Source organism: Pseudoalteromonas ostreae (assembly GCF_018069805.1).
In the GTDB taxonomy this organism is placed as follows: Bacteria; Pseudomonadota; Gammaproteobacteria; order Enterobacterales; family Alteromonadaceae; genus Pseudoalteromonas; species Pseudoalteromonas ostreae.
This window is the reverse complement of record NZ_JAGPYN010000031.1, coordinates 1-43,589: the sequence shown is the minus strand read 5'-3', so window position 1 is coordinate 43,589 and position 43,589 is coordinate 1. Positions and strand designations below refer to the sequence as shown.

At 40.9% G+C, this 43,589-nt stretch carries 38 protein-coding genes; 32 read left to right on the top strand and 6 right to left on the bottom strand.

All coding sequences use genetic code 11. From position 1 onward, the window contains the following. The 3 genes from J7338_RS18695 to J7338_RS18685 form a co-directional block, all read left to right on the top strand. Positions 1 to 278, top strand: a 278-nt coding sequence (locus tag J7338_RS18695; RefSeq protein ID WP_210798497.1) for a hypothetical protein, incomplete at its 5' end; no start/stop codon positions are given. Further along, on the top strand, positions 275 to 1,132 hold the full coding sequence (locus tag J7338_RS18690; RefSeq protein WP_210798496.1) for an immunity 49 family protein: 858 nt from the start codon (positions 275 to 277) through the stop codon (positions 1,130 to 1,132). The genes J7338_RS18695 and J7338_RS18690, both read left to right, overlap by 4 nt. A 355-nt stretch (positions 1,133 to 1,487) precedes the next feature. Further along, the gene (locus tag J7338_RS18685) at positions 1,488 to 1,943 is read left to right on the top strand and encodes a hypothetical protein (RefSeq protein ID WP_210798495.1); all 456 of its coding nucleotides are present in this window, start codon (positions 1,488 to 1,490) and stop codon (positions 1,941 to 1,943) included. Between the two features lie 54 nt (positions 1,944 to 1,997). Here J7338_RS18685 and J7338_RS18680 read toward each other — a convergent pair whose 3' ends face one another. The 3 genes from J7338_RS18680 to J7338_RS18670 form a co-directional block, all read right to left on the bottom strand. Next, positions 1,998 to 3,485 (bottom strand): Ppx/GppA phosphatase family protein, encoded by a 1,488-nt coding sequence (locus tag J7338_RS18680; protein WP_210798494.1) that lies wholly within the window; start codon positions 3,483 to 3,485, stop codon positions 1,998 to 2,000. Next, positions 3,478 to 5,565 carry a polyphosphate kinase 1 gene (gene ppk1 / locus J7338_RS18675; protein ID WP_210798493.1) on the bottom strand — a complete coding sequence of 696 codons (2,088 nt, stop codon included), beginning with the start codon at positions 5,563 to 5,565 and terminating at the stop codon, positions 3,478 to 3,480. The genes J7338_RS18680 and ppk1 overlap by 8 nt, the downstream gene beginning before the upstream one ends. Positions 5,566 to 5,684: 119 nt before the next feature. Next, complete coding sequence (locus J7338_RS18670) at positions 5,685 to 6,191, bottom strand: glycine cleavage system transcriptional repressor (RefSeq protein ID WP_210798492.1); 507 nt, start codon at positions 6,189 to 6,191, stop codon at positions 5,685 to 5,687. 367 nt (positions 6,192 to 6,558) lie between these two features. On the opposite strand from J7338_RS18670, the gene J7338_RS18665 reads away from it, so the two are divergent. The 10 genes from J7338_RS18665 (at position 6,559) to J7338_RS18620 (ending at position 17,398) form a co-directional block, all read left to right on the top strand. After that, entirely contained in the window at positions 6,559 to 8,793 is a 2,235-nt protein-coding gene (locus tag J7338_RS18665; RefSeq protein ID WP_210798491.1) for an ABC transporter permease subunit, read from the top strand. Positions 8,794 to 8,807: 14 nt separating this feature from the next. Continuing rightward, positions 8,808 to 10,457, top strand: coding sequence for a phosphate ABC transporter permease PstA (gene pstA, locus J7338_RS18660; protein ID WP_210798490.1), 1,650 nt, complete (start codon positions 8,808 to 8,810; stop codon positions 10,455 to 10,457). Positions 10,458 to 10,484: 27 nt separating this feature from the next. Beyond that, complete coding sequence (gene pstB, locus J7338_RS18655) at positions 10,485 to 11,312, top strand: phosphate ABC transporter ATP-binding protein PstB (protein WP_145238219.1); 828 nt, start codon at positions 10,485 to 10,487, stop codon at positions 11,310 to 11,312. Between the two features lie 54 nt (positions 11,313 to 11,366). Then, positions 11,367 to 12,068, top strand: a complete 702-nt coding sequence (phoU, locus tag J7338_RS18650; protein WP_064668157.1) for a phosphate signaling complex protein PhoU — start codon at positions 11,367 to 11,369, stop codon at positions 12,066 to 12,068. Between the two features lie 171 nt (positions 12,069 to 12,239). Next, a complete protein-coding gene (locus J7338_RS18645) occupies positions 12,240 to 12,917 on the top strand; it encodes a TIGR00153 family protein (RefSeq protein ID WP_210798489.1) in 678 nt (225 codons plus the stop codon). A gap of 39 nt (positions 12,918 to 12,956) precedes the next feature. Continuing rightward, complete coding sequence (locus J7338_RS18640; RefSeq protein ID WP_210798488.1) at positions 12,957 to 14,225, top strand: inorganic phosphate transporter; 1,269 nt, start codon at positions 12,957 to 12,959, stop codon at positions 14,223 to 14,225. 92 nt (positions 14,226 to 14,317) lie between these two features. Further along, positions 14,318 to 15,238: a hydrogen peroxide-inducible genes activator gene (locus J7338_RS18635; RefSeq protein ID WP_210798487.1), complete on the top strand. Its 921-nt coding sequence runs from the start codon at positions 14,318 to 14,320 to the stop codon at positions 15,236 to 15,238. A gap of 111 nt (positions 15,239 to 15,349) precedes the next feature. Next, on the top strand, positions 15,350 to 15,892 hold the full coding sequence (locus J7338_RS18630; RefSeq protein WP_210798486.1) for an RNA polymerase sigma factor: 543 nt from the start codon (positions 15,350 to 15,352) through the stop codon (positions 15,890 to 15,892). Then, positions 15,885 to 16,475 (top strand): hypothetical protein, encoded by a 591-nt coding sequence (locus tag J7338_RS18625; RefSeq protein WP_210798485.1) that lies wholly within the window; start codon positions 15,885 to 15,887, stop codon positions 16,473 to 16,475. Before J7338_RS18630 ends, J7338_RS18625 begins: the two co-directional genes overlap by 8 nt. A gap of 11 nt (positions 16,476 to 16,486) precedes the next feature. Continuing rightward, on the top strand, positions 16,487 to 17,398 hold the full coding sequence (locus J7338_RS18620; RefSeq protein WP_210798484.1) for a Na/Pi cotransporter family protein: 912 nt from the start codon (positions 16,487 to 16,489) through the stop codon (positions 17,396 to 17,398). A gap of 61 nt (positions 17,399 to 17,459) precedes the next feature. Here J7338_RS18620 and J7338_RS18615 read toward each other — a convergent pair whose 3' ends face one another. After that, complete coding sequence (locus J7338_RS18615) at positions 17,460 to 17,684, bottom strand: hypothetical protein (RefSeq protein WP_210798483.1); 225 nt, start codon at positions 17,682 to 17,684, stop codon at positions 17,460 to 17,462. Positions 17,685 to 17,887: 203 nt separating this feature from the next. Next, complete coding sequence (locus tag J7338_RS18610) at positions 17,888 to 20,413, bottom strand: EAL domain-containing protein (protein ID WP_210798482.1); 2,526 nt, start codon at positions 20,411 to 20,413, stop codon at positions 17,888 to 17,890. A 168-nt stretch (positions 20,414 to 20,581) separates the two neighbouring features. Here J7338_RS18610 and queA point away from each other — a divergent pair, with 168 nt between their 5' ends. The 7 genes from queA to J7338_RS18575 all read left to right on the top strand — a co-directional run bounded on the left by queA (position 20,582) and on the right by J7338_RS18575 (position 28,671). Beyond that, positions 20,582 to 21,613 carry a tRNA preQ1(34) S-adenosylmethionine ribosyltransferase-isomerase QueA gene (gene queA, locus J7338_RS18605; protein WP_210798481.1) on the top strand — a complete coding sequence of 344 codons (1,032 nt, stop codon included), beginning with the start codon at positions 20,582 to 20,584 and terminating at the stop codon, positions 21,611 to 21,613. A 159-nt stretch (positions 21,614 to 21,772) separates the two neighbouring features. Further along, a complete protein-coding gene (tgt, locus tag J7338_RS18600) occupies positions 21,773 to 22,900 on the top strand; it encodes a tRNA guanosine(34) transglycosylase Tgt (RefSeq protein ID WP_210798480.1) in 1,128 nt (375 codons plus the stop codon). Between the two features lie 26 nt (positions 22,901 to 22,926). Beyond that, positions 22,927 to 23,265 carry a preprotein translocase subunit YajC gene (yajC, locus tag J7338_RS18595; protein ID WP_210798479.1) on the top strand — a complete coding sequence of 113 codons (339 nt, stop codon included), beginning with the start codon at positions 22,927 to 22,929 and terminating at the stop codon, positions 23,263 to 23,265. A gap of 22 nt (positions 23,266 to 23,287) precedes the next feature. Continuing rightward, positions 23,288 to 25,147, top strand: a complete 1,860-nt coding sequence (gene secD, locus J7338_RS18590) for a protein translocase subunit SecD (protein WP_210798478.1) — start codon at positions 23,288 to 23,290, stop codon at positions 25,145 to 25,147. Between the two features lie 9 nt (positions 25,148 to 25,156). Then, on the top strand, positions 25,157 to 26,104 hold the full coding sequence (gene secF, locus J7338_RS18585; protein WP_210798477.1) for a protein translocase subunit SecF: 948 nt from the start codon (positions 25,157 to 25,159) through the stop codon (positions 26,102 to 26,104). 155 nt (positions 26,105 to 26,259) lie between these two features. Then, positions 26,260 to 26,790, top strand: a complete 531-nt coding sequence (locus J7338_RS18580; RefSeq protein WP_210798476.1) for a hypothetical protein — start codon at positions 26,260 to 26,262, stop codon at positions 26,788 to 26,790. Between the two features lie 90 nt (positions 26,791 to 26,880). Then, positions 26,881 to 28,671, top strand: coding sequence for a GGDEF domain-containing protein (locus J7338_RS18575; RefSeq protein ID WP_415837831.1), 1,791 nt, complete (start codon positions 26,881 to 26,883; stop codon positions 28,669 to 28,671). A gap of 191 nt (positions 28,672 to 28,862) precedes the next feature. Here the strand turns inward: J7338_RS18575 and suhB are convergent, their stop codons facing one another. Further along, positions 28,863 to 29,666, bottom strand: coding sequence for an inositol-1-monophosphatase (gene suhB / locus J7338_RS18570; protein WP_210798474.1), 804 nt, complete (start codon positions 29,664 to 29,666; stop codon positions 28,863 to 28,865). A 245-nt stretch (positions 29,667 to 29,911) separates the two neighbouring features. Here suhB and J7338_RS18565 point away from each other — a divergent pair, with 245 nt between their 5' ends. From J7338_RS18565 to nagP, 12 genes are all read left to right on the top strand, one after another. Next, positions 29,912 to 30,277, top strand: coding sequence for a four helix bundle protein (locus J7338_RS18565; protein WP_275074503.1), 366 nt, complete (start codon positions 29,912 to 29,914; stop codon positions 30,275 to 30,277). Positions 30,278 to 30,408: 131 nt separating this feature from the next. Further along, a complete protein-coding gene (gene trmJ, locus J7338_RS18560; protein ID WP_210798472.1) occupies positions 30,409 to 31,131 on the top strand; it encodes a tRNA (cytosine(32)/uridine(32)-2'-O)-methyltransferase TrmJ in 723 nt (240 codons plus the stop codon). A gap of 240 nt (positions 31,132 to 31,371) precedes the next feature. Next, a complete protein-coding gene (gene iscR / locus J7338_RS18555; protein WP_210798471.1) occupies positions 31,372 to 31,863 on the top strand; it encodes a Fe-S cluster assembly transcriptional regulator IscR in 492 nt (163 codons plus the stop codon). Between the two features lie 23 nt (positions 31,864 to 31,886). Continuing rightward, on the top strand, positions 31,887 to 33,104 hold the full coding sequence (locus J7338_RS18550) for an IscS subfamily cysteine desulfurase (RefSeq protein ID WP_210798470.1): 1,218 nt from the start codon (positions 31,887 to 31,889) through the stop codon (positions 33,102 to 33,104). A 40-nt stretch (positions 33,105 to 33,144) separates the two neighbouring features. After that, complete coding sequence (iscU, locus tag J7338_RS18545) at positions 33,145 to 33,528, top strand: Fe-S cluster assembly scaffold IscU (protein WP_210798469.1); 384 nt, start codon at positions 33,145 to 33,147, stop codon at positions 33,526 to 33,528. 9 nt (positions 33,529 to 33,537) lie between these two features. Beyond that, positions 33,538 to 33,861 carry an iron-sulfur cluster assembly protein IscA gene (iscA, locus tag J7338_RS18540; RefSeq protein WP_064668139.1) on the top strand — a complete coding sequence of 108 codons (324 nt, stop codon included), beginning with the start codon at positions 33,538 to 33,540 and terminating at the stop codon, positions 33,859 to 33,861. Positions 33,862 to 33,955: 94 nt separating this feature from the next. Further along, positions 33,956 to 34,483: a co-chaperone HscB gene (hscB, locus tag J7338_RS18535; RefSeq protein ID WP_210798468.1), complete on the top strand. Its 528-nt coding sequence runs from the start codon at positions 33,956 to 33,958 to the stop codon at positions 34,481 to 34,483. 51 nt (positions 34,484 to 34,534) lie between these two features. Beyond that, positions 34,535 to 36,397 carry a Fe-S protein assembly chaperone HscA gene (hscA, locus tag J7338_RS18530; RefSeq protein ID WP_210798467.1) on the top strand — a complete coding sequence of 621 codons (1,863 nt, stop codon included), beginning with the start codon at positions 34,535 to 34,537 and terminating at the stop codon, positions 36,395 to 36,397. Between the two features lie 11 nt (positions 36,398 to 36,408). Continuing rightward, on the top strand, positions 36,409 to 36,747 hold the full coding sequence (fdx, locus tag J7338_RS18525) for an ISC system 2Fe-2S type ferredoxin (RefSeq protein WP_016710654.1): 339 nt from the start codon (positions 36,409 to 36,411) through the stop codon (positions 36,745 to 36,747). Positions 36,748 to 36,877: 130 nt separating this feature from the next. Continuing rightward, positions 36,878 to 38,305 (top strand): NAD-dependent succinate-semialdehyde dehydrogenase, encoded by a 1,428-nt coding sequence (locus J7338_RS18520; protein WP_210798466.1) that lies wholly within the window; start codon positions 36,878 to 36,880, stop codon positions 38,303 to 38,305. Between the two features lie 313 nt (positions 38,306 to 38,618). Then, the gene (locus J7338_RS18515) at positions 38,619 to 41,267 is read left to right on the top strand and encodes a family 20 glycosylhydrolase (RefSeq protein WP_210798465.1); all 2,649 of its coding nucleotides are present in this window, start codon (positions 38,619 to 38,621) and stop codon (positions 41,265 to 41,267) included. Between the two features lie 255 nt (positions 41,268 to 41,522). Further along, positions 41,523 to 42,818 carry an N-acetylglucosamine MFS transporter NagP gene (nagP, locus tag J7338_RS18510; protein ID WP_210798464.1) on the top strand — a complete coding sequence of 432 codons (1,296 nt, stop codon included), beginning with the start codon at positions 41,523 to 41,525 and terminating at the stop codon, positions 42,816 to 42,818. Positions 42,819 to 43,589 lie beyond the last annotated feature (771 nt).

Below are 43,589 nucleotides of genomic sequence, written 5' to 3'. Positions count from 1 at the left end.
ATGAAGCAAGTGATCTGACCCCTATTATTTTTATTGAGCAAGGCAGTACCTCTTATGTGCAGTCAGTGGTTAAAAACATGCAGCGCGAGTACAATAAGGCGATTGGTGCGGGCAACAATAGCGCTGAAATAAAAGCGCTAGGCAACACTTTACAAACATTTGAAAAATATTCTGATAAAATTGAGTTTCGTAAAGTACAGCAGAAGTTTCAAACTGGCAGCACCTTAAAGCCAACGTTTGACGTGACAAATTACACCATTGGAAAGATTCAGTTATGAGCGATTTAAAGTACCACAATGACCATTATAAATTAGTGAATTTGCAAAATGCTTTTCAAATTCATTTAGATACTTATAACAATAGGTGGCAGCGTTATCTCGAGCTAGAGCCCGCGATTTATGAGGAGCCGCAGGCACGGTTAAACTCTGACGCAATGGATTGTATAAGTCTAAGCTTTCATGCACAAAATGCAGAGAAAGGGCTTGAGGGCGTGCCTATTATGCGCTTTGGCCTGGATTTATTACATGCGCACTATAATTTAGTGTCAAATCCTGGGCAGCGCCATATTTTTACCTTAAAAGAGCACGTGTTTCGCTTAGAGGGTCGTGCTGAGCATCGCTCTATTATGGTTGATGATTGGTTATTGCAATTGAGTTTAGCGCTTTGCTTAAGAGATGCTGATGCGGTTGAGTTAATCTGCCGGTGCGAAGAAGATTGGCTTGAGTACCCTGATGCCTTTGACTTCGCACTCCTCAAGTTTGTGCGAAATATATTTGTACAAGACGCAGACCAAACAGTGTTATTACGCGAGGTAATGGAAAAATCAGGCCCTGAGCATGTTGATGAATTTAGAGCGCCTTACGTGAACCAGCTATTCTTACCTTATTTGGATGTGTGGGTAGCGGTGTTATCAAACGATGCTGCTCATTACCAACGGGCAATCCATAAAGCTATTGAACTGCATTATAAATTTTACAATGACCCTCCGGAGGGGGCAGTTACATGGGGAGGCGATGTTGCCTTGCTGATAAGCGCGGTGGCAGGGCTTGCCTATGATAAGCATGGCTGGCAGGTACCCGACACCCCCTACCTTCCAAAGTGGCTTATTTATAAAGAGTTTGAGGAGGGGTAAACCAGCCTCACTTCAACATCAGTATAAATAGCAGGAATAGCTTAGCTCTTTGTTATTGCCTTTTCATATTTAGCAGCGCGTATTTTATCTACGGCTAGGGTATGAAAAGGCTGTAATGAACATATATTGATTTATCTGAATAATGCCTGTTATTGACTCGGTATTTCACTTAGCCATAGTTCAAATAAAATAGGAGCCACCGCTTTTTACCGCCACTCTATAAAAATTACCCTATGGCTTGTAACTTATACGAGTTTGGGTGATAGTATTTTTAATACCTCTCTGTTTTAATTTAACTTTTTAATGGCACGTTTTACGCAGGAGTATGGTTACTAGGGTTAATTAAGGAATGCACATGCAAGTTAAAACAATACAAGAAGTGTACGACTGGACTGTACTCTTTCACACGCAAATGGCGGCTAACTTTTTTAGTCTCAGAGATGATTTAGCAGAGCATAACCGTATGCTCGCAGACTATTTTGTTAAGTATGAAAAAAAGTTGGCTGAGGATTTAGTTGGTTTTAAAGCCATCACTGAGATCAATACCTTAGACACTTATTGTTACGAGTACTTTGCTGAAAACTCTGAGCTAATTAATTTTACTGATTTGGATCGCGATACGCGTGTTGATGAGCAAGTGATGCAAGGTTACTTATCTGAGCAGCACAAAAAAGTGATCAACCTTTATGAATACCTACTTAGTCGTGCAGAAACTCCAGCAGGCAACGAGAAGTTAGCGCAATTGTTAGAGCTTGAGCAGCAAGGCTTAAAGCAGATGATACAAAGCGCTAATCGTCATATGGATATGTAATAGAGAACCTAATTTGGATAGCCAAGGCTATCCAAATTTAACTATGTCTGTATTTCATACAAAATCGATTAAAAAACCCACCTTTTTCAAGTGCTTTTGTTCTTGTTGTAAATCTGCATAAAGCAGGGTTTGTTCGTTGAGCCATCCAAGTGGAAACTGCAACAGCATACTGTTGCCTTTTACTGAAACGGCTAACTCCTGATGTTGATCGTTAAGGCGTTTTTGGTTTAATAATATAGCCAGTCTGAGTAGTACAATTAACTGTAATATTTGATAGTGTGGCACCGAGAGTAAAGTTGGAAATTCTTCTAAACGAATTTTTTTACGGTAAAACCGTATCATACAGCTTAATAATGTTTGCTGTTGTTGCGTAAACCCAGGTAGTTGGCTGTTTTCAACCACATATGCACTATGTTTGTGTAAGCCCGATGAGTTAATACCTAAACCCACTTCGTGTAATTGTGCTGCCCACACTAGTAATTGGTGGCTGTCTAACGAGTCAAGTTGCCACTCTTTTTGTACTTGTAAAAATAGCCAATCGGCAGTATTGGCAACACGCCCAGCATGGATCTTATCGATTGTGTTTCTTTCGCTTAAATTAGCTATGGTATTGGTGCGTATGTCTTTAAGCGCTAACTTTTGCTGCATCTCATGTAGCAGACCTTCGCGCAGTGAAAAGTCACTGTAATCCATTTCAGTAATATTAAACAATTGAAAAATAGCGATTAGAATAGCCAGGCCACCACAAATACTCACTTGACGCTCAGGGCTTAAACCTTCAATCAATAGGTTATCGATAGTTTTGGCGGCTATAAATTGAGTTTTAAGTTCGAGCAATCGCTCCAGTGTGATATTTTTTTGTTCAGGATCGTTTGCGCTGATCATCGCTAAGATTGATTTTATTGTGCCAGACGTGCCTACAACAGATTGCCAACCCGCACTAATGTAAGTAGCAAAAATGACTTCAAGTTCTTGCTCTGCTTTTATTTGTGCTTTGCTAAAGCGTTTATTGTTAATAATACCATCGGCAAAAAATTGTTTGGTATAACTTACACAGCCCATATTGCGACTTGATAGCAGCTTATGCTTAAAATGTTTGCCAATAATGAGCTCGGTACTACCACCACCAATATCAATTACTAAACGGTTTTCATCGTGATGAATATAATGAGCTACTCCTTGGTAAATTAAACGGGCTTCTTCTTGCCCTGAGATCACATCAATATGATAGGGAAAAACACTGCTTGCTTGAGTTAAAAATGAATTAATATTTTTTGCGCGTCTGAGCGTATAAGTTGCAGCTATTTTTACATTAGTTGCGGGGAAGTCTTGCAGTGTGGTGGCAAACTGCTTCAAAATCGTTAGCGATCTGTCGATTGCTGCTTGGCTAAGTTGATTCTTATCGTCTAAACCATCCGCTAAATATACCCGTTGTTTTTCTTTATGGAGAATCTGCAGTGAGCCGTCAACTTCTCTTGCGACCACTAAATGAAAGCTGTTTGAGCCTAAGTCAACCGCAGCTATTGAGGGATAATTATTCATTATTATAATTGTTTTCCCATTTTTTTAAGTGATCATAAATAGCGATTTGCGAACGTATTTTTTTACGATTCCCGCGCCTAACATAATGGTTTTTTTGTTCGCTATCAATAATCCGTGCTTTAGTACGATCTTTAAATTGCAGTTCAAGTACGTCAATAATGAGTTGTTGTAGTTTTTCATCATAAATGGGCACGCCAACTTCAACCCGCTGATCAAGATTACGTGTCATCCAATCCGCAGATGAAATATAGACTTTCTCATCCCCATTATTGCCAAAGATCATAACTCGCGGGTGCTCTAAAAAGCGATCGACGATACTAATTACTCTAATGTTGTCGCTAAAATTATTGAGTCCTGGTACTAAGGAGCACATACCACGGACAATAATGCGAATTTTAACACCGCTGCGAGCGGCCAAGTACAAACAATCAATCAGTTCTTTGTCGACTAAGTTATTTATTTTTAGAGTGATCTTACCGCTTTGACCATTTTCGACATGGGCTATTTCTTGGTGAATTAAGCCAAGCAACAGCTGTCGAGCGTTCACCGGCGAAATCATTAAGTGCTCGAACACAAAGGGTTTATAGCTACTTTCTATAAACTTAAATACGCTATCGCTTTCGTCACAAATTCCTTGATGTTTAGTAAATAAACTAAAGTCTGTATAAATTTTTGCAGTTTTTTCATGAAAATTACCGGTGCCAATGTGCGCATATTTTGCTATTTGACCTTTTTCGCGACGATGGATAATACATAGCTTACTGTGTACTTTAAGTGCAGGGATACCAAAAATCACTTTAATACCCGCAGCGCTTAGGACTTTAGCCCAGCCGATATTGTTTTGTTCGTCAAAGCGGGCTTTGAGTTCAACCATTACCGTTACTTTTTTGCCATTTTTAGCCGCATTGATTAGCGATGAAATCAATCGAGACTTGCTAGCTACGCGATAAATATTCACCTTGATTTGCGTAACATTAGGGTCAAATGCTGCTTGGCGAACATATTCTAATAAGTGGTTAAATGTATGATATGGATAATAAAGTAGAATATCTTGCTGAGTAATTGCAGCAAACACACTGGCGTGATTGTTAAAGGCTGTGCTTTGCAAAACGGGTAGAGACTTGTTTTCTAAGTATTGCCGACCAACATTGGGAAAACCAATAAAGTCTCTAAAGTTACGATAGCGACCACCAGGGATCAACGCATCGTGGTGGGTTACACCTAAGCGCTTTTTCATTACTTTGAGCATCGGCTCGGGCATCGTTTGGTCATATACTAAGCGCACCGGCTCGGCATAAATACGCTGCTTTAGTCCCTTAGACATTTTATCTAAAATACCTTCTTCTAGTTCATCATCTAGGTTGTATTCTGCATCACGGGTCAGTTTGATTGCGTAACCTTGGATTTCAGTAAAACTAAAGAAACTGCTAAATACGTCACTTAAGAAAAACAAAATAATATCATCTAACATCACAATTGTTTTATGACGGCGGGTTTTTTCGGGTGGTAAAATTACAAAGCGTGGTACGCGATCGGTAGGGACTTCTAACATTGCATAATGACTTTTATCGTTAAACATTTCGACAAATAAGTACGTCATTGTATCGTTAATATGATCTGAAAAGTCTTTGTTTTCATCCAGCATGATCGGCGATATATGCTGTAATACATTGTCGTGAAAAAATATTTTTAGCCAGTTAATATGAAACTCACTAAGTTGTTCAGGACGAGAAACATGAATGTTGTGGGTATTTAAATCATCGAGAATTTGCTGATGAATAACATTAAATTTTTTACCAAGCTGCATAACCTTTTGCTGAATTTGGGTAAGTAAAATTTCGTCTTCATCAAAATTGGTATCAGGAAGTTTGTTTAATAAAATGCGCCGTTTCACATCGGCAACCCGAACTCTGAAAAATTCATCCAAATTGTTAGAGAAGATCCCCAAGAAACGAATACGTGCAATAATCGGGTTATTTTTATCTTTAGCTTCTTGTAAAACACGATCATTAAAAGACAGCCAACTTAACTCAGGGGCAAAATAATTAATTGTTTGAGACACATCAGCGCAGGCGTTCATTTTCTATTCCTTGGATAGCAACTGAACAAAATATAGAACACTTAGATGACATAAAAATGACAAACATGTCAATTTTATGACATGTTTATCTTGCAGTAAGAAACTGTTGTGAGGTGTGCTTAAGCGTCTTCAATATCAACAATTAGGTCAGATGTAATAGCTTCGAGTGCTGTCACAACTTCGTCTTTATTCATACCTGTTGGCAAAGCAACGGTTGCAATGGCGCTAAAAATTGGTACTCCCCAGTTTGGTGCACTTTGCTGCTTGGAGTTTAGGTGGGTAATATTTGCTCCTTTGTGACGCAATACTCCGGCAAGTTCTTGTATAATACCAGGTCGATCATTACCAGTGATCACAAAGTTAAGCTGCTCAGCTGGTGTGTCAGGTAATTCATTTGTGCCTGTTTCAATCCGTACTTCTAATCGCGGTAAGCCATGCAATGCATTTTGTAATTCTTGTAGGTGTTCAGCGGGCACTGCGACTTCGATAATGCCAGCAAAATGGCCCGCTAAATGACTTAAATTGCTGGTGAGCCAGTTACCATGATGATTTAAAACTGCAGAAGAAATATCTTCCACAAGCCCAGGATGATCTTGCCCCAAAATAGTTATAACTAATTGCTTCATATAGTGAATCCCTTAAAATGCCGTAATTGAATAATTAATGCCCAAGCATGAAGTTGTTGAATGATTATTATATTTAGTAAAGAACCGAATTGAGTATTGACTCAGTACCCAAATTTGTCCATTTTTTTTGTTACTAGTCGAATTTAAATACAGTAAAATAGTCTGAGTTTACCGCTTTCGTTGTCTAAACTTTTGTTTATTAATAATAAATCATTAAGTTGAAAAATTTTCAAGTTATTGAATATAAACATTGTTTGTTTTGTGTGATGAATGCCACAACAAAGTCTTAGTAATTATGACGTTTGTAACAATACTGTCATCTTGGTGAAATATAATCTATTCAACGTTAAGATTTATAGGTGTTTTGATGACTTCCAATCCGAATAAACCGTCTTTTAATACGGATAGAAGCCGTCTATTTAAAGATCGGTTTGCCAAATTTAGCATTACCGCTGGCGGTATCATGGTGTTGATAGCTTTGCTATTGATATTCTTCTATTTATTGTATGTTGTGCAACCTATTTTTGAATCAGCAAAAGTAGAAACGCGCGATAGCTTTGCGCTTAGTAATGCTGAAAAAATTACCGGCCTAGGAGTTGAAGAGCAAACAGAAGTTGCTTTTTTACTGAGTAAACAGGGTAAAGTTGATTTTTACAGTGTTGAGAAAAAAAGCTTTGGTAAAAAACTTGCGGGTTTGGCTGTACCACTTGACAGTGAAGTGAGTAGTTTTGCAACCAGCGCGCCATTTCAAGGGCATTACGCATACGGACTAGAAAATGGGTCGGTGATGATAGTGTCACCTAAATTCTTAGTTACCTTTCCTAATAATGAACGTAAATTAACACCGCGTTTGGGTTATCCACTTGGTGAAAAAACATTGCAGGTTGACGATAATGGCGCTGCCATTAAACAATTTGCATTTAGTCATTATGAAGATAAAACTGCTGTTGTGGCACAAACGTCTGACAAACGTGTGATCTTTAGCAGTTTTGTTGCAGAAGAAAACATGTTCAGCGGTGAAGTTGAATGGGTTGTTGAGCGCACTGAACTTGATGTTGAAGGGCGCGTTGATCAACTGCTAATGTCGCCAGATACCACCCGTACCTTTGTGCGCTCAGCCAATCAAATTTATGTTTACGATACTCGCAATCCAAGCGAGGTTGAGCTGATCCAAATGCTGGCAGCTAATGAAGAAAATGCCAACTTGGTTTCGGCGCAATTATTAGCCGGTGCTAACTCGCTGATGGTAGCGAATGATAATGGTGAAGTTTCGCAGTGGTTTGAAATTAATACTGACGAAGGCCGTGAATATCAAAAAATACGCGCGTTTGAAACCTCAAAGCAGCCTAAACTAGACATATTCACTGAGTTTTATCGTCGCACGTTCTTTACCACCAGTTCTAATGGTGAGTTAGGCGTGTATTACACCACCAGTGAAGCAAAACTATGGCAAGGTAAAATCAGTGAAGGTCCGATTGAAAACTTTGCTATTGCACCCCGCTCAAATGCGGCACTTATTCTAGCTGATGACAAATTAACTGTGATTGAAATTCACAATGAACACCCTGAGGTGACTTGGTCAGCCTTGTGGCAAGAAGTGTGGTATGAGGGTTATCCAGAGCCGGGTTATATTTGGCAATCAACGTCTGCCGGTGATGACTTTGAGGCTAAATTTTCTTTAGTGCCAATTTCATTCGGTACTATAAAAGCTGCTTTATATGCGATGCTATTCGCAGTGCCGATTGCACTCTCAGCGGCAATTTACACTGCTTATTTTATGTCAGGTTCATTACGTAAAGTTGTTAAACCAACGGTTGAAATTATGGAAGCATTACCAACTGTAATTTTAGGATTCTTAGCAGGCTTGTGGCTTGCACCGTTGATAGAAGAGCATTTACCTGCGATTGTTGGTTTGTTATTCATGCTGCCGCTGGGTATTTTAGCCACCGCATTTGCGTGGACTAAATTACCAGAAAGCATTCGTCACCGTGTTCCTGATGGAGCGCATTCAATCTTATTAATACCGGTGCTGTTACTGATTGGTTGGTTAGCCTTTGCGATGAGTGGCGTGGTTGAATTGTGGATGTTTGACGGTAATGTTCGCCAGTATTTAACTAACGAATTGGGTTTGACTTTCGATCAACGTAATTCACTAGTAGTCGGTATTGCGATGGGGTTTGCGGTTATTCCGACTATTTTTTCTATCGCGGAAGATGCGGTATTTAGTGTGCCTAAGCATTTATCAAACGGTTCATTGGCGCTGGGCGCAACACAATGGCAAACCTTAATTAGCGTCGTGCTATTAACCGCCAGTCCTGGTATTTTCTCTGCGGTCATGATGGGCTTAGGCCGCGCCGTAGGTGAAACCATGATTGTACTAATGGCAACGGGTAATACGCCAATAATGGATTGGAGTATTTTCCAAGGTATGCGTACTTTAGCCGCAAATATCGCAGTAGAAATGCCAGAATCGGAAGTGGGTAGTTCACACTATCGGATCTTATTTTTAGCCGCATTTGTATTATTCATATTCACCTTTATTTTCAACACAATTGCTGAGTTTGTGCGTCAGCAGTTGCGTGATAAATACAGCTCGATGTAAGTGGGAGACACGACATGTTAAAGCAGTGGTTTAAGTCAGGTTCTCCTTGGATATGGATGACAGGTGGTGCAGTAAGTATCAGTTTGATTTCTGTCTTGGGATTATTAGCAATGATTGCTTGGAAAGGGTTAAGCTTTTTCTGGCCATCACAAGTCGTACAACTCGAGTTACAGGGCTCGGTTGCGCAGCAAACCGTAATTGGTGAAATATACGACCGTGAAATGGTGCCTAAATCGCGCCTTGAGGCAACCGGTGTTGATTTATCTGGTTATGATAAAGAGCAACTAGAACGTTATTTAATTAAAACCGGTAACCGTGAATACGTTGATTTAGATTTTCGTTGGGTAATAGAAACCGACATAAAATCATATACCATGCCTGCGGCTATCGCGGTGTTTGAACGCAGTAAAAATGGTAATTTTTATGGCTACGTTGAACAAGTAATAAAAGACGGCCAAGTGATCAATGATGATAAAACGGAAATATTAGAAGAGCTGGTTGAACGTGCTGTTGAGCTTAATGAGCAAGCGCTTGATTTACAAAACGGTGACATTGGTCATATTAACTATCAATTAGAGCGTTTACGTTTACAAGAGAAATCGTATTTACTCGATGATGCCCTGACCGATGAGCGAGTGGCTGAGCTTGCGCAACAGCGTGCTGATTTAAGAGCCGAGTATAGCGTACTTGAAAAGCAATTGTTTGCACTGCGCAAACAAGCTAAGCGTGATCAGGTAACCGTAAAAGATATGCGCGGTGAAATTGTTACTTTGCCTTTGTATCAGGTTTTGGATTTTTGGTTTCCTAATGACATGAGCTTTGTTGCAAAGCTAGGTCACTACTTTGTACAACTAGGTAAATTTGTTTCGGATGATCCGCGTGAAGCTAATACTGAAGGTGGTGTATTCCCGGCAATCTTTGGTACTGTTTTTATGGTAATGTTGATGGCTGTAATTGTAACGCCGTTTGGGGTGGTGGCAGCTATTTATTTGCATGAATACGCAGCTAAAAATGCGATTACTAAGATGATCCGTATCGCGGTAATTAACTTGGCCGGTGTGCCTTCAATTGTTTACGGTGTATTCGGCTTAGGGTTCTTTGTTTATGTATTGGGTGGCAGTTTAGATCAATTATTTTATCCAGAAGCCGCACCTAGTCCAGTATTTGGTACTCCAGGCGTTATGTGGTCCGCACTAACGCTTGCCATTTTAACGCTGCCTGTAGTGATTGTATCAACTGAAGAAGGTTTATCACGTATCCCAAGTACGGTTCGTCATGGCTCTTTAGCTCTGGGCGCAACGCAAGCTGAAACGTTATGGCGTATTATTGTGCCAATGGCCAGTCCTGCGATTATGACCGGTTTAATATTAGCGGTGGCGCGTGCTGCCGGCGAAGTTGCACCATTGATGCTAGTGGGTGTGGTGAAAATGGCACCGACATTACCGCTCGATGGTAACTTCCCGTATTTTCATCTAGATCGAAAGTTCATGCATTTAGGTTTTCATATATACGATGTTGGCTTCCAAAGCCCAAATGTTGAAGCGGCACGTCCGCTAGTGTATGCCACCGCATTCTTACTGGTATCAGTAATTATTACACTGAATATCACCGCGATAGGCATACGTAACCATTTACGTGAAAAATTTAGATCGCTTGATCAATAATTAGTAAAGATTCTATAGGTAACAAACATGATTACAGTCGCTCCACAAGTAAACCAATCAAGCACCAGTTTGAAATTGGACTTAGACAATTTAAGCACCGAGCAAACGGCACTCGAGATCAAAAACTTAGATCTTTACTATGGTGAAAAACAAGCGCTTAGCTCAGTGAATATGAATATTCCCAAAGGCCAAGTAACCGCATTTATCGGACCATCTGGCTGTGGTAAATCTACGTTATTGCGCTGTATTAACCGTATGAATGATCTGGTTGATATTTGCCGTATTGAAGGTGAAATTTTACTACACGGACAAAACATCTATGATAAAAAGGTAGATGTTGCAGCGCTGCGTCGCAATGTCGGTATGGTATTCCAGCGTCCGAACCCGTTTCCTAAATCAATCTACGAAAATGTGGTTTATGGCCTACGCTTACAAGGTATCAAAGAAAAACGTAAATTAGACGAAGTGGTTGAACAGTCACTGCGAGGCGCGGCACTGTGGGATGAAGTAAAAGATAGGTTGCACGATAGCGCATTTGGTTTGTCAGGTGGTCAGCAGCAACGTTTAGTGATTGCGCGATCTATCGCCATCGAGCCTGAAGTATTATTACTTGATGAGCCAACATCAGCATTGGATCCTATTTCAACACTGGTAATTGAAGAGCTTATCAACGATTTAAAAAATAAGTTTACCGTTGTTATCGTAACCCACAACATGCAACAAGCAGCGCGGGTTTCTGATCAAACGGCTTTTATGTACATGGGTGAATTAATAGAGTACTCAGATACCAATACGTTATTTACTACCCCAACGAAAAAGAAAACAGAAGATTATATCACCGGTCGTTATGGCTAGGCTGAGTCAAGCTGTTTTTGGGTTACGTTAGCTATTTTGATAAGAAGGTAAACAATGGAACACAATATTAATAAGCATATTTCTGGCCGCTTTAACCAAGAGTTAGAAAACGTTCGTAACCATGTATTAAGCATGGGTGGCTTAGTTGAACAGCAACTAAATAGTGCGCTTGATGCAGTTAGCAATGGCGATGCTGAGTTAGCGCGTAAAGTGCGTGAAAACGACTATAAAGTAAACGCCATGGAAGTAAATATTGATGAGGAATGTACCCGTATCATTGCTCGTCGCCAGCCAGCTGCAAGCGATTTACGCTTAGTGGTCGCGATTGCCAAAACCATTGCAGATCTTGAGCGCATTGGTGATGAGGCTGAGCGTATTGCTAAAGTTGCGTTAGATTCATTTACTAAAGATCAGCAAGATTTATTAGTTAACATCGAAAATATGGGTCGCCAAGTTTCAAAAATGTTGCATGATGTACTCGATGCTTTTGCACGTATGGATGTACAAAAAGCATTTGAAGTACATAAGGAAGATGCCAAGGTTGACCGTGAGTATGAAGCAATTACTCGTCAAATTATGACCTATATGATGGAAGACCCACGTTCAATTCCAAAAATTATGGATTTAGTTTGGTCGGTACGTTCATTGGAACGTATTGGCGATCGTTGTCAAAACATCTCTGAATACATTATTTACTTTGTTAATGGTAAAGATATTCGTCATACATCTCAAGAGGATATAGAAAAATCGTTATAGATTTTTTGATACCGTCTTATTTTATTAAAGCGGCCAATGGTCGCTTTTTCTGTTTTCGTTATAATTATAATGCTGTAGCGGTAGCTGTGATGTAATAAAAGCATTCACAATCGCGGTGAATGCTGTAAAATTCACGCCGCAAAGCATACTAATTTGATTTAAGGGTCAGTTATGCCTACAAACGCATTTTTAGGGGTATTCGCAAAATCTCCTATAAAGCCAATGGAAGATCACATCAAGAAGGTACATCAAGCAAGTAAAGCTTTGATCCCTTTTTTCAATCATGTATTTAAAGAAGAGTGGCAACAAGCAGAAGAGATTCGCTTGAACATTCGTACTTTAGAACGTGAAGCCGACGAGATGAAAAGAAATATACGTTTACAGTTACCGCGCGGTTTATTTATGCCGGTAGAGCGTACAGATCTGCTCGAACTCGTCACCCAGCAAGATAAAATTGCTAATAAAGCAAAAGACATTGCTGGTCGTGTAATTGGTCGTGAGATGACCATTCCAAAAGAAATTCAAGTTAACTTTTTAGCCTATGTAACTCGCTGTGTTGATGCAACTAAACAAGCATCAAACGCAATTAATGAGTTAGATGAGTTACTAGAAACAGGTTTTAAAGGTCGTGAAGTGACCTTAGTAGAAAAAATGCTCGTTGAATTGGATGCAATTGAACAAGACACGGATGATATGCAAATCATAATACGTCGCCAATTACGCGATGTTGAAAATGAACTCAATCCTGTAGATGTAATGTTTTTATATAAAATCATCGAATGGGTCGGCGAGCTTGCGGATATCGCAGAACGCGTTGGTTCGCGTCTTGAGCTGATGTTAGCTCGGTAATTTACACTCAGTTCAATAATGAAAGATTAGGGTTACACAATGGATATCATTGCATCTTATGGCACGGTATTAATTTTAATTGCCGCAGCAGTCGGCTTTTTTATGGCTTATGGTATTGGCGCGAATGACGTTGCTAATGCGATGGGCACATCGGTAGGTTCAAAAGCATTAACTATAAAACAAGCTATTTTTATAGCGATGATTTTTGAATTTGCAGGCGCCTACTTAGCAGGCGGCGAAGTAACATCGACAATTCGTAAAGGCATTATCGATTCTACGCCATTTTTAGACCTGCCAGAACTTATGGTATTAGGGATGATCTCGGCATTATTTGCAGCGGGTAGTTGGTTGCTAATAGCTTCATTCTTAGGTTGGCCGGTATCAACCACACATTCAATTATTGGCGCTATCATCGGATTTGCCTTAGTTGCAGTTGGTAGCGAAGCGATTCAGTGGGACAAAGTTGCAGGTATTGTGGGGAGTTGGATTGTTACCCCTGCGATTTCAGGGTTTATTGCCTACTTAATCTTTATGAGTGCGCAAAAGTTAATTTTTGACACCGAGGCGCCACTTAACAATGCCAAACGCTATGTGCCTATTTATATGGGTTTAGCTGGTTTTATCATGTCTTTAGTAACCATCAAGAAAGGTTTAAAGCACATTGGTATTAATTTAGGTGCTGTTGAAGGGTATGCATTAGCAATCGGTATTGCTGTTATTGTTGGTATTATTGGTAAAGTCGTTATTTCTCGATTAAAGATTGATCCAAAAGCCGATAAGAAAATGCAATTTAATAACGTTGAGAAAGTATTTGCTATCTTAATGGTATTAACTGCATGTTGTATGGCATTTGCTCATGGTTCTAATGACGTTGCTAACGCGATTGGTCCACTAGCGGCAGTTGTAAACATTGTTGAAAATAATGGCGAAATAGCTAAGCAAGCGTCAATTGCATGGTGGATTTTACCTCTAGGTGGTTTCGGTATTGTTGCAGGCCTTGCAATTTTAGGCAAAAAAGTAATTAAAACTATTGGTGAAGGCATTACGCATTTAACACCAAGTCGTGGTTTTGCGGCAGAATTAGCTGCTGCTTCTACAGTTGTAATTGCATCGGGAACAGGCTTGCCAATTTCTACTACACAAACCTTAGTTGGCGCGGTATTAGGGGTAGGTATGGCACGTGGAATTGCTGCACTTAATATGGGTGTGATCAGAAACATTGTAGTTTCTTGGGTAATTACATTGCCAGTTGGCGCTGCCCTTGCTATTGTTATTTTCTACATACTGAGAACTGCCTTTGGAGTTTAAATCCAGCAGTCTTTAAGTATTACAGACTTTTAGCTTGAAAAGATCTCAACGCCCTTGGTGTTGGGGTCTTTTTATTTGTGGGTAAAGAAAGTATGACGAACTTACCAAGTATTAAACAACTGCAGTATTTGTTGGCTGTTCATCAACATCAGCATTTTGGCCGCGCCGCAAGTGCGTGTTTTATTGGTCAATCAACACTTAGCAGTGCAATTCAAACCCTCGAAGAAACATTGGGATGCCAACTTATCGAACGTGAAAATCGCAGTCTTATGTTTACCGCGATAGGTGAAGATGTCGTACAGCGAGCCCGTAAAATTATTGACGATACGCTCAGTGTTAAAGAACTAACGAAAAGCCATTTAACACCGCTAAGCGGTAAGCTCACCCTCGGTGTTATTCCAACCATTGCTAGTTTTATAGCGGCGCCTTTATATCATCTTTGTCTGCAACAATTTGCTGATTTAGAGCTGGTACTGATTGAAGATACCAGCGACAGCTTGTTAGATAAACTCGAGCATGGCCATATCGATATGGCACTATTAGCACTACCTTACGATACAGATAAATTTCATACTCAAGTACTCGCGCAAGATCACTTTTGCTTAGTACATCATAAAGACTATTTACCCGCTAAGAATATAGAAGATTTTAACTTGTTACCGGAAGCCAGTGTATTCTTATTAGAGCGAGAACATTGTATGACAGGGCACGCATTAAGTGCTTGTCATTTAAATCGTTCAAGCTGTATCAATCCGTTTGAAGCGGCGAGCTTACACACTTTACTTAGCATGGTAGAGCACCAGTTAGGGGTAACTTTCTTACCACAAATGGCGATTAACGCGGGTATTTTAGCGAACAAAAACATGCTTGCCACTCCCTCACAAAGTGACGCATACCGCGATATTGGTATTTTATGGCGCAAAACAACCGGTCGTATTCGAGACTTTCGTTTATTTAGCCAAATGCTAGAAAGTTTTTTAAAGCAACAATGCCGTTTAATAGCGGATGACTAGCTCATTTAGGTGAGCTTTTTTATTTATTTTCATTTATTTTTATCTTTTCCAAACTATCTGCTTCACTCTATCGACTAACCTCATAAGTAAAATAACTAAGCATCGAGAATCGTGTTTTTTCAATCAATAGAAACATTAATCGCCAAAGCACAGCAAGGAAATAAACGCGCCTGGCTTAAGTTGGTTAAACAGCATGAAAGCCAAGTTTATAACTATTGTTTGCGGATGCTAAGTAACCCAGATGATGCTATGGACTTAATGCAAGAGGTGTTTATTTCAGTGTATAAAAGTCTGCCGAACTTTCGTGGTGAGTCGAGCTTTAGTACCTGGGTATTTCAAATTGTGCATCGGCGTAGCGTTGAATACTACCGCCGTCGTAAGCATTATCAGAGCTTAGATGATGTACCAGAACAAGCTTGTGAACATAGTGAATTAGAAGGGAATCGTGTAGTACAGGCCCAGCATCAGCAATTAAAAAGTATGTTGAATAAGTTACCATGGGAGCAGCGTTTAGTGGTGGAGCTGAAATTTTTCCAGCATTGCACCTTTGAAGAGATTGCTGAGCAATTAGATATTTCAACGAATACTGCTAAGTCGCGGTTATACAGTGCATTAGGTAAATTAAAAGTTCATTTGGAGGCCGTAGATGGCTAATTTAGAGATGCTTTTTGAGCAATGGTTAGACGGTAAAGTTTTGAGCGATAAACAATTGCAGCAGCTCGAAAATGATCCCGAATATGCAGCGTTGATGAGCCAAGCGAAAGTATGGCAACAGCATAGCCGTGATTATAAGGCTGTACCAGTACCAACCTGGGATCGCCAATCAACAATATCGCAGCTCTCAGCTGTGCGTGTGTTTAGCGTCGCTGGAGCGTGGGCTGTTGCTGCATCAGTTATGATTTGTTCGTTGGTGTTTTTACTGATGCCGCAGCAACAGGCTCCAGAATTATTGGATCAGGTCGCGAAACAAACGCAGTTATTAGAGTCACAGCAAAAGCAAATTGACCAACTGCAAAAAATTATAACGGCGCAAAATGAATTACAACAGCAACACATGTATCAACTCGCTAAAGAGGCGATTACTACTGGGCGTGTTGAACGTCAAGAAGACATTAATAGCTTAATTACTTACATCAAAACCCAGCGTGCTCAAGATCAAGCGTATCTAAGGATGCAACTAAACGACTTAGCCGAACAAGTACAAGAGCAGCCAATGGCCGCCATTGCGAAAAATTAGGAGTAAAGAGCATGAATATAAAACTTATCAGCAGCGCTATCATTGCCGTTATTGGTTGTACAAGCAGCAACCTTCAGGCGAAAATACCTGAAAACTTGGCCGCTATACAGCGTGAAGTCGGTATTATGGAAAATATTTTAAGCAGTGCCTTAAAACAAGATACGGATAAAAAGGTCCGCGCAATTTCAGCTAACTACTTTGTTGATCAAGGTGTGGTATTTGAGTTAGATGTGCGCGGCACAAACCGCTGGCAAACCATTTTAAGTAGTGTACCTAATGCGCCATTACCCCCTATGCCTGACATTGATTTCTCTGAAGTGAATATTGAGTTTATTAGTGACCATGCAGAAGCAATAAGTGAACATGCTGTTGAGTCATCCCGTAAAGCTTATCAACAGGCCATGGAAGTTATGAGGGAAGGGGCTGAACGAGTAAGAGAAGCTGCCGAGCAAGAGCGTGATATAAGTCGTGAGCTACGCGATTTAGAGCGTGAAAAGCGTGATCTTGAGTTTGCTAGTCGACATGATAATAGCGCAGAAGCTAAAGAGTTAGCAGAACGCAAAAAGAGCCTTGAAAAAGAAATAACGGAACTTGAAAAACAACAAGTTAAGCTCACTAAACAGCAACAAAAACTTCGTCAAGACATCACTGAAAAACAAGCAGAGCGTGCCAAACAGCAAGCCGCAGAGCAACAAAAGTTGCTCGTACAAGTCAATAAAAGCATTAGTTTAACGCTTTGTGACTATGGCAGTGGTTTGCGTAGTTTACCAAACGACGAGCATGTGAGTTTTGTTCTTAAAGGGCTCGGCGATAAAAATACGAGTTTAATAAAAGTATTTAATAAATCAGATATAAAAAAGTGTGTAGTAGGTGACATTAAAGCCAGCGATCTAGCCCTTAAGGCAATTAGCTACCAATTTTAATTAACCGAACTGATGTTAAGAGTAAAATTAATAGCTTATCCCTGACCAAAAAAGCAGCCACTTATAAAGGCTGCTTTTCATTATGGCCTTCGTATTCACACTGTTTATTAAATGGCGTAATATCGGGTAAAAATAACAAATAAACCCACACCACTAAATTAAAGTAGGGGATCAAACCTAAGCAGGTGAATGTTACAACAGGGTAACCTTTGATATTGGCACATCGATAGCACTGGTAAGTTATCCCTAAGTTTACCGCTAATAGTAACACGATTAATTGCATCATAATTCACTCCATTAATTGACAATGATACTAATAACAACACGTTAGTTTTTAAGTGGTATGTTGCTATCATTTAACGATGTCACGTTAAATTTTGGTTATCATCATAATCACAAGACATTTATCGCCCTGTGAGCAAAGTATAGATGAGTTATCACAAGATGGAAGTAAAAAAATGCGTAGATTTGTATGAAAAACTCGCTATTTTAGCTAGGTGATTGTTCGTAAAAAGTTTTGTTTTGATAAATTTTTTGTAACTGATATTTGATTTTTTCTACGGGCACTGGGCGTGAAATGAAGTAACCCTGGCCATAATCAACTCCTATTTCTTTTAGTGCTAAAAAAATCTCTTTGTTTTCTACATACTCAGCGACAGAGCGCTTATCTAGCGAGCGACTAATATCATTTATCGCTTTAACTAACGCCATGTCGATTGGATCATTGAGCATATCGCGAACAAACGAACCGTCTATTTTTACGTGCTGAGCTGGCAGTTGCTTAAGATAATTAAAGGTACTAAAGCCAGTGCCAAAGTCATCTATTGAGAAATGACAGCCTAAGCGATTTAGTTTCTCAATCATGGCACGAGTAGCTGTCAGGTTGTTTATACTAGCAGATTCAGTGATCTCAAAAATAACCCGGGTAGGGCTGATATCGCACTTTTCAAGGGTCGATTCGATATGCGGTAATAGGCGTTCATCTAAAAACGATTGCGCAGATAGGTTTATCGCAACTTGATTTAGCTCAGGGTTGGCTGCGATGGCAGCAATGGCATTGCTGATCACACATTGATCCATTAAGTAAGTGTCGTTTAATAATTCAAGTGACGGAATAAATTGGTTTGGATAAACCAGTTCATCATCGAGCTTTAAGCGTAACAGCGCTTCAAAATAAGCTACACCACCTTGTTTAAAGTCCCAAATTGGCTGGTAATGTAATTCAATTTGGTTTTGTTGCAGTGCTTGGCGAATACTGTGTCCCCACTCTAAGCCTGCTTGTAAGGTATTATGGTTGGCATCTTCTTTAGAGTAGCAATGAACGAGATTACGGCCCAAGCTCTTTGCGACATATAAGGCAATGTCGGCCTGTTTTAAGCATTCACTCGGATCGTGGTTTGCGGCAGTTATTTGCGTTAAACCAATCGAGCAGCTAATTGAATAAACTTGTTCTTCAGATTTAAACTGATGACCTTCAATAGCCATACAAATACTTTCAGCTATCAAGTGTGCATCAAGCAGATTCATATTATTTAAGATCACTGCAAATTCATCCCCACCAATACGACACACTAAGTGTTCATCACTGATATTGGCGTTAAATAGTTGCGCAACTTCTTTAAGAACTATATCGCCTTGTTGATGGCCTTTACTGTCATTAATTATTTTAAAGTGGTCAAGGTCAATATAAATTAAAGCGTGCTCTATGTCGCCATTAGTGCGCTGTGGTTGGCAAATTCGATTCAGTTGCTGATCAAAATAATAGCGGTTATGTAAACCAGTTAACGTGTCATGTAAGGCCAAGTGACGCAATTGTAATTCAGCTTGTTTGCGCTCATGAATGTTATCAATAGTGGCGGTGATTGTCGCCGCATTACTGCTGTTTTTGATTAGTTGTAAGCGGCATTCAACCCAGATAGCTCGGCCATCTTTATGAATAATTTGCACTTCTACTTGTTGTTGCAAAGCGCCGCCTTGCAAAATATTGCTAATAGTATCAAGTAGCTTTTCTTTGCAGTCATTAATGCAAAAGTCAGAGAGTGCTTTGCTCAAGGTTTGTTTTATGCCAAACCCACTAAGCGCTTCCCAAGCAGGGTTAATAAAACGAATGCGGCCTTGTTGATCAAATTCAAGCACTACTGTATTGAGGTGTAATAGTATTCGCTGGTGGGCTGAAAATAGCTCTTTGTAGCGGCTTTGACTTTGACTTAACTGTTCTACTTTTTGTGCAAACTCGGCATAACTAACCATAAAATCTTCACGACGCGCAGCATGGTCACATACTTTACTTAACAAGGTATGTTCATACGGTGCTCGAATAAAATCAGTGACCCCTGAAAGCAACAGTCGTTCAGCATGATCGGCATCTTTTGTATCAATAATGGTTACAATGGCTTGCTTTGGGTTGTGTTGTAAAATCTCTTCAACTAATTGACTGGCAGCTCCTGCGTGTGCTGCGGTTGCATCAAGTAACACAATGGCAAACTTTTGCTGCAAATAGATTGATAATGCTTGCTTATCACTAGAAACATGGGTGCAGGTAAAGTTTAGCTGTAATTGTTGTGTTATTTCAGCCGCTTTAGTGCTGTCGGTTTCGAGCAGCAGTAAATCTAACCGACTGCTTTTTTCTAAATGCGTTGATAATACATTTGCCAATACTTGTGGCAGCATATCTTGGCGTTCAAATGGTAATACCGCATCAATGCCATAACTTCGGGCCGTCGTTTCGGCTATTCGCTCACAATAGATAGGTGGAGTTAGTACAATTGGTGTGTTTTTTGGAGTTTTTAATAACCCAGAACGGATCATCCGAGAAAATCGCCAGCCATCTATTTTACCAACATTAAGACCTGTAATAATCACATCGACAGCTTGAGATTTAAGAATTTCGAGGGCTTGTTGGCTATCGGCTACTTCAAGGAAAGTAAATACATTGAGCCGATTTAAGGTTGACTTAACAGCCTGACGCTCAGCGACACTGGCGTTTAAGATCAGCAAAGTTAGCTGCTTAGCCATTTATGTCACACCTCTTATCAACCTAGCTCTAATCAAGTTGAGTAGAATAATGCCATTTGTCTCGAACCACAAGAGAACATTCCATTGTATTTTAATTAAAGCCGTTGGTTGAGCTAATAGCACGATACAGTTAAACTTGGCGCGACTTTTTTGATCTGGATATATCCTATGCGCGTGGCTGATTTTAGCTTTGACTTACCTGATGAATTAATTGCTCGTTTTCCTAAACAGGATCGAACCAGCAGTCGCTTATTAACCTTAGATGGCCCAAGTGGCGCTGTAAAACATAAAATATTTAGCGATATTCTTGATTTAGTAAATGAAAATGACTTGTTGGTATTTAACAATACCAAAGTGATCCCAGCTCGTATGTATGGCCAAAAAGCATCTGGCGGTAAACTTGAAGTACTAGTAGAGCGAGTGCTGGATGAGCATCGTGTGCTTGCCCATGTGCGCGCCAGTAAATCGCCTAAACCAGGTACAATTATTATTCTTGAAGGTAAAGCGCAGGCGACTATGGTGGGTCGTCAGGGTGAACTGTTTGAACTAGAGTTTACAGGTGAGCAAAACGTTCTGGAAATTTTAAATGATATTGGTCATATGCCACTACCGCCGTATATTGACCGTCCAGATACTGACGAAGACCGCAAACGCTATCAAACAGTTTATGGTGAAAAACCAGGCGCCGTTGCAGCGCCAACTGCTGGTCTACATTTTGATGATACGCTTATGGCAGCATTAAAAGCCAAGGGCGTAAACATGGCATTTGTTACTTTGCATGTTGGCGCGGGCACATTCCAGCCGGTGCGCGTAGACTCGGTTGATGATCATATAATGCACTCTGAATACATTGAAGTGCCTGATGATGTTGTTGCAGCAGTCGCTGCAACCAAAGCTAACGGCGGCAGAGTGATTGCGGTAGGCACAACTTCGGTACGTTCTTTGGAATCAGCAGCTAAGATACATGGCGGCCAATTAGCCAGTTACTTTGGTGACACCGATATCTTTATTTACCCAGGTTATCAATTTAATGTGGTTGATGCCATGGTGACTAATTTTCACTTATCGGAATCGACACTTATTATGCTGGTCAGTGCTTTTGCCGGGCAGGAAAATATTATGAGTGCTTACCAAACGGCAATCGAACAAAAGTATCGCTTTTTCAGTTACGGTGATGCGATGTTTCTGACTCGGAAATAAAGCTTTCTTAAATCAGTTGAGAACCCAGCAAAATGCTGGGTTTTTTTACTTTTAATTTCAGCTTTTAGCCCAATTAATAGTAATGCCATAGTAACTAATGGTAGAATCGAGCGGTTAAATTATAGCTTGTTGGACTGTTTTTCTGACATTGAGGATGATATGAAATTTGAATTAGACCGTACAGACGGTAAAGCCCGCCGTGGCCGCTTGATTTTTGATAGAGGCGTAGTAGAAACTCCAGCATTTATGCCAGTAGGTACTTACGGTACTGTCAAAGGTATGACCCCAGATGAAGTCAAAGACACTGGTGCGCATATTTGCCTAGGTAACACCTTCCATTTGATGCTTCGCCCTGGTACTGAAATCATCAAGCAGCATGGTGGATTACATGGTTTTATGAATTGGGATAAACCAATTTTAACCGACTCAGGCGGTTTTCAAGTATTTAGCTTAGGCGCAATGCGTAAAATTTCTGAAGAAGGTGTATTATTTAGCTCGCCAGTCAATGGTGAAAAAATCATGCTCTCGCCAGAAAAAGCCATGCAAGTGCAACGCGACTTAGGCTCAGATATCGTGATGATTTTTGACGAATGTACGCCTTATCCAGCCACTGAAAAAGAAGCAAAAGAGTCAATGGAGTTATCACTTCGTTGGGCTAAACGTTCAAAAGAAGGTCATGGTGATAACCCATCAGCCTTGTTTGGTATTATCCAAGGCGGTATGTACCCTGAGTTACGTGCGCAATCACAAGCCGGATTAGAAGAAATTGGTTTTGATGGTTATGCACTTGGTGGTTTATCTGTGGGTGAGCCTAAGAATGAGATGATTAACATTCTTGATCACTGTGCATACAAAATGCCAGAGAACAAACCGCGTTACCTTATGGGCGTAGGCAAACCAGAAGATTTAGTTGAAGCTGTGCGTCGCGGTATCGACATGTTTGACTGTGTAATGCCAACCCGTAATGCCCGTAATGGCCATTTATTTATAACTGGTGGCATCGTTAAAATTCGCAATGCAGTACATAAAACAGACACCGGTCCACTGGATCCTGAGTGTGATTGCCATACTTGTAAGAATTATTCCCGCGCGTACCTACATCATCTTGATAAATGTAACGAAATTTTAGGTGCACGACTAAACACCATTCATAACTTGCGTTATTATCAGCGTGTTATGGAAGGTTTACGTAATGCGATTAGTGACGGCAAGTTAGATGAATTCGTAAATGATTTTTATGCACGCCGCGGCCAAGATGTGCCAGAGCTTGCAGATACTACAAATTAAATTTTAAAAATTAAAGAGGAAGTGTTATGAGTTTATTTATTTCAAACGCCCACGCAAGTGCGGCAGGTGCAGCTCCAGCCGGTGGTGGTTATGAGATGTTAATTATGCTAGCTATTTTTGGTCTAGTATTTTTCTTCTTAATTTACCGTCCACAAGCTAAGCGTGTAAAAGAGCATAAAGCGCTAATGAACGCGATGGCTAAAGGCGATGAAGTATTAACGCAAGGTGGTTTAGTGGGTAAAATCGCTAAAATCTCTGAAGATAAAGACTTCATTGTTATTTCACTTAACGACCAAGCTGAAGTAACTGTACAGAAATCTGCAGTTTCAGCAGTATTGCCGAAAGGCACAATGAAGTCGCTATAATAACAATAATAAGGACGCCCACGTGTTAAACAAGTTTCCATTATGGAAGTATTTACTTGTTCTAGCTGTGATTGCGATAGGTCTTTTGTATGCCTCTCCTAATTTGTATGGTCGTGATCCGGCCATACAAATTTCAGGTACTAAAGGAACTGATGCAGATCTAGCTGTAGTAGACAAAGTAAACGCGACCCTCAAAGAGCACAATGTTACTGTAAAATCAGTTAAGTTCGAAAACGGTCAAGTGTTGATCCGCTTTAAAAATGTTGAAGAGCAGCTTAAAGCGCAAGATTTATTGCGTGATTCGTTGAGCGACGATTACATCTCAGCCATTAACATGGCCCCGGCGCAACCTCATTGGTTAAAAGCCCTTGGCGGTAATCCAATGAAATTGGGCTTGGATTTAAGTGGCGGTGTTCACTTTACGATGGAAATTGACATGGTGACAGCGGTTGATAACGCGCTGGAACAAATGGAACAAGACTATAAAAGTGATTTACGTGAAGAAAAACTACGCTATCGCACCGTTCGCCGCGTAGCTGGTACTGAACGTCTTCGCGTTGAAATGCGCAGTGACGAAGATAAAGACGCTGCAGAGCGCTTCTTACAGTCACGCTACCCATTACACAACTACATTGATGATAGCTCTAACGATAACGCGTTTTATGCCACCATCAGCGAGCAAAAACTCAAAGAAATTCGTGACTATGCTATCAAGCAAAACGAAACCATTATCCGTAACCGTATTAACCAAATCGGTGTTGCTGAGCCTAACGTACAACGTCAAGGTGCAGAGCGTATTATTGTGCAGCTACCAGGTGTTCAAGATACTGCGCGTGCGAAAGAGATTTTGGGTGCTACAGCAACCCTTGAGTTTCGTGAAGTAGACGAAAATGCCGATCCAACGGCAGCAGCGCAAGGGCGTATTCCGCCTGGTACTGAAATGATCATGAGCCGTGATGGCTACCCAGTGGTACTTAAAAAACGCATTATTCTCGAAGGTAGTCACATTACTGGTGCGCAATCGGGTGCCGATGAATACCAACGTCCGCAAGTAAGTATTAGCCTTGATAGCAAAGGCGGCGCGAAAATGAATGCTTTCACTAAGCGTGCTATTGGCAAGCGTATGGCAACGGTATTTATTGAGTACAAGCCTTCTGGTAAAACAGACGAAAACGGTAAAGCGCTACCACCAATTAAAGTGGAAGAAGTCATTAACGTGGCAACTATTCAAGCGCGTCTTGATCGTTCGTTCCGTATCACCGGTATTGATAACCCTGCAGAAGCGCATAATTTAAGTTTACTACTACGTGCTGGTGCTTTGGTTGCGCCAATTCAGATTGTAGAAGAGCGTACGGTAGGACCAAGCTTAGGACAAGAAAACATTGAAGCGGGTATGACTGCGGTTGCATTAGGCTTCTTGTTTGTATTGATCTTTATGTTGGTTTATTACAAAGGCTTTGGCTTAGTCGCTAATATTGCTCTCGCTGCTAACTTAGTATTGATTGTGGGTGTAATGTCACTGATCCCAGGTGCTGCATTAACACTGCCAGGTATTGCCGGTATTGTATTAACAGTCGGTATGGCCGTTGATGCTAACGTACTAATTTTTGAACGTATTCGTGAAGAACTTGCTGACGGTCGTAGCCCGCAACAGGCCGTTCATCATGGTTATGACAGCGCCTTTAGTACGATTTTTGATGCTAATATTACCACCTTAATTGCTGCAATTATCTTATTCGCAGTGGGTACAGGTCCGATTGCAGGTTTCGCAGTAACACTTGCGATTGGTATTATCACCTCAATGTTTACAGCCATAGTTGGTACCCGTGCGGTGATCAACTTATTTATCGGCGGTAAGCGCGTAGATAAGCTGTCAATTTAAGGAGCAAATATGCAAATTTTAAAATTAGGCGGCAGAACTTTAGGGTTTATGTCGCTGCGCAAAGTTGCTATGAGCATCTCAACGCTACTTATTTTGGCATCGTTCGCATCGTTCTTCGTTAAAGGTTTAAACTTTGGCTTAGATTTTACGGGCGGTACTGCAGTAGAAGTAGGTTTTGCACAACCAGCAGACTTAAAGAAAGTACGTTCAGTGTTAGCTGAAAATGGTTTTGCAGATGCATCAGTACAATTGTTTGGTTCAAGCCAAGAGATTTTGGTTCGCTTAGCACCGCGCGGTGATGATGTTAAAGCCGAAGTCATTGGCAACCAAGTAATTGATGCACTTAAAATAGCAGACGATAGTGTGGTAATGCGCCGCATTGAATTTGTTGGCCCAAGTGTCGGTGAAGACTTAAAAGAGCAGGGTGGCCTTGCCATGTTAACTGCGCTTATTTGTATCTTGATCTATGTGGCATTTCGCTTTGAGTGGCGTTTTGCGGTTGGCGCGGTAGCGGCGCTGTTACACGATGTAATCATTACTCTTGGCTTGTTCTCAGTATTAGGCTTAGAATTCGACTTAACTATATTGGCGGCAATATTGGCAGTAATAGGTTACTCACTTAACGATACTATCGTTGTATCTGACCGTATTCGTGAGAACTTCCGCAAAGTACGTATCGACGATACTGTTGAGATAATTGATATTTCATTAACGCAAACACTTAACCGTACTCTAGTAACTTCAATTACCACTATTTTAGTGTTAATTGCCTTGTTTGCTTGGGGTGGCCAAACGATTCATGGTTTTGCTACAGCGCTGTTATTTGGTGTGTTTATTGGTACTTATTCTTCAATTTATGTTGCTAGTGCCGTTGCGATTGCGATGGGCGTAAGTAAAGAAGACTTAATACCAGAAGTGATCGAAAAAGAAGGTGCCGACTTAGATCCTATGCCATAGGAATTACTCTAATTAGAGTGACTAAGTTTGTATAAAAAAACCGCTCAACGAGCGGTTTTTTGTTTTTATGCTGCGCAGCTTTAATTGTTGCTATTTATGAAATTAAATTTTCCCTATAATAGCCATTATTGATTAAGTATTGGTGTAACTAACTAATGTTAAAGCCACTTGTAGTCGCTAGTAGTCTAATTATTGTTAGCGGATGTGATAATAACTTAACAGCTCAACAAGCTGAGCATGTTGTGAAATCTTCACAATTAAGTGCATTTGAACAATACCCATATCAAGCTAATACCTTGCTTAATAATATTCGTGCGAGAAAGGATCCAGCCAGCTTAGAGGAAGAATCCGCAGAGCTAGTCACTTTATCGCAGGCCTTAATTAAAGAGCTTGTCGTTAAATATCCACAATGCACAGCATACTTAGATGCGTTAAGTGAAGTGGCAACTGTGATTGCTTCATTGCCGTTGGCTGAAATCGAAAGCGGGTATCACAGTGATGGTAAGCTGCCTAAATTTGATGATCCTGTGTGTTATCACGCCAAAGACTTACTCGTTCACTCGGTAACAGTGCAAGCGAGTACACGCTTGGGACTCGCTGATCAACACGCTTATCAAAATGCGGAGCTTGATATTATTGAAGTCATAGCGCATTTTGAGCAGGTTGCACGGGCATTAAATAACTAACTCATTATTCAGTGCAACACACTGTGCTGCCATAAAATTGTCATACGCTCTTGCTACTTTAACCGCTCTTAATGAAGTTATGGGTTAATAATAGTGAGTGATCGGCTTGGTATATTAGAAAATATATTAAAAAACAGTGAAGTTACCACGTTATTTCAACCCATCTTTGATATTGCCGAGCAGCAAATATTAGGTTACGAAGCGCTTAGCCGTGGCCCTAAAGGCTGTCCACTTGAAATGCCTAATGCATTATTTAGTGCAGCGGTAACCTTTGATAAAATCTCAGAACTTGAGTTGTTGTGCCGCTCTAAAGCAATCGAAAACTTTGTAAAACTGAAGCTGCAGGGTAAGTTGTTTTTAAATGTCAGCCCGAAAACTTTACTTGATCCCTGTCACCCTAAAGGTGAAACATTACACCTTGTTGAACAATTTGGTCTAGCTGCTAATAAAGTGGTGATAGAGGTGACTGAGCAAGAAAAAGTGGATGATGGCTTTTTATTATTGAAAACCATTGCTCATTATCGCAAGCTGGGCTTTTCAATCGCGATTGACGACTTAGGTGCGGGTTATTCAGGGTTAAAGCAATGGTCAGAATTATGCCCTGATTATGTAAAAATTGATCGCTACTTTATTGATCATTGCGACGAAAGTGTGGTTAAAAAGGAATTTTTAAAATCCATTATTGAACTCGCTAAAGTCACTAAAACAGCGGTGATTGCAGAGGGAATAGAGCGCCCTGAAGAGCTTAGTTTACTTGAAGGTCTTGGCATTGTTCATGCGCAAGGGTTCTTGCTTGAACGGCCAAGCTTACGGCCAAGTTCAGAGTTTAACTCAGATCAATTGCAGCAGTTAAATTTTACCCCACTAGCGGATCAATTTGAGCAGTCAATGGCAATAGGTTGGCTGGCTGTTGAGCAAATGCCTATCGATAGCCATACCCGTTGTAAAGATGCCCATAATATCTTTGAAAAAGATAAAGCAATTGTTAGCATAGCTGTCATCAACCACGATTCGCAACCGATTGGACTATTACATAAAGATCAGCTGACAGAGGTTTTTGCAGCGCCTTATGGTCACGCTTTATATGATAAGCAACCCGTCACAGCATTAATGCATAAGCAACCCTTGGTGGTTGATGAAAACCAGCTACTTGATACCGTAAGCCAGCAGATCACAGAAAATGACTTTGATATTCGCCGACATATTATCATTACACGCGCCGGGCAATATTTGGGCCTTGCGCCGCTTCGCGATATTTTAAAACATATTACCGAAGAGAAAATACGTCATGCCCAGCATGCTAATCCACTCACAATGCTACCTGGTAATGTGGCAATAAATGAAGCGATAGAACATAGGCTAAGAGTAAAACATGGCTTCGCACTCGCTTATATCGATTTAAATCACTTCAAACAGTTTAATGATTTATATGGTTACGCCAGTGGTGACAGCGTTATAAAATTGCTCGCGGATGTGACTACGCAGGCATGCAGTAACATACCAAGCTTTGTTGGTCATATTGGCGGCGATGACTTTATGGTGGTGTTTGATGGTGATGATGCCGAGTCAGTTTGTAATCAAATCATTAGTGATTTTGAGCTAAAATCACGGGCCTTTTTTACCCCAGAGCATATTGCCAGTGGCGGCTATTGGGCCAGCAATCGAGAAGGTGAAAAACAATTTGTACCACTGCTAACATTATCAATTGGGGTTGTTGAGCCCGATTTAGAGCAATGCACTAACAGTCATCAAATTGCGGCATTGGCAACCGATGCCAAAAAAGAAGCGAAACGTTATCGTCACAGTTATCTATTTTTATGTAAACGACGTGGCCCCGCGCTTGCGGTTGTTCGTTTAAGCCCGGAAAAGCACGTAATATGAAATAACTTTAAGGGGGGGCTGTTTTACTTGAGTATTTATTCACCAGCGTGTAGCTTTATTTAAACCTAAAAGGTAAGCACGCCTAAAACTAGAAAATAATTATTATGACTAGCTACTTTTCCTCACTTATTTCACTTTTAGCATTAAAAAAGGAGCCTAAGCTCCTTTTTATAATTTACTCGGGCTAATAATTAGCGAAGTAACGCTTCAGTTAAAACTGGGCGGATCTCACGAATGATTGCTTGAGTCAGTTTTGGTGCGCCACAGATAAGGTTACCGCTGTGGCTATAGTTATTACCGCCAGCAAAATCAACAACCATACCGCCAGCTTCCTTAACCATTAGCTCACCAGCAGCGCTGTGCCAAGGCTTTAAACCAATCTCAAAGAAACCGTCAGCACGACCCGCAGCAACATACGCCATATCTAATGCTGTACAACCTGCACGGCGAATATCGGCAGTATGAACAAACAATGCTTTAAATGCTTCAGTGTAAGCATCCATGTGGTGTTTGTTTTTATACGGGAAACCTGTAGCAAGTACAGTGCCTGATAAAACAGTTGTCTTACTTACACGAAGACGTTTACTGTTTAGCTGTGCGCCTTGACCACGAGAAGCAGTGAAAAGCTCGCCACGAATTGGATCGTAGATAACAGCTTGGTCTAAACGACCTTTAACTTTAAGTGCGATAGAAACCGCGTAATGAGGAATGCCTTTGATGAAGTTTGTAGTGCCATCAATAGGATCAACAATCCATTGGTAATCTGCATCTTTACCTACATGCTCACCTAGCTCTTCACCAACAATAGAGTGAGTAGGGTAAGATTGTAAAATAGTGTCGCGAATTACGGCTTCGGCTTCTTTATCAATATTCGTTACTAAATCATTAGTGCCTTTTTGTTGCACTTCAACTTTTGATAAATCTTCGCCAGCGCGAAGTAAAATTTTGCCTGCGTTACGCGCAGCGCGAACCGCAATGTTTAACATTGGATGCATGGTATTACCTTTGGGTTGTAAAAGAACGTGTATATATTTCTATATATTTCAGCCGGCGTATTCTAGCGATTTTTGACACAAAGTAAACAATAAACCCCAAAAAGTTTTGAGTGTTTTTTGTACATAGCTGTTTGAGAAGAGGTTTATTAGTATTGTTTTCCGTCAGCCGTCAGCCGTCAGCCGTCAGCCGTCAAAGTTGGGCATTTGCATTTTAAAGTTATCGTTCCTATATATTAACCATGCTTGTGAAATGGTTAATATATAGGAACTTTGAGAACCTTGAAGTATGGAAACGATCAGCAAGATTAAGTGCAGATATTTATAAACTTACAATCGATCTTAATGATTTTGGCTTTAGAAACCAGTTAACGCGATCTGGTCTATCAGTTCCTAGTAATATAGCAGAAGGTATGACTCGCGAAAGTGATAAAGAGAGGTTGCGGTTTTTAGATATATCCAGATCTTCATTAGCAGAAACGAGAACACAGATTTATATAGGAATAGATATTAACTACATAAATAAAGATATTGGTTTGCAGTGGATAAATGAAACTGTTGAGCTATCAAAAATGTTGACAGCTCTAAAGGCTAAAATAAAAGCTGATAGCTGATAGCTGATAGCTGATAGCTGATAGCTGATAGCTGATAGCTGATAGCTGATAGCTGATAGCTGATAGCTGATAGCTGATAGCTAACATCCATGTTATAATTCGCGCAATTTTTTGGTATGAGTTAAACAGTAATGATCTTAGACGACATCCGCATTGTTTTAGTAAACACCTCACATTCAGGTAACATCGGCTCAGCGGCGCGCGCGATGAAAACCATGGGCTTATCAAAACTGTATTTAGTTGATCCAGCGTGTGAAGTTGATAGCCACGCTAGTGCATTAGCGGCTGGTGCAACTGATGTGCTAGGTAATGCGGTAATCGTTGACACAGTTGCAGAAGCGATTGCAGGTTGCGCGCTAACTATTGGTACTAGCGCACGTTCACGTACTTTATCGTGGCCGATGGTGGAACCACGTGAATGTGGTGAAAAGCTAGTTGCTGAAGCTGTTACTGGTCCTGTTTCATTAGTGTTTGGTCGCGAAAACAGTGGCTTAAGTAATGAAGAGCTGCAACTGTGTAACTACCATGTGTGTATCCCTGCCAATCCTGAATACAGCTCGCTTAATTTAGCAATGGCTGTGCAAACGTTATGCTATGAAACGCGTATGGCGTTTTTAAATCAACAACCCAAAGTAACGCAAGTAGATGATGCTGTGTATCCAAGCTCAAAACAAACCGAGTTATTTTACGAACACTTAGAACAAACCTTACTCGAAACAGGCTTTATTATTAAGCAGCATCCGGGCATGGTAATGACTAAGCTACGTCGTTTATTTAACCGTGCTCGCCCAGAAGATGCAGAGCTAAATATTTTACGCGGTATTTTAACCTCAATAAATAAGTCTACTAAATAAGCGAAAGTTATAAGACTAATACTTGACTAAATTACTCAGGTAATTACAATGAACACAGTACTTGACTAAAATAGTCGGGTATTGAAGTGTTTTGAAAGCTCTAAGCTCTAAGCTCTAAGCTCTAAGCTCTAAAACTTACAACTTACAACTTACGACTTACAGCTCTAAAGCTACGTCATAATAATACTTGACTATTTTACTCTGGTAATTAAAATTTGCACTCTTTAGTGCGGGGGCTCTATGAAGTTAACATCAAAAGGCAGATATGCCGTCACAGCGATGCTGGATGTTGCGCTACATACACATGTAGGGCCAGTTCCCCTTGCCGATATTTCAGAACGACAAGAAATTTCTTTGTCGTATCTAGAGCAGTTATTTGCCCGATTACGTAAAAGTGGTTTAGTTAGCTCTGTGCGTGGCCCAGGTGGGGGTTATCTACTTGGTCGTGAAACGCATGCTATTTCGGTTGGTGATGTGATCAACGCTGTTGATGAATCAATAGATGCAACCCGGTGCCATGGTGCAACGGGCGGCTGTCAAAGCGGTATGCGGTGTTTAACTCACACCTTATGGTCGGATCTAAGTGCTCGAATAGAAGACTTTTTAAACGGTATTACCCTTGCTGAATTGGTGGAAAAATCAGATGTGAAGGAAGTTTCATCTCGCCAAAATAACAGCGTTAATAATGCACTTAAGCAATTGGAAAATATTCAAGTAAGCTGCCAACTATAAGTTGGCGTCCAGCGGAGAAAGAAATGAAGTTACCGATTTATTTAGATTATGCAGCAACCACGCCAGTTGACGAGCGTGTTGCACAAGAAATGATGCAATGCCTAACAATGGATGGCAATTTTGGTAACCCTGCATCACGTTCACACCGTTTTGGTTGGCAAGCTGAAGAAGCGATTGATCAGGCACGTACTGATATCGCAGATCTAATTAACGCAGACCCACGTGAAATCGTTTTTACGTCGGGTGCGACAGAATCAAACAACCTTGCAATCAAAGGTGCAGCACAGTTTTACAAAAAGAAAGGTAAGCACGTTATTACCGCTAAAACTGAGCATAAAGCAGTGATAGACACATGTCGTGAGTTAGAGCGCCAAGGTTTTGAAGTTACTTATATGGACGTTGAAGAAAACGGCCTGCTTGACCTTAAAAAGCTTGCACAAACTATGCGAGACGACACCGTATTAGTAAGCATCATGCACGTAAACAACGAGTTAGGTGTGATTCAAGATATCGCGACTATTGGCGAAATGTGTCGTGAACGTAAAATTATGTTTCACGTTGATGCCGCGCAAAGCGCAGGTAAAGTGTTAATTGATGTACAACAACTTAAAGTTGATTTTATGTCATTCTCAGCACACAAAGTATATGGCCCGAAAGGTGTAGGTGCTTTATATGTTCGCCGTAAGCCACGTGCTCGTTTAGAAGCACAAATGCACGGTGGCGGTCATGAGCGTGGTATGCGCTCTGGTACTCTTGCGACACACCAATTAGTTGGTATGGGCGCTGCGTTTAGAATTGCTAAACAAGACTTTGAAAAAGATCATGCACACATCAGCGCGCTGCGTAAGCGTTTAATTGATGGCATTATGGCTGATATGGATGAAGTGTACTTTAACGGTACACCGGATCAATCAGTACCAGGAATTGTTAACATCAGCTTCAACTTTGTTGAAGGTGAATCGTTATTGATGGCTGTTAAAGACATAGCTGTATCATCAGGTTCAGCCTGTACTTCAGCAAGTTTAGAGCCTTCTTATGTATTACGTGCGCTTGGCCGCAACGATGAATTGGCACACAGCTCAATTCGTTTCAGTATTGGTCGTTTTACTACCGAAGAAGAGATTGATTATACCGTCAATTTAATGAAGAACTCTATCGGTCGCTTACGTGAGATGTCACCTCTTTGGGAAATGCATCAAGAAGGTGTTGATTTAGATTCAGTTGAATGGGCTCATCATTAATTGATGAGTACATCCGCTAGCAGGTAATGAGGATAGTATAATGGCGTATAGTGATAAAGTAATCGATCATGTTGAAAACCCACGTAATGTAGGTGTTTTAGACAAAAATGATCCATCAGTAGCAACCGGTATGGTTGGCGCACCAGCATGTGGTGACGTAATGAAGCTGCAAATTAAAGTATCAGCTTCAGGCGTGATTGAAGACGCTAAATTTAAAACATACGGTTGTGGTAGCGCAATTGCTTCATCATCTCTGGTAACAGAGTGGGTTAAAGGTAAGACTTTAGATGAAGCTGCAATGATCAAAAACACTGATATCAGTGCTGAGCTTGAGTTGCCACCAGTGAAAATTCACTGTTCAATTTTAGCTGAAGATGCAATCCAAGCAGCAATTGCAGACTATAAAAGTAAACAAGCGAAGTAAGAGATAATCATGGCAGTGACATTGACAGATGCGGCAGCAAACCGCGTAGAATCATTTTTAGCAAATCGCGGTAAAGGCCTAGGCCTGCGCGTAGGCATTAAAACGACGGGCTGTTCAGGTCTTGCTTATGTTCTTGAGTTTGTTGACGAGTTAACTGACGGCGACGAAGTATTCGAATCCCAAGGGGTGAAAGTAATCGTTGACGCTAAAAGCTTGGTTTATATTGATGGTACTGAGCTTGATTACACCAAAGAAGGTTTGAATGAAGGGTTTAAATTTATTAACCCAAATCAAGCTGATGAGTGTGGTTGTGGTGAAAGTTTCACAGTTTAAAGATTGAAAGAACTGTATATTGAAGCCCTGCACTTGTAGGGCTTTGTTCTATCTGAATTTTAAGCCAATATGTTAATTTGGCATGGTTGGAATTATGCGCTATTTTGAATTGTTTGCGATACCCGTTGATTACAATGTGGATTTAGCAACAGTAAATAAAAATTACCTCGAACTCCAGCGTGCTGTTCATCCAGACCGTCATGCGAATGCTAGTAGCCGCGATAAATTATTAGCGGTACAAAATACGGCTGAAATCAACGACGCCCTACAAATTTTAAAGCACCCAGTAAAGCGTGCTGAATATATGCTTAGCGAACTGGGTGTTGATATTCGAGCTGAACAGCAAACCTTACAAGATCCGCAGTTTTTAATGCAACAAATGGAACTGCGTGAAGAGCTAGAAGAATTAACTGCAAGTGCAGATCCTGATGCTGCGATAGCCCAGTTTGAACAGCAAATAAAACAACTTGATAGTCAATATAGCGCGCAGTTAGCAGAGCAATTAGCAAGTAATGATGAACAGCAATGGCAGTTAGCCGCTGATAATATTCGCAAATTAAAGTTCGTGTACAAATTACGCGATGAATTAGAGCGAATTGAAGACAGTTTATTCGACGATTAATTATCTAACTTACTGAATTACATGTAAGTCAAACAAGAGTTAAAGAGCATTATGGCATTATTGCAGATTGCTGAGCCGGGGCAGAGCGCGGCACCACATGAACATAAGTTAGCAATAGGTATTGATCTGGGTACTACCAACTCATTAGTTGCGACAGTGCAAAGTGGCGAGGCCCGTACATTAACTGATGTTAATGGTGCAGCTATGCTCCCTTCGGTTGTTCGCTATCAGGCTGACAGCATTACGGTTGGTGTAGAAGCGGCACAAGCGGCTACGCAAGATCCTGCCAATACGCTCGTTTCAGTTAAACGTTTTTTAGGTAAAACTCAAGCTGAAATAGAGCAAAGCTACGGCCAATTACCGTATGATTTTTGCCAGCATGATGGCGCACTAGCCATCACTACCGCAGCAGGTAATATCAGCCCAGTCACCGCATCCAGCGATATTTTAAAAGCGTTAAAGCAACGCGCAGCAGAAAGCTTTGCCGGACAAGATATTTTAGGTGCCGTGATCACAGTACCTGCTTACTTTGATGATGCGCAGCGCCAAAGCACTAAAGATGCTGCTGAGCTTGCAGGCATTAATGTACTACGGTTATTAAACGAGCCAACGGCAGCGGCTGTTGCTTATGGCTTAGATTCAGGCCAAGAAGGCATTATTGCTGTTTATGATTTAGGTGGCGGTACTTTTGATATTTCAATCTTGCGTTTAAACCAAGGCGTATTTGAAGTATTGGCAACCGGTGGTGACTCAAGCCTAGGTGGTGACGATTTTGATTCATTACTAGTCGATCACTTTAAACGTGAAACTGGGGTAATGACATTATCACCCTCAAACTTACGCTTATTCATCAACAAAGCGAAAGCCTGTAAAGAAGCACTTAGTCAATACGCTATAGTGAATGTTGGCCTTGAGTTTGATGATGAAAAATACACGGTTGAAGTAACTCGTGACAAGTTTGAAGAACTGGCCATGGTGTTGGTTAAAAAGACACTTCGTTCGTGCCGCCGTGCAGTTAAAGATGCGGGCATTAGTAATGACGAAGTACTTCAAGTGGTTATGGTTGGCGGCTCAACTCGCATGCCAATTGTACGCAGTCAAGTTGCTGAATTTTTTAATAAAGAACCGCTTACTTCTATCGACCCTGATCGTGTAGTAGCCCTCGGCGCGGCATTACAAGCTGATGTGTTAGTAGGTAATAAGCTTGATTCAGACATGTTACTGCTTGATGTACTACCATTGTCGCTTGGTCTTGAGACTATGGGCGGTTTAGTGGAAAAGATTATTCCACGTAATACCACTATACCTGTCGCACGAGCACAAGAGTTCACTACGTTTAAAGATGGTCAAACGGCAATGTCTCTGCATGTATTGCAAGGTGAACGAGAGCTGGTTGATGATTGCCGCTCATTAGCTAAATTTAGCTTAAAGGGTATTCCACCTATGGCAGCGGGTGCTGCACATATTCGCGTTACGTTTAAAGTTGATGCCGATGGCCTGCTAAGTGTATCGGCAATGGAAAAATCAACCGGTGTACAAGCTGACATTCAAGTTAAACCATCGTTTGGTTTGTCAGACGACCAAGTCGCTAATATGCTTAAAGAATCTATGACTAACGCCAAAGATGACATGCAAGCACGTATGCTCAAAGAGCAACAAGTAGAAGCACTGCGTGTTATTGAAGCACTTTATGCATCACTTGCAACCGATAGCGCTTTACTCGATGAACATGAATTAGCTAACTTAAATACAGAAATTGCTAAACTAGTGACCGTTCGTGAGACAGCTACCGAGCCAAATGAAATAAAAGCAGCCATTGAGAAAGTTGATAACGCCAGCAGTAAATTTGCTGAGTTAAGAATGGATGCATCGATTAAAAAAGCACTGCAAGGGCAGTCAGTAGACAACATTTAAAAGAGGTTAGAATGCCACAAATTATTTTTCTTCCCCATCCGGAATTATGTCCTGACGGTGCTGCAATTGATGCACCAAGTGGTGAAACTGTACTTGATGTTGCACTTAAAAACGGTATTAGTATTCCACATGCTTGTGAAAAGTCATGTGCGTGTACCACTTGTCATTTAGTTATTCGTGAAGGTTTTGACTCACTTGACGAAAGTGACGAGCTTGAAGACGACATGCTAGATAAAGCATGGGGTTTAGAGCCTGAATCACGCCTTGGTTGCCAAGCAATTATCCGTGATGAAGACTTAATAGTTGAAATACCTAAGTACAATCTCAATATCGTTAATGAAGAGCATTGATTTAAAGCGCAGCTATAAGTTGTAAGCCTTAAGCTTTAAAGAAAACACCGCGCTCAATTTGATCGCGGTGTTTTTGTTTAGCTTACAACTTACAGCTTAAGGCTAATAGCTACACACCGGAGGGATTTCTATGTCACATCTTATATTTACTGATTCATTTATTAACGGTGAGTTTTACTCCACTGAAAAACACTTTAGTGTTGATGATCCCGCCACACAGAAAAGCATCATCATGGTAAGTGATATCGATGATGATGGGGTTCATAAAGCCATCAACGCCGCTCACGGCGCATTTATTAAACTCAAAGCTACCAATGCCACAACGCGTAGTAATGTATTAATGCGTTGGTTTGAACTGGTTATGAAGCACAAACAAACGCTTGCTGAGTTAATGACTAAAGAGCAAGGCAAGCCTCTAAAAGAAGCCCTTAGTGAAGTTGAGTATGGGGCTGGGTTTATTAAGTGGTATGCCGAGCAGGCCAAACGTAATTATGGTGATGTGATCCCCGCCACTGATGACAATCATCGTTTAACTAGTTTTAAACAGCCTATTGGCGTAGTTGCAGGTATAACCCCTTGGAATTTTCCAATTGCTATGGTTACTCGTAAAGTTGCACCAGCTTATGCCGCCGGATGTAGCTTTGTACTAAAACCCTCGGAACATACTCCTTTGTGCGCACTCGCGTTAGCTTACTTAGCTGACCAAGCCGGTTTTGAAAAAGGGGCTTTTAATGTATTGCTCTCTGAAAATGCAAAAATGGTGGGTGAGTTACTAACTGCATCTGAACTTGTTCGCAAGTTCACTTTTACCGGCTCAACGGGTGTAGGTAAGCAATTACTTGCACAATGTGCCCCTACTATTAAGCGTACCTCAATGGAACTGGGTGGTAACGCGCCGTTTATTATTTTTGATAATGCCGATTTGGATGAAGCGATAACGGGACTTATAGGGGCAAAATTTAGGAATGCCGGGCAAACTTGCGTCGCGGCTAACCGTATTTTTGTGCAGCGTAGCGTGCTTGATCAAGTTGTCGATAAATTAGCTAAAAAAGTTACAGCGCTGAAAGTGGGTAATGGGCTTGATGACGCAACAGATATAGGGCCGTTGATTTATCCTAAAGCTAAGCAAAAAGTACAAGAGTTGGTTGAAGATGCCAAAGCAAAAGGTGCGGTACAAATAGGTGATAATGTTGAGCTTGGTGGTAACTATCAAGCACCGCTTATTTTAAATGAGGTAACTGCGGAGATGGACATTTACCATCAAGAAGTTTTTGGCCCGGTGGTGAGTATCATTGTATTTGATGAAGAGCCTGAAGTTTTAGCACTGGCCAACGATGTGCCTTATGGTTTAGCTGCTTATTTTTATAGCCAAGATTTGAAACAAATATACCGAGTGAGCGAAGCGTTAGAGTACGGCATGGTAGGTATTAATGAAGGGTTAATATCAAACCCCGTCGCACCGTTCGGTGGGGTTAAGCAGTCAGGTCTTGGTCGCGAAGGTGGCCACCAAGGGCTCGACGAGTACCTCGAAGAAAAATATGTGTGTATGAAAGTTTAAAGGCAGAAGCTTTTAGCCGTCAGCCGTCAGCCGTCAGCTGAGAGGTATAATGAAAACCATGCTTGACTTGGTCAGCATGGTTTTTTATTTTTGAGCTGATAGCTGATAGCTGATAGCTGATAGCTGATAGCTGATAGCTGATAGCTGATAGCTGATAGCTGATAGCTGATAGCTGATAGCTGATAGCTTATTCTTTCAATTAATGATAGCGCTGTCATTTTATCTTTTATATGATGGAGGTGAATAAATAATAATAAATAACAGGTTACGTGGGGGAAATGCGTAGTCTAGGGTATACAACGAGGAGAGAGCAATGGATTTTAAAAAGCGAACTTTAGCAAGTTTGATCGCGATGATGCCATTAATGGCGCAGGCGCAGTTTTCGCAAAATGAAGTGAACAACTTTGCCCAAGAGACCACCCTGACATTTGCTGTGGTTGATAACTTTCATAATAAAGCCGCTGGTTTTTTAGGGACAATTACACTAAACAACCAATCTGATGTTGCACTTCCTGCTGGTGAAAGTGATTGGCAGTTGTATATTCACTCAGTTCGTAAGATCAGTACTGAGCTAGTTGCGGGTTTAAATATTGAACACGTAAATGGTGATTTACACCGCATTACCCCAACTAAAAACTTTACAGGATTGCTCCCAGGTAAAAGCTTAGAACTTGAGTTTGATGCTCAAGTTTGGGTGGTTGCCTACTCTGACTTTATGCCACGTGCTTTTTTTGTCTCAGGAGATAATAAACCGGCTATTTTTGCAAATACTGATAGCGAAGACATGACCCAGTTTGTTGCACCGTTCGAGCGTGAAAATCAACTACGCCGCTATAGTGAGCCAAAAGACTTAACTGTATTGGTTACTCCACAAGTGCGCTTTGAGCGTAATCAGCAAACGACAAGTCAAGTATCGCAACAAAACGCATTAAAGCGGATCATTCCAAAGCCACAAAAAGTCGAATTTAATCGCGGTACTGCAACACTTGATAGCAGCTGGCAGATCAGTTTCCAAGGTCAGTTAAAGAACGAAGTCATGGTGTTTATGCAAGATTTGCAAGATGACTATGGCCTGACCTTAAAAGCACAGCCAGATCACATCAAACTAGCTAAAGAAAAACTGATCAGCTTAAAAGTAAATCCACAGTTGGCCGGTAGTAAATCAGAAAGTTACACTCTTGAAATAGATGACGACCGTATTGAAATTGTTGGGAGTGATAATGCCGGTGTGTTCTATGCCATGCAGAGCTTACTTAATCTACTCCCGGCAAATAGCCATGGTACTGTAGACGTTCCACAACTTGAGATTGAAGACAGCCCTCGTTATACCTGGCGTGGTATGCACTATGATAATGGTCGCAATTACCACGGCAAAGACGCTATGTTCAAATTGGTTGAGCAAATGGCGCGTTATAAAATGAATAAACTACATTGGCACTTTTCAGAAGATGAAGGTTGGCGCTTAGAAATACCAGGATTACCAGAGCTAACTGATATTGGTGGTTATCGCTGTTTTGACCTTGAAGAAAAAGAATGTCTGTTAACACAGCTAGGCACCGGACCATTTAAATCCGGCTCAGGTAACGGTTACTTAACTCGTAGCGAGTTTATTGAATTACTAGCATTTGCTAAAGACCGCCATATTCAAATCATTCCTGAAATTGAAGGGCCGGGGCATGCTCGCGCATCAATCAAAGCAATGGAAGCGCGTTATCATAAGCTTGCCGATGAGGCGCAACGAATAGCTAAAAATAAGCTTGTGAATAAAAAGAATACGGGAAAAGAGACTCAGCAGGTAGATATCAGTGCTGCGACACAGTATTTACTGAGTGATCCAAAAGACACCTCGGTTTATATGACGGTGCAAAACTACAAAGATAACTCGATGAACGTATGTATGGATTCAACCTACGCTTTTTTAGATAAGGTTACTTACGAATTACAACAAATGTACCGCGAAGCAGGCGTTCAGCTTACTAACCTTCACTTTGGTGGTGATGAAGTAGGGGCCGGTTCATGGGTTGGCTCACCAATATGCCAAGCAATGTTTGCCGATCCAAACAATGGCGTGGCGGGGGCTGGCGATTTAAAACCATACTTTACCCAACGTGTGGCCAAGTTACTTGAAAAACGCGGGATTTCGCCTGGCGCATGGGAAGATGGTTTAATGTATGACCAAACAAACCCATTTAAGCGCGACGAATTTCCAAACAAAACCTTTACCGCGAACGTGTGGGACAATATTTGGGAGTGGGGTGTTGCAGATAGAGCTTATCGCCTTGCCAATGCTGGCTACCAAGTGATTCTATCGCATGGTACACACTTATACTTTGACCACCCTTATGAAGCTCACCCAGAAGAACGTGGTTACTATTGGGCAACTCGCTATACCGATACTAAAAAAGCATTTAATTATATGCCAGACGATGTGTATGCAAATGCCGATTACACCCGAACACGAGAGCCGATAGATAACCTTGAAGCTTTAGTTGGCCGCCCGCTACCAAAGCTTGAAAAGCCAGAAAACATCCTGGGTATGCAAGGACAAGTTTGGTCTGAAACTATTCGAACCGAAGATCAAGTATTGGCAATGATATTCCCGCGCATTCTGTCTGTTGCTGAGCGTGCATGGCATAAAGCACCATGGGAAGGCGAGCAGGTTGATCATAAAAGCCAAGAACAAGACTGGGCACAATTCTCTGCTGCAGTTGGTTTGAAAGAGCTTACTAAATTGGCCAATGCAGGCATAACTTTACATTTGCCGGTACCCGGTGGCGTGATTAACAATGGCCAGCTTGAGATTAATACGCCGTTTACATATTTAAATACCGAGTATAGTTTAGATAATGGCGCGAGTTGGCAGCAATATACAGCTCCGATCAGTGTTTCTGAACAGCAGTCTGTAGCATTACGTAGTAGCTTAGATAGCAAACTAAAAAGCAGAATTACTCATATAAATTAATATATTAGTAACTAATTACGTTTTGAAAGGGCCATAAAGGCCCTTTTTTGTACCGTTGTAAAATAAATTGTTACTAGTAATATGGTGGTAATTAACGTAAAGTTTTATGGCAGCGCTGTCATTTTTGTTTCGACATTGTCATTTAAATGTCGCCAAGGTGTTATAAAATGCAGCAGCGCTAATCGTCGATTTAAGTTTTTTGAACTGAATTGCAATAAATAATTATAACGATAGCTCGCAACAAGAAGAAGTTTTATGGAAGCCACAGTGTCAAAAATAAATAAACAAAGTAACTTTATACCCATGGCCATTGTAGCCACGTTATTTTTCATCCTAGGTTTTGCAACCTGGTTGAATGGCTCGCTTATGCCTTACTTAAAGCAAGTATTGCAGTTGACCCCGTTTCAAGCATCGCTGATTTTATTCTCGTTTTATATAGCAGTGACGTTTACAGCTGTACCGTCGGCGATGATCATCCGTAAAGTTGGGTATAAAAATGGTATGGCTATCGGCATGGGAACTATGATGATTGCAGGCTTGCTGTTTATTCCAGCGGCTAAAACTCAAGTGTTTGCACTGTTTTTATTTGCACAATTAGTGATGGGCGCAGGGCAAACATTATTACAAACTGCAGTTAATCCTTATGTTGTACGCATTGGACCCGAAGAGTCGGCCGCAGCACGCGTTAGTATTATGGGCATATTAAATAAAGGCGCTGGTGTTATTGCACCAATCGTATTCACCGCTTTAATTTTAAGTGAGTTCACAGGCCTTGTAGGTAAAGAATTATCGCAAACAGAAATTGAATCAATGGCAAACAGTCTTATCTACCCTTATTTAGGCATGGCTTTATTCATTGGTGCGCTTGGTTTTGCAGTAACTAAGATGCCGCTACCAGAGTTAATTGATGACGAAGAGCAAGGAGCAAAAGGGCAGGTCAAAGCTGCACTTGCACACCCTAGTTTGGCGCTAGGTGTAGCCGCTTTATTTGTATATGTAGCTGTAGAGGTCATTGCTGGAGATACCATTGGTACTTTTGCTTTATCACTTGGCGTTGAAAAATATAGTGTAATGACCTCTTATACAATGAGCTGTATGGTACTAGGTTATATTTTAGGTATCTTGCTTATTCCACGTGTTATTTCGCAGCAAGCGGCATTAAGTGCATCAGCTATATTAGGTTGTGTATTAACACTTGCCGTGGTATTTAGCGATACTAGTTCAGTTGTGATAGCAACAGCGCTTAGCTTAGAAGTGCAATTACCAGATACACTATTGATGATAGCTGTGTTAGGATTTGCTAATGCTATTGTATGGCCTGCTGTATGGCCATTAGCGCTGTCTGGTTTAGGTAAATTAACCAGTGTTGGTTCTGGCCTACTTGTTATGGGTATTGCCGGAGGGGCATTTGGTCCACTATTTTGGGGTCTAGCAAGTGGTGGTGTGGATTCTGCGGCGGCTCAGCAGGGTGCTTATATCGTCATGTTACCTTGTTATTTATTCATTCTTTTCTATGCTGTAAAAGGGCACAAGATGAAAAGCTGGAAATAGATAATTTCCTAGGTACTAGGAAAAGATAGTTACTTGGATAAGTTTGACAAAAATCGAGCTATTATAAACTTTGTAGTAGAACCTAGAACCTAATTTTTGAAAAGAATTTCTATAATGTAGAAATAATCCCGTGTGTAATGCCACCGAAAGGTGGCATTTTTTTGTCTGCAAGAAAGTAGCTTGCCAGCTGGCGAGAGTAAAGTTAGCGAGGGTAAGCTTTTCGGTGCTAAAGTACTCTCCTACGATGGTAGGTGTATATTACTTTGTAGGAACAGGCTTTAGCCGTGATGGTGTTATGAAGCTAGCTCTATGTTAAAGCTTTTCGGCGCTAAAGCGCTCTCCTACGATGGTAGGTGTATATTATCTGTAGGAACAGGCTTTAGCCGTGATGGTGTTATGGATCTAACTCTATGTTAAAGCTTTTCGGCGCTAAAGCACTCTCCTACGATGGTAGGTGTATATTATCTGTAGGAACAGGCTTTAGCCGTGATGGTGTTATGGATCTAACTCTATGTTAAAGCTTTTCGGCGCTAAAGCGCTCTCCTACGATGGTAGGTGTATATTATCTGTAGGAACAGGCTTTAGCCGTGATGGTGTTATGGATCTGGCTCTATGTTAAAGCTTTTCGGCGCTAAAGCGCTCTCCTACGATGGTAGGTGTATATTACTTTGTAGGAACAGGCTTTAGCCGTGATGGTGTTATGGATCTAGCTCTATGTTAAAGCTTTTCGGCGCTAAAGCGCTCTCCTACGATGGTAGGTGTATATTACTT

Coding starts and splice junctions, on each gene's coding strand:
- iscU (WP_210798469.1), top strand. CDS start 33,145: ATGGCGTATAGTGATAAAGTAATCGATCATGTTGAAAACCCACGTAAT.
- hscB (WP_210798468.1), top strand. CDS start 33,956: ATGCGCTATTTTGAATTGTTTGCGATACCCGTTGATTACAATGTGGAT.
- J7338_RS18620 (WP_210798484.1), top strand. CDS start 16,487: ATGAATATAAAACTTATCAGCAGCGCTATCATTGCCGTTATTGGTTGT.
- phoU (WP_064668157.1), top strand. CDS start 11,367: ATGGAACACAATATTAATAAGCATATTTCTGGCCGCTTTAACCAAGAG.
- J7338_RS18610 (WP_210798482.1), bottom strand. CDS start 20,413: ATGGCTAAGCAGCTAACTTTGCTGATCTTAAACGCCAGTGTCGCTGAG.
- J7338_RS18615 (WP_210798483.1), bottom strand. CDS start 17,684: ATGATGCAATTAATCGTGTTACTATTAGCGGTAAACTTAGGGATAACT.
- J7338_RS18645 (WP_210798489.1), top strand. CDS start 12,240: ATGCCTACAAACGCATTTTTAGGGGTATTCGCAAAATCTCCTATAAAG.
- J7338_RS18685 (WP_210798495.1), top strand. CDS start 1,488: ATGCAAGTTAAAACAATACAAGAAGTGTACGACTGGACTGTACTCTTT.
- hscA (WP_210798467.1), top strand. CDS start 34,535: ATGGCATTATTGCAGATTGCTGAGCCGGGGCAGAGCGCGGCACCACAT.
- ppk1 (WP_210798493.1), bottom strand. CDS start 5,565: ATGAACGCCTGCGCTGATGTGTCTCAAACAATTAATTATTTTGCCCCT.
- J7338_RS18640 (WP_210798488.1), top strand. CDS start 12,957: ATGGATATCATTGCATCTTATGGCACGGTATTAATTTTAATTGCCGCA.
- J7338_RS18550 (WP_210798470.1), top strand. CDS start 31,887: ATGAAGTTACCGATTTATTTAGATTATGCAGCAACCACGCCAGTTGAC.
- J7338_RS18520 (WP_210798466.1), top strand. CDS start 36,878: ATGTCACATCTTATATTTACTGATTCATTTATTAACGGTGAGTTTTAC.
- queA (WP_210798481.1), top strand. CDS start 20,582: ATGCGCGTGGCTGATTTTAGCTTTGACTTACCTGATGAATTAATTGCT.
- secF (WP_210798477.1), top strand. CDS start 25,157: ATGCAAATTTTAAAATTAGGCGGCAGAACTTTAGGGTTTATGTCGCTG.
- iscR (WP_210798471.1), top strand. CDS start 31,372: ATGAAGTTAACATCAAAAGGCAGATATGCCGTCACAGCGATGCTGGAT.
- J7338_RS18680 (WP_210798494.1), bottom strand. CDS start 3,485: ATGAATAATTATCCCTCAATAGCTGCGGTTGACTTAGGCTCAAACAGC.
- J7338_RS18580 (WP_210798476.1), top strand. CDS start 26,260: ATGTTAAAGCCACTTGTAGTCGCTAGTAGTCTAATTATTGTTAGCGGA.
- yajC (WP_210798479.1), top strand. CDS start 22,927: ATGAGTTTATTTATTTCAAACGCCCACGCAAGTGCGGCAGGTGCAGCT.
- nagP (WP_210798464.1), top strand. CDS start 41,523: ATGGAAGCCACAGTGTCAAAAATAAATAAACAAAGTAACTTTATACCC.
- J7338_RS18625 (WP_210798485.1), top strand. CDS start 15,885: ATGGCTAATTTAGAGATGCTTTTTGAGCAATGGTTAGACGGTAAAGTT.
- J7338_RS18635 (WP_210798487.1), top strand. CDS start 14,318: ATGACGAACTTACCAAGTATTAAACAACTGCAGTATTTGTTGGCTGTT.
- iscA (WP_064668139.1), top strand. CDS start 33,538: ATGGCAGTGACATTGACAGATGCGGCAGCAAACCGCGTAGAATCATTT.
- J7338_RS18515 (WP_210798465.1), top strand. CDS start 38,619: ATGGATTTTAAAAAGCGAACTTTAGCAAGTTTGATCGCGATGATGCCA.
- pstA (WP_210798490.1), top strand. CDS start 8,808: ATGTTAAAGCAGTGGTTTAAGTCAGGTTCTCCTTGGATATGGATGACA.
- tgt (WP_210798480.1), top strand. CDS start 21,773: ATGAAATTTGAATTAGACCGTACAGACGGTAAAGCCCGCCGTGGCCGC.
- pstB (WP_145238219.1), top strand. CDS start 10,485: ATGATTACAGTCGCTCCACAAGTAAACCAATCAAGCACCAGTTTGAAA.
- J7338_RS18665 (WP_210798491.1), top strand. CDS start 6,559: ATGACTTCCAATCCGAATAAACCGTCTTTTAATACGGATAGAAGCCGT.
- J7338_RS18670 (WP_210798492.1), bottom strand. CDS start 6,191: ATGAAGCAATTAGTTATAACTATTTTGGGGCAAGATCATCCTGGGCTT.
- trmJ (WP_210798472.1), top strand. CDS start 30,409: ATGATCTTAGACGACATCCGCATTGTTTTAGTAAACACCTCACATTCA.
- J7338_RS18690 (WP_210798496.1), top strand. CDS start 275: ATGAGCGATTTAAAGTACCACAATGACCATTATAAATTAGTGAATTTG.
- suhB (WP_210798474.1), bottom strand. CDS start 29,666: ATGCATCCAATGTTAAACATTGCGGTTCGCGCTGCGCGTAACGCAGGC.
- fdx (WP_016710654.1), top strand. CDS start 36,409: ATGCCACAAATTATTTTTCTTCCCCATCCGGAATTATGTCCTGACGGT.